47 protein-coding genes, 2 rRNA genes and 1 pseudogene (2 of these 50 only partly in view) are annotated in these 57,671 nt (G+C 67.0%); 14 read left to right on the top strand and 36 right to left on the bottom strand.

What is annotated here, in order from left to right; translation table 11 throughout:
- The 3 genes from J2S53_RS04065 to fabG form a co-directional block, all read right to left on the bottom strand.
- Positions 1-705: the 5' portion of a ferrochelatase gene (locus J2S53_RS04065; protein ID WP_456239811.1), read on the bottom strand. 336 nt of this gene lie to the left of the window's left edge; 705 of the gene's 1,041 nt are visible here — the first part of the coding sequence; its start codon is at positions 703-705; the stop codon falls past the left edge of the window.
- A 102-nt stretch (positions 706-807) separates the two neighbouring features.
- Entirely contained in the window at positions 808-1,575 is a 768-nt protein-coding gene (gene fabI / locus J2S53_RS04060; protein ID WP_130467149.1) for an enoyl-ACP reductase FabI, read from the bottom strand.
- A 92-nt stretch (positions 1,576-1,667) separates the two neighbouring features.
- A complete protein-coding gene (fabG, locus tag J2S53_RS04055; protein WP_130467148.1) occupies positions 1,668-2,372 on the bottom strand; it encodes a 3-oxoacyl-ACP reductase FabG in 705 nt (234 codons plus the stop codon).
- 312 nt (positions 2,373-2,684) lie between these two features.
- Here fabG and J2S53_RS04050 point away from each other — a divergent pair, with 312 nt between their 5' ends.
- On the top strand, positions 2,685-5,585 hold the full coding sequence (locus J2S53_RS04050; protein WP_456239810.1) for an FAD-binding and (Fe-S)-binding domain-containing protein: 2,901 nt from the start codon (positions 2,685-2,687) through the stop codon (positions 5,583-5,585).
- Between the two features lie 106 nt (positions 5,586-5,691).
- Here J2S53_RS04050 and J2S53_RS04045 read toward each other — a convergent pair whose 3' ends face one another.
- The 9 genes from J2S53_RS04045 to gltB form a co-directional block, all read right to left on the bottom strand.
- Entirely contained in the window at positions 5,692-6,675 is a 984-nt protein-coding gene (locus J2S53_RS04045; protein WP_456239809.1) for a VWA domain-containing protein, read from the bottom strand.
- Positions 6,675-7,556 carry a DUF58 domain-containing protein gene (locus J2S53_RS04040; RefSeq protein ID WP_456242695.1) on the bottom strand — a complete coding sequence of 294 codons (882 nt, stop codon included), beginning with the start codon at positions 7,554-7,556 and terminating at the stop codon, positions 6,675-6,677. Before J2S53_RS04040 ends, J2S53_RS04045 begins: the two co-directional genes overlap by 1 nt.
- A gap of 71 nt (positions 7,557-7,627) precedes the next feature.
- Positions 7,628-8,788: an AAA family ATPase gene (locus J2S53_RS04035; protein ID WP_092981055.1), complete on the bottom strand. Its 1,161-nt coding sequence runs from the start codon at positions 8,786-8,788 to the stop codon at positions 7,628-7,630.
- 252 nt (positions 8,789-9,040) lie between these two features.
- Positions 9,041-9,622 (bottom strand): molybdenum cofactor guanylyltransferase, encoded by a 582-nt coding sequence (gene mobA, locus J2S53_RS04030; protein ID WP_456239808.1) that lies wholly within the window; start codon positions 9,620-9,622, stop codon positions 9,041-9,043.
- Positions 9,623-9,771: 149 nt separating this feature from the next.
- Complete coding sequence (locus J2S53_RS04025) at positions 9,772-10,695, bottom strand: sulfite exporter TauE/SafE family protein (protein ID WP_456239807.1); 924 nt, start codon at positions 10,693-10,695, stop codon at positions 9,772-9,774.
- 150 nt (positions 10,696-10,845) lie between these two features.
- Positions 10,846-11,301 carry an RrF2 family transcriptional regulator gene (locus J2S53_RS04020; RefSeq protein ID WP_092981157.1) on the bottom strand — a complete coding sequence of 152 codons (456 nt, stop codon included), beginning with the start codon at positions 11,299-11,301 and terminating at the stop codon, positions 10,846-10,848.
- A gap of 332 nt (positions 11,302-11,633) precedes the next feature.
- Entirely contained in the window at positions 11,634-12,773 is a 1,140-nt protein-coding gene (locus tag J2S53_RS04015) for a S1 family peptidase (RefSeq protein ID WP_456239806.1), read from the bottom strand.
- Between the two features lie 520 nt (positions 12,774-13,293).
- Positions 13,294-14,745: a glutamate synthase subunit beta gene (locus J2S53_RS04010; protein WP_092981066.1), complete on the bottom strand. Its 1,452-nt coding sequence runs from the start codon at positions 14,743-14,745 to the stop codon at positions 13,294-13,296.
- The gene (gene gltB, locus J2S53_RS04005) at positions 14,738-19,309 is read right to left on the bottom strand and encodes a glutamate synthase large subunit (RefSeq protein ID WP_456239805.1); all 4,572 of its coding nucleotides are present in this window, start codon (positions 19,307-19,309) and stop codon (positions 14,738-14,740) included. Before gltB ends, J2S53_RS04010 begins: the two co-directional genes overlap by 8 nt.
- 713 nt (positions 19,310-20,022) lie before the next feature.
- Here gltB and J2S53_RS04000 point away from each other — a divergent pair.
- Positions 20,023-20,271 (top strand): DUF6400 family protein, encoded by a 249-nt coding sequence (locus J2S53_RS04000; RefSeq protein ID WP_456239804.1) that lies wholly within the window; start codon positions 20,023-20,025, stop codon positions 20,269-20,271.
- Positions 20,261-20,485, top strand: coding sequence for a hypothetical protein (locus tag J2S53_RS03995; RefSeq protein ID WP_456239803.1), 225 nt, complete (start codon positions 20,261-20,263; stop codon positions 20,483-20,485). The genes J2S53_RS04000 and J2S53_RS03995 overlap by 11 nt, the downstream gene beginning before the upstream one ends.
- A gap of 167 nt (positions 20,486-20,652) precedes the next feature.
- On the opposite strand, the gene J2S53_RS03990 is transcribed toward J2S53_RS03995, so the two are convergent.
- Positions 20,653-21,639, bottom strand: coding sequence for a helix-turn-helix domain-containing protein (locus J2S53_RS03990; protein WP_456239802.1), 987 nt, complete (start codon positions 21,637-21,639; stop codon positions 20,653-20,655).
- 244 nt (positions 21,640-21,883) lie between these two features.
- On the opposite strand from J2S53_RS03990, the gene J2S53_RS03985 reads away from it, so the two are divergent.
- The 5 genes from J2S53_RS03985 to J2S53_RS03965 all read left to right on the top strand — a co-directional run bounded on the left by J2S53_RS03985 (position 21,884) and on the right by J2S53_RS03965 (position 27,008).
- Positions 21,884-23,107, top strand: coding sequence for an MFS transporter (locus J2S53_RS03985; RefSeq protein WP_456239801.1), 1,224 nt, complete (start codon positions 21,884-21,886; stop codon positions 23,105-23,107).
- A complete protein-coding gene (locus tag J2S53_RS03980; protein ID WP_456239800.1) occupies positions 23,089-23,436 on the top strand; it encodes a GNAT family N-acetyltransferase in 348 nt (115 codons plus the stop codon). Before J2S53_RS03985 ends, J2S53_RS03980 begins: the two co-directional genes overlap by 19 nt.
- A 157-nt stretch (positions 23,437-23,593) precedes the next feature.
- A complete protein-coding gene (locus J2S53_RS03975) occupies positions 23,594-24,514 on the top strand; it encodes an SDR family oxidoreductase (RefSeq protein WP_456239799.1) in 921 nt (306 codons plus the stop codon).
- An 81-nt stretch (positions 24,515-24,595) separates the two neighbouring features.
- Complete coding sequence (locus tag J2S53_RS03970) at positions 24,596-25,456, top strand: alpha/beta fold hydrolase (protein WP_456239798.1); 861 nt, start codon at positions 24,596-24,598, stop codon at positions 25,454-25,456.
- A 187-nt stretch (positions 25,457-25,643) separates the two neighbouring features.
- Positions 25,644-27,008 (top strand): hypothetical protein, encoded by a 1,365-nt coding sequence (locus J2S53_RS03965; RefSeq protein WP_456239797.1) that lies wholly within the window; start codon positions 25,644-25,646, stop codon positions 27,006-27,008.
- A gap of 120 nt (positions 27,009-27,128) precedes the next feature.
- Here the strand turns inward: J2S53_RS03965 and J2S53_RS03960 are convergent, their stop codons facing one another.
- Both J2S53_RS03960 and J2S53_RS03955 read right to left on the bottom strand, forming a co-directional pair.
- The gene (locus tag J2S53_RS03960) at positions 27,129-27,422 is read right to left on the bottom strand and encodes a 4a-hydroxytetrahydrobiopterin dehydratase (protein WP_092926811.1); all 294 of its coding nucleotides are present in this window, start codon (positions 27,420-27,422) and stop codon (positions 27,129-27,131) included.
- Between the two features lie 181 nt (positions 27,423-27,603).
- Positions 27,604-27,819 (bottom strand): DUF2795 domain-containing protein, encoded by a 216-nt coding sequence (locus J2S53_RS03955; protein ID WP_092981166.1) that lies wholly within the window; start codon positions 27,817-27,819, stop codon positions 27,604-27,606.
- Positions 27,820-28,005: 186 nt separating this feature from the next.
- Between J2S53_RS03955 and cutA the strand changes: the two genes are divergently transcribed.
- The 4 genes from cutA (at position 28,006) to J2S53_RS03935 (ending at position 32,840) form a co-directional block, all read left to right on the top strand.
- Positions 28,006-28,323, top strand: coding sequence for a divalent-cation tolerance protein CutA (gene cutA, locus J2S53_RS03950; protein WP_092981076.1), 318 nt, complete (start codon positions 28,006-28,008; stop codon positions 28,321-28,323).
- 220 nt (positions 28,324-28,543) lie between these two features.
- The gene (locus J2S53_RS03945; protein ID WP_456239796.1) at positions 28,544-28,861 is read left to right on the top strand and encodes a hypothetical protein; all 318 of its coding nucleotides are present in this window, start codon (positions 28,544-28,546) and stop codon (positions 28,859-28,861) included.
- Between the two features lie 396 nt (positions 28,862-29,257).
- Positions 29,258-30,592, top strand: coding sequence for a NupC/NupG family nucleoside CNT transporter (locus tag J2S53_RS03940; RefSeq protein WP_456239795.1), 1,335 nt, complete (start codon positions 29,258-29,260; stop codon positions 30,590-30,592).
- Between the two features lie 118 nt (positions 30,593-30,710).
- Positions 30,711-32,840 carry a prolyl oligopeptidase family serine peptidase gene (locus J2S53_RS03935; RefSeq protein WP_456239794.1) on the top strand — a complete coding sequence of 710 codons (2,130 nt, stop codon included), beginning with the start codon at positions 30,711-30,713 and terminating at the stop codon, positions 32,838-32,840.
- 186 nt (positions 32,841-33,026) lie between these two features.
- Here the strand turns inward: J2S53_RS03935 and J2S53_RS03930 are convergent, their stop codons facing one another.
- From J2S53_RS03930 to cmk, 4 genes are all read right to left on the bottom strand, one after another.
- A complete protein-coding gene (locus J2S53_RS03930) occupies positions 33,027-33,860 on the bottom strand; it encodes an aldo/keto reductase (protein WP_456239793.1) in 834 nt (277 codons plus the stop codon).
- A gap of 91 nt (positions 33,861-33,951) precedes the next feature.
- Complete coding sequence (der, locus tag J2S53_RS03925) at positions 33,952-35,397, bottom strand: ribosome biogenesis GTPase Der (RefSeq protein ID WP_456239792.1); 1,446 nt, start codon at positions 35,395-35,397, stop codon at positions 33,952-33,954.
- A complete protein-coding gene (locus tag J2S53_RS03920; RefSeq protein WP_456239791.1) occupies positions 35,394-35,990 on the bottom strand; it encodes a lysophospholipid acyltransferase family protein in 597 nt (198 codons plus the stop codon). The genes der and J2S53_RS03920 overlap by 4 nt, the downstream gene beginning before the upstream one ends.
- Positions 35,991-36,103: 113 nt before the next feature.
- Entirely contained in the window at positions 36,104-36,829 is a 726-nt protein-coding gene (cmk, locus tag J2S53_RS03915) for a (d)CMP kinase (RefSeq protein WP_456239790.1), read from the bottom strand.
- Positions 36,830-36,987: 158 nt separating this feature from the next.
- Here cmk and J2S53_RS03910 point away from each other — a divergent pair, with 158 nt between their 5' ends.
- Together J2S53_RS03910 and J2S53_RS03905 are read left to right on the top strand one after the other, a co-directional pair.
- Positions 36,988-37,470 (top strand): cation:proton antiporter regulatory subunit, encoded by a 483-nt coding sequence (locus tag J2S53_RS03910; RefSeq protein WP_130467133.1) that lies wholly within the window; start codon positions 36,988-36,990, stop codon positions 37,468-37,470.
- 104 nt (positions 37,471-37,574) lie between these two features.
- On the top strand, positions 37,575-38,750 hold the full coding sequence (locus J2S53_RS03905; protein WP_456239789.1) for a cation:proton antiporter: 1,176 nt from the start codon (positions 37,575-37,577) through the stop codon (positions 38,748-38,750).
- A gap of 64 nt (positions 38,751-38,814) precedes the next feature.
- Here the strand turns inward: J2S53_RS03905 and J2S53_RS03900 are convergent, their stop codons facing one another.
- From J2S53_RS03900 to J2S53_RS03820, 17 genes and pseudogenes are all read right to left on the bottom strand, one after another.
- Complete coding sequence (locus J2S53_RS03900) at positions 38,815-39,588, bottom strand: pseudouridine synthase (protein WP_092926850.1); 774 nt, start codon at positions 39,586-39,588, stop codon at positions 38,815-38,817.
- Positions 39,581-40,234 carry an SMC-Scp complex subunit ScpB gene (gene scpB / locus J2S53_RS03895; RefSeq protein WP_456239788.1) on the bottom strand — a complete coding sequence of 218 codons (654 nt, stop codon included), beginning with the start codon at positions 40,232-40,234 and terminating at the stop codon, positions 39,581-39,583. The genes J2S53_RS03900 and scpB overlap by 8 nt, the downstream gene beginning before the upstream one ends.
- Positions 40,231-41,064 (bottom strand): segregation/condensation protein A, encoded by an 834-nt coding sequence (locus tag J2S53_RS03890; RefSeq protein ID WP_092981168.1) that lies wholly within the window; start codon positions 41,062-41,064, stop codon positions 40,231-40,233. The genes scpB and J2S53_RS03890 overlap by 4 nt, the downstream gene beginning before the upstream one ends.
- A 74-nt stretch (positions 41,065-41,138) precedes the next feature.
- Positions 41,139-42,086 (bottom strand): ParA family protein, encoded by a 948-nt coding sequence (locus tag J2S53_RS03885; protein ID WP_456239787.1) that lies wholly within the window; start codon positions 42,084-42,086, stop codon positions 41,139-41,141.
- A 164-nt stretch (positions 42,087-42,250) separates the two neighbouring features.
- Positions 42,251-43,195 carry a site-specific tyrosine recombinase XerD gene (locus tag J2S53_RS03880; RefSeq protein WP_456239786.1) on the bottom strand — a complete coding sequence of 315 codons (945 nt, stop codon included), beginning with the start codon at positions 43,193-43,195 and terminating at the stop codon, positions 42,251-42,253.
- A gap of 72 nt (positions 43,196-43,267) precedes the next feature.
- On the bottom strand, positions 43,268-43,936 hold the full coding sequence (locus tag J2S53_RS03875) for an NUDIX domain-containing protein (RefSeq protein ID WP_456239785.1): 669 nt from the start codon (positions 43,934-43,936) through the stop codon (positions 43,268-43,270).
- A 226-nt stretch (positions 43,937-44,162) separates the two neighbouring features.
- Positions 44,163-45,866: a CTP synthase gene (locus tag J2S53_RS03870; RefSeq protein WP_456239784.1), complete on the bottom strand. Its 1,704-nt coding sequence runs from the start codon at positions 45,864-45,866 to the stop codon at positions 44,163-44,165.
- A gap of 560 nt (positions 45,867-46,426) precedes the next feature.
- Positions 46,427-47,231 (bottom strand): annotated as a pseudogene (locus J2S53_RS03865) (copper transporter).
- Positions 47,210-48,409 (bottom strand): putative cytokinetic ring protein SteA, encoded by a 1,200-nt coding sequence (steA, locus tag J2S53_RS03860; protein WP_456239783.1) that lies wholly within the window; start codon positions 48,407-48,409, stop codon positions 47,210-47,212. Before steA ends, J2S53_RS03865 begins: the two are co-directional and overlap by 22 nt.
- Positions 48,410-48,580: 171 nt before the next feature.
- The gene (gene recN / locus J2S53_RS03855) at positions 48,581-50,335 is read right to left on the bottom strand and encodes a DNA repair protein RecN (RefSeq protein ID WP_456239782.1); all 1,755 of its coding nucleotides are present in this window, start codon (positions 50,333-50,335) and stop codon (positions 48,581-48,583) included.
- A gap of 175 nt (positions 50,336-50,510) precedes the next feature.
- Positions 50,511-51,404: an NAD kinase gene (locus J2S53_RS03850; protein WP_092981118.1), complete on the bottom strand. Its 894-nt coding sequence runs from the start codon at positions 51,402-51,404 to the stop codon at positions 50,511-50,513.
- Positions 51,401-52,282 carry a TlyA family RNA methyltransferase gene (locus J2S53_RS03845; RefSeq protein WP_456239781.1) on the bottom strand — a complete coding sequence of 294 codons (882 nt, stop codon included), beginning with the start codon at positions 52,280-52,282 and terminating at the stop codon, positions 51,401-51,403. Before J2S53_RS03845 ends, J2S53_RS03850 begins: the two co-directional genes overlap by 4 nt.
- Positions 52,283-52,286: 4 nt before the next feature.
- Positions 52,287-52,544, bottom strand: a complete 258-nt coding sequence (locus J2S53_RS03840; RefSeq protein WP_245755435.1) for a hypothetical protein — start codon at positions 52,542-52,544, stop codon at positions 52,287-52,289.
- Between the two features lie 202 nt (positions 52,545-52,746).
- Positions 52,747-53,826 (bottom strand): HAD-IIA family hydrolase, encoded by a 1,080-nt coding sequence (locus J2S53_RS03835; RefSeq protein ID WP_456239780.1) that lies wholly within the window; start codon positions 53,824-53,826, stop codon positions 52,747-52,749.
- A 38-nt stretch (positions 53,827-53,864) separates the two neighbouring features.
- Positions 53,865-54,647 carry a tetratricopeptide repeat protein gene (locus J2S53_RS03830; protein ID WP_456239779.1) on the bottom strand — a complete coding sequence of 261 codons (783 nt, stop codon included), beginning with the start codon at positions 54,645-54,647 and terminating at the stop codon, positions 53,865-53,867.
- Positions 54,648-55,377: 730 nt separating this feature from the next.
- Positions 55,378-55,495, bottom strand: a 5S ribosomal RNA gene (gene rrf, locus J2S53_RS03825).
- Between the two features lie 138 nt (positions 55,496-55,633).
- Positions 55,634-57,671 (bottom strand): 23S ribosomal RNA (locus J2S53_RS03820) (it continues 1,070 nt past the right edge of the window).

The raw sequence follows: 57,671 nt of genomic DNA, 5'->3' as shown, positions 1-57,671 counted from the left end.
CGGCCCCGAACGGGACTGCCACACGAGATCGTAGCCGGTGACCCCCACGGCCTCGGCGACCAAGCGGGCGGCCTCCTGCACCTGCCGCGAGTACCACTGGGGACGACCGTCGGCGCCGCTTCGCTCCTCCGCGCTCAGCGGGACCGAATGGGCGGTGAACACCAGCCGGGCCTGCGCACGAACGTCTTCCGACAGCGCGGCGTAGGCCCGTGTCACCGCGTCGGCGTTGGCGGCCACGAACAGCGGATGATCGTAGAACTGCCGGAGCTTGACCAGTTCGGGAGCCCGCTGCTCCCCCACGGCCGAACGGGCGCGTGCGATGTCCTCGTGGTACTGGCGGCACCCCGAATAGCCACCCCAGGCGGAGGTGGCGAACACCAGCGCACGCCGCACCCCGTCAGCGGCCATCCGCTCGACGGTGTCCTCGACCATCGGATGCCAGTTACGGTTGCCGAAGTACACCGGTAGGTTCAGACCACGCTCGGCGAGCTCACCCTCCAACGAACTCATGATCTCACGATTGAGACGGTTGATCGGCGACACTCCGCCGAAGTGGTGGTAATGCTCGGCCACCTCGTCGAGCCGTTCCGGGGGAACGTTGCGACCACGAGTCACGTTTTCCAGGAAAGGCCGTACCTCCTCATGTCCTTCCGGGCCACCGAAGGAAAGGTACAGCAGCGCGTCAACGTTATCCGAGCTGTTCACGCGACCATGATAGGCAGAGGCGACGTCTCGGCCGCACAGGCGGGGTGCGCGGCCGAGCCGGGTGTTCCGCGCGCCGCGGGAAACGACGCGCGCTCGGTAGCCTCAGGCCCCCAACGCGTGGAAACCACCATCGGTCATGATCATCGAACCGGTGGTCTTGGGCAGCCAGTCCGACAACACGGTGCACACGGTGCGACCCACCGGCTCCGGATCCTCGACGTCCCACCCCAGCGGGGCACGTTCGCCCCAGGTGTCCTCCAACTGTTGGAAACCGGGGATCGACTTGGCGGCCATGGTCCGCACCGGACCGGCACTGACCAGGTTGACCCGAACACCGCGCGGCCCGAGCTCACGTGCCAGATACCGCGAGGTCGACTCCAGCGCCGCCTTAGCCACACCCATCCAGTCGTAGGCGGGCCAGGCCACCCGGGCGTCGAAATCCATCCCGACCACGGAAGAACCCTCACCCAACAACGGCAGGCACGCCCTGGTCAGGGAGTTCAGCGAGTACGCCGAGATCTGCAGCGTGTTGGACACGTCCTCCCAGGGAGCGGCCATGAAATCCCCACCCAGGCAGGACTCGGGAGCGTAACCGATCGAGTGCACCACACCGTCGAGACCGTCGACGTGCTCGGCGACCGAATCGGCCAGCCCCGCCAACTGCTCCTCGTTGGTGACATCGAGCTCGATCACCGGTGCCTTGTGCGGCAACCGGCCGGCGATGCGTTCCACCAGCTTGAGCCGACCGAAACCGGTCAACACCACCTGCGCCCCCTGCTCCTGGGCGACCTTGGCGGTGTGAAACGCGATCGAGGAATCGGTGATCACACCGGTGATCAGGATTCGTTTACCTTCCAGCAGTCCAGTCACTTGCCGTTTTCCCTCTACTGATCGTTGTTTACTCGGTTCGGAAACCACACACGGACACCCCTTCCGACCCGGCACGACGGGACGAAAGGGCTTCAGTGCCCCATGCCGACCCCGCCGTCGACGGGGATGACCGCTCCGGTGACATAACCGGCGCTGTCCGAGGCCAACCACCGCACGGCCCCCGCGATCTCATCCGGCTCGGCATAGCGCCCCAACGGCACCTGCTCCAGAATCTGCTTCCTGCGCTCCTCGGACAGCTCCTCGGTCATGTCGGTGGCTACGAACCCCGGCGTGACCACATTGGAGGTGATACCGCGGGAACCGAGCTCCCGCGCCAACGACCGGGCGAAACCGATCAGTCCGGCCTTGCTCGCCGCGTAGTTGGCCTGCCCCGGAGCACCGGACAGGGCGACCGTGGACGAGATGAAAATCATCCGGCCTTTGCGGTTACGCAGCATGCTGCTGGTCGCGCGCTTGGCCACCCGGTAGGCACCGGTGAGGTTGGCCTCCACGACCCGCTGGAACTGCTCCTCACCCATCCGCAACAGCAGCCCGTCATCGGTGATGCCCGCATTGGCCACCACTACCTCCACCCGGCCCTGGGCGGCCTCGACCTCGTCGAAAGCAGCCGTCACCTGGTCGGGATCGGTCACATCGCACTGCACGCCCAACATCCCCTCGGGCGCTCCCGACCCGCGATGGGTGATCGCCACGTTGTCACCGGCAGCCTGAAAGGCCCTGGCTATGGCCAATCCGATACCCCGATTGCCGCCGGTGACCAACACGGACCGTGTCACTCCCACACTCCCTCCGAAAAACACTGTCAACCGCCGTTCGTCGTCCAGCGGCGTTGACCGGAACCGCCGCTGAGGCTATCGGCCCGTTGCGTGCGCACCGACATCGGATCGGAGCAGGTAGGACGACGAGACCGGCTCATCCCCGGCGGGAAACACCACCGGAGCAGCCGAGCAACACTGCGGCGGAACAACCAGGCCCGGACGACGGGTAGCATTCCCCGGCAACAGCGTCGATCGAGACCACATCGGGCGGCAGCCGCTGACCGGAACGGCGACGGTGGCACACCGCCCTGCTCGGGAGGAGGCCTCGCGGTGAGCAGAACGGCCCCCACCGCCGCGGACGTCCCGGAATTCGCGTCCCCGCTGCGTTCCACGATCTCGGGACAGGCCCGGTTCGATCCCGGCACCCGAGCCCTCTACGCCACCGACGCCTCCAACTACCGCCAGGTACCCACCGGGGTGGTGTTTCCCCGGCAGGACTCCGATGTGGCCGCCACACTGGCCATCGCACGCGAGTACGGACTGTCGATCACCTCGCGAGGCGCGGGAACCAGCATCGCGGGCAATGCCATGGGCCCCGGACTGGTACTGGACTTCTCCCGACACATGAACCGGATCGAGCACCTCGACCCCGAGCGCCGACTCGCACGGGTACAGCCGGGAGTCGTACTGGACACGCTCCGGCAGGCGGCACAACCACACGGACTGACCTTCGGCCCCGACCCCTCCACGCACAGCCGCTGCACACTCGGCGGCATGATCGGCAACAACTCCTGCGGCACACACTCGGTGGCCTGGGGCAAAACGATCGACAACATCCGCGAACTGGACGTGCTGCTCTCCGACGGCACCCGACTGACCCTCGGAGCGACCCCACCGGACACACTGGACACACTGTGCGCACGGGGCGACCGCACCGGAAGACTGTACGGCGAACTGCGCCGACTGGCCGAGGACTACGAGCCGAACCTGCGCGCGGACATGCCCACACCACGCAGACGCGTCTCCGGCTACAACCTGGACCAGCTGCTGCCCGACAACGAATTCAACCTCGCGCGTGCCCTGGTCGGCTCGGAGGGAACCTGCGCCACCGTTCTGTCGGCCACCGTGGAACTGGTCGAGACTCCCGCCGCCCGCGCGATGGTGGTACTGGGATTCGACAACACCTACGACGCCGCCGACGAAGTCACCCACCTGCTCGACCGGGACACGCTGGCCATCGAGGGAATCAGCGGTGAACTCGTCGACGTCGTCGGTGACCGCAACCCCGACTCCCCCGCGCTGCCCCTGCTACCCGCCGGGCGAAGTTGGCTACTGGTCGAAACCGGCGGAGCCGACCAGGACACGGCCCGACACACCGCCGAAACGATCGCGAACGCGTTCGGCGACCGCGCCACCACCACGGTACACACCGCACCGGAACGGATGGCAGCACTGTGGAAAATCCGGGAAGAAGGCTCCGGATACGCCACCAGAATGGCCGACGGTTCGGAACGCTGGTCCGGCTGGGAGGACGCCGCAGTCCCCCCACACCGCCTCGGAACCTACCTGCGCGAGTTCGACGCCCTGCTGAATCGCTTCGGATACCACGGAGTCAGCTACGGACACTACGGCGACGGATGCGTCCACGTGCGCATCGACTTCGACCTGATGTCACGCGCCGGAGCCGCCGAGTACCGAAACTTCCTGGAATCGGCCGCCGAACTGACCGCCGCCCACGGCGGCTCGCTGTCCGGCGAGCACGGCGACGGCCGGGCCCGCTCGGAATTGTTGTCCCGAATGTATCCCCAGCCCATCCTGGACGCCTTCGAACGGTTCAAAACCGCGTTCGACCCGGAAGGACTACACAACCCCGGCATTCTGACCCGACCGTCACCGGTGGACAGTGATCTGCGGCTGCTGGTGGCACCACCACGCATCCCCAGCAGAACCACGCTCGCCCTGGGATCCGACGACGGCGACCTCGCCCCCGCCACTCGCCGATGCGTGGGAATGGGCAAGTGCCTCAACACCTCGGGCGGAGTGATGTGCCCGAGCTACCGGGCGACCCGGGACGAGAAACACTCCACCCGCGGCCGAGCCCACCTGCTGTTCGAAATGCTCGCGGGCGAAACGGTGCGGGGCGGGTGGCGCTCCGAGGAGGTTCACGAGGCACTGGACCTGTGCCTGTCCTGCAAGGGCTGCAAAACCGACTGCCCGGTCGGGGTGGACATGGCCTCCTACAAGGCCGAGTTCCTGCACCGGTACCACCACAACCGACCACGCCCCGCCGCGCACTACTCGATGGGCTTCCTGCCACTGTGGCTACGCTTGGCGGCACACGCACCGCGGCTGGCCAACCGAATCACACGAGGCCGAACCGCACCACTGCTCAAACGACTCGGCGGAATAACCCCCGAGCGAGAGCTACCGAGCATCGCACCGCGGACACTGCGGCAGCGACACCGCACGCACGGAAACCACGACGGAGAGCCCGAAACGGTGGTGCTGTTCCCCGACACCTTCACCAACTACCTCGAACCGACCATCGGAAGCGACGCGATCGCCGGGCTACGACACCTGGGACACCAGGTCGAACTCCCCACCGGCTCGATGTGCTGCGGCCTGACCTGGCACTCGACCGGCCAGCTGGGCATCGCCCGCCGGGTGCTGCGACGCACCGCACGCAACCTGCGCCCCAAGCTGCGAACCGGAACCCCCCTGGTGGGACTGGAACCCAGCTGCACCGAATTCCTGCGCAACGACGCGCTGGAACTGTGCCCCGACGACGAGGACGTGCGCACCCTCGCCGAATCGACGACCACCTTCGCCGAACAGATCGCCCCGTCACGGCACCAATGGCACCGTGAGACCACCGAGACGGCAGGCGAAGCGCTGATGCAGGTGCACTGCCACCAATACGCGGAGTCGGGCGCCGACGCGGACCGAGCCGTACTGGAAGCCACCGGACTGCGCACCCGAGTACTGGACTCCGGCTGCTGCGGACTGGCGGGCAACTTCGGTTTCGAACGCGGCCACTACGACGTCTCGATGGCCTGCGCCGAGGACAGCCTACTGCCGGAAGTACGCGCGGCACGAGACGACACGACGATCCTCGCCGACGGGTTCAGCTGCCGAACGCAGCTTCGCCACGCCACCGAGGCCGAGCCCGTTCACCTGGCTACCCTGCTCGCCCGCACGCTGGGAGTCGCCACGGACGAATACGACCGGTGAACGGTCCGTACTCCTCCCACCCGGCATCGCTCGCGGCACGATTCGGCCGCTCGGCCCCGAAGTTGTGCGGAGCCACCCACGACGGCGGCTCGGAACAACCACCGCTTCAGGGCAACCGCTGCCCCACCAGCAGTGCCACACCCGCTGCCACGATCGCGGCGAGCGTACCGAGCACGAACCACGGTTTACTCGCGTCGGACCGCTTGATCTCGTAACCGATCTGTTCCTGCAGCGTATCGTAAACCTGCCGCAGCTGTTCGGCGCTGGCCGCCTTGTAGAAGTCACCACCGGAAAGATCGGCGATATGCCGCATCGCATCGTCGTCGACCTCCACCGGCTGCCGTTGTCCCTGGATCCGGATACTGCCGTGCTCGGTGCCGAACGAGATGGTGGAGATGGGCACCCCGGCCTGCTTGGCCGCCTTCGCCTGGGTGTAGGCCCCCCGCGGCGCGTCCAGCTCCCGCGGAATGGTCTGCCCCCCGTCGGCCATCAGCACGATCCGGGAAGGCGGAGGTCCCTGCCCACCACCGAGCATCCGCCCGAAGGAATCGATGGCCGACAGGGAAGCCTTGACCCCCTCGCCGGTGGCAGTGGCCTCCGAGAGCTGCAGACTGTCGATGGCCTGTTTGACGCTGGGCCGATCGGTGGTGGGCATGACCATCACCGTGGCCGTGCCCGCGAAGGATACCAGACCGAGGTTGATTCCCGGCGTGAGCTTGTCGGCGAACTCCTTGGCAGCCTGCTTGGCAGCGCGCAACCGACTGGGGCTGACATCCTGCGCCTTCATGGAAAGCGAGACGTCCATCGTCAGCAGCACGGTGGCACGGTTGCGCGGGATGCGCTGCTCCGACGTGGGACCGGCCAGCCCGATCGTCAACAGGATCAACGCCACACCGAGCAGCGCCATCGGCACGTGCTTGGGCCAGCCCTGACGACTGGGAGCGACGCGCTCCAGCAGCTCGAGATTGCTGAAACGCATCGTGCTGCGCTTGCGCCTGCGCTGCGTCCACAAATAACCGACGACCAGAACCGCCACCAGGATCAGCAGCAGGAACCACGCGGGATTGGTGAATCCGCTCAGACTGGGCATCAAACCACTCCCCCGGACCAGCCGCGTTTGCGGGCGACGACGAAGCGGACTATGTCGGCGATCCAGTCCGAGTCGGTGCGCAACACCAGGTGGGCCGCCCCGACCCGCCGCAGCTCCGCGGCGACCCGTTCCCGGTGGGCCGCGGCGGCCGCGGCGAACTCACGTCGTAACAATGGTGTAGTGCTCACCTCACGCTGTTTGCCGGTCTCGGGATCGCTCAGCTGGACGGTGCCCACACTCGGGAGTTCGACATCGCGCGGATCGACGACCTCGATCGCGAGCAGTGAGTGCCGGGCCGACAGCCCGCGCATCGCTCGTTGCCATTCGACCCGTCCGAGAAAGTCGGAGATCACCACGGCCAGCCCCCGCCGACGTGGCGGCCTGCGCAGCGCCTCCACCAGCGAGGCCAGCTCTCCGGAGGTCCCTTCGGGCGGATGCGGCACTTCGGCGGTTCGGCGGAGCAACGCCCTGGCGTAGTCGCTGCCCCCTCTGGCGGGGATCCGGGTGAGTTCCTGCCCGTTGGAGACCACGGCACCGAGCCGATTACCACCGCCCGCGGTCAGGTGTCCCACCGCGGCCAGCCCCGCTATCGCCAGTTCACGCTTGGTGCATCCGGCCGTTCCGAAGTCCAGGCTCGCGGACAGGTCCACGGCCGCCCAGGTCTCCAGTTCACGGTCGGCCACCGTCTCGCGGATGTGCGGTTCGGTGGTGCGGGCGGTAACGGCCCAGTCCATCCGCCGCACGTCGTCGCCGGGCTGGTACGTCCGTGTCTCGCCGGGCTCGGTCCCCGGTCCCGGCACGAGCCCCAGATGATTGCCCTGCAGCAGGCCGTCGAGCCTGCCGCGCACCATCAGTTCCAGGGAGCGCAGTGCTTCCCGCATACGTCCGGCCTGCAACGCGGGTGGCGCCCATTCGGGGCGGTCACCGCTGGTCGACACGGCGAATCGACTCCTCACTGGTTGGTGATGCCGGGGGACGGCTGCTGGCCATGGGCGGCTCCCGGCACGGCCGAGGCGCCCGCCTGCGGCGCACCGTTGTGCTGCCCGGCGCTCTGCTGGGGACGCGCCGATACCTGCGGCAGCGGGACGGTCTGCAGCACCCGGTTGACCACGTGGTCCACGGGCACCCCGTCGGCCACCGCGTCGTAGGAGAGCACGATGCGGTGGCGGAACACGTCCGGGACCACGTCGACCACGTCCTGCGGCAGGACGTAGTCGCGGCCGCGCAGCAGGGCGAGCGCGCGGGCACCACCGACGACACCGAGGGTGGCGCGTGGTGAGGCACCGTAGGAGACCCAGCCCGCGATGTCGGACAGCCCGTGTTCGTTGGGCGAACGGGTGGCCAGTACCAGGCGGACGACGTAGTCGACCAGCGCGTGGTGTACGAACACGTTGGAGGCCACCTGCTGCAACCGGGAGAGCTCACCGGGGTCGAGCACGGTTTGCGGTTCCGGTGGGGAGACTCCCATCCGGTAGACGATCTCGCGTTCCTCCTCGGCCGTGGGGTACTCCACCAGCAGTTTGAACAGGAACCGGTCCCGCTGCGCCTCGGGCAGCGGATACACACCCTCGTTCTCGATGGGGTTCTGCGTGGCCAGCACCTGGAAGGGTTGTGGCGTGGGATAGCTGTGCCCGCCCAGCGAGACGTGCTGTTCGGCCATGACCTCCAGCAGGGCCGACTGGATCTTGGCAGGGGCGCGGTTGACCTCGTCCGCCAGCACGAAGTTGGCCATGATGGGGCCGAGTTCGACGTCGAAGCGCTCGCTGCCCTGCCGGTAGATCCTGGTTCCCAGCAGATCGGCGGGTACGAGGTCCGGGGTGAACTGCAGGCGGGAGAAGCTGCCCCCCACCACCGTGGAGAAGGTCTCCACGGCCAGTGTCTTGGCGACGCCCGGGATGCCCTCGAGCAGGATGTGTCCCCCCGCCAGCAGCCCCACCAGGATGCGCTCCACGAGTCGGTCCTGGCCGACGATCACACGTTTGACCTCGAAGACGGTGCGTTCGAGCAGTTGTGCGTCCCTGGCGGGCGTACTGGTGTGATCCGGCGAGTGGGCCGGCCCGGCCGCCCCTGTGCCCGCGCCATTGCCGTTACCGCCCTGACCCGGATCGGTCACTGGGAAACCTCCAACTGAGTGCTCGGCACCCCGTGGGGCGCGGATACCACCACAGGGTGATCGCTGTTGTTGCCGATATTGGCACGTGACCGTACTGATCACGCGTCGGGGCGCGTTGTTACTTATATTGCACCCTGCTGGGCGTATGTGTGTTGTGAAGTTTAATTTCACTCAGCACTGAAAATACAGAAATATTAAACATAACGTGTTGCCGCCGTCCTCGATGGGAACCACGGGAGACCGCCTAAGTGTTCAGCGCGCTCGACGCAGCGTCCGAGCCAGGTCCTCGGGAGTGTCCACGTCGATGGTCTCCGCCTGCTCGGCGGGCACGAACAGCGGGTGCAACGGGGACAGCACACCGCGCAGCGCGGCCCCGTGCGGCTGTTCGGGCAAGGCCCGCCCCAGTGCGACCGCCCGCCAGACCCCGACCAACCACTGCGGCCGGTCGTCCGTGTCGACCAGCACCGCTCCCCCACTGTCCGGAGCACGGTGCAGCGCGGCCAACAGTCGTGAGAGCGTGTCGCGGCTCAGCCAGGGGTGATCGGCGGCGAGCACGGCGACCAGTGAGACGCGCGGGGGCAGCGCGACCAGCCCCGCCGACAGGGCCGCCACCGGCCCTCCTCCGGGCGGTGCCTCCCTGGTCCAGCGGACCGGGCGGCCGGTCGACCGCCGGGGCCCCACCGCCACGATCGGTTCCGCGTCGGAAACCGCATCCAGGGTGCGGTCCAGCAGGGAAAGCCCGGAGAGTCGGATGGCGGGCTTGTCACGGCCACCCAGCCTGCTGCCGCGGCCACCCGCCAGCACGATCCCGGCGAATTCACTCGTCGAGGCCATACGAGCAGACTACGTGCCACGAACCGCGGACATCGACGAATCGTCCGCCGGAGCGTCGGGCAGGCCGGGGCGACACCGCGGTGCCGAACTCCGCTCGAAGTCGTGCGGCGCCGAACCCGGGCTCGTCGGAGGCGGGTGTGTCGCCACGATCAGTTCGTCTCGTAGGCGTAGTCGTGCTCGTTCGCCTCGGCGGCGCGCAGTCGCGCTGAACGGCGCTGCAGGATCTCGCTCCGAATCGCCCAGATCAGCCCCGACAACCAGACCAGTCCCAGCACGGTGGTGAGCAGCACGCTGGGAACCTGGGGCACTCCCACGGTGTCGAGCAACAGGCGCGAATTGCTGAACACGATGAGTCCACCGGCTCCCACGCCCAGCACGCGGACCGGCAGGATCCGCACGAGCCACGCGGCCAGCGGAGCGGCGACCACACCACCGATGAGCAATCCGAGAGTCACCGGCCACTTCCAAGCCGAACCGCCGTTGTGCATCAAGAACCCGGCGGTCGCCCCCAGGGAGACGATCAGTTCGCTGGTGTTGACCGTGCCGACGGTACGCCTGGGCAGGATCCGGCCCGTGCTGAGCAGGGTCGAAGTGGTGACCGGTCCCCAGCCACCTCCACCAACGGAGTCCACGAATCCACCGACCGCACCGAGCGGAATCAACCAGCGCCGCCCCGCCGGGGTGAGACCGCTGGATCGCACCGGGGTGGACCACGCCGAGAAGCGCAGTACGACGTAGCTTCCGAGCACCACCAGCAGCAGCGCCATCCAACCGCGGGCCGATCCGGCCGCCACCGAGGACAGGGCCGAGGCGCCGAGGAAGCCGCCGAGCCCCCCGGGCAGTGCGAGCCAGCCGACCATGCGCCAGTCGACGTTGCGCATCCGCCAGTGCGCCGCACCGGAGACGACAGCTGTCCCGATCTTGGCCAAGTGCACCGACGCCGAAGCCATCACAGGCGCGGTGCCCACGGCCAACAGGCCGGTTGTGGCCGTCACGCCGAATCCCATCCCCAGCGAGCCGTCGACCAGCTGGGCGAGAAATCCGGCCACCGCCACGAGCAACAGAGTGGGCACCAATGCCTCCAGACCGTTTCCGCTCGCGTCCGAAGCGCCGAGCGGCTTTTCCAACTAAGTTGATAAAAACGGTACACTTTCCAACGGACCGGTCAACACGCTCCCAGCGTTCGGGACGGCACCGTTCGGAACGGCGCCCCGTGAGTACGTTCAGCGCGACTCCCATACCCCTGTTTCACTGGTGCGCGCCGCGACGTCCGATGGAAGCTCGCCGGAGACGAGTTGGGCTATGGTGACATTCTCGAGCACTTCGCGCAGGCTGCTGCGCACCGCGATCCAGACCCACTGCAGCACGGCGACCGAAGGATCGTACTGCACGTCCTCGGCTCGTTGGCCGTGTATGCTGACCAGCGGGCCGTCGGTGGCGCGAATCACATCGGCTATCGAGACAGTGCTCGGGTCCCGGGCCAGCACCCAGCCACCGGCCTGTCCCCGCCTGCTGGCTACGAAACCGGCACGCCGCAGGTCACTGAGCACGGCCTGCAGGAAGTTTCGTGGGATGTCCTGAGCGAGGGCGACGTCCTCGGCACTGACCGGCCCTGCCTGTGCACGGGCTATCTCAACCAGCGCGCGCAACGCGTAGTCCACCTTGGCCGAAATCCGCATGGCTCGATTGTTCATCACATCCGGGTGGAACAGTGCCCCAGCCCTTCGACCGACGTCTTCTCGGGAAGTTCGGGCGAACCGCCTCCGCGTGGAACGGGGACCAGGAATCGCGAGCATCGGCTGTTTCGAAAACGACTCGCATGAGAGGTGAAGGGGTCAACCACTCCCCTGCCCGGTGCGCGTGCTTCCCGGCGAGGCCTGCCGGTAGGACGAGAGCACGGGAGCCGGGCTCGCACGGTTTTCGGGGCCGCCCGCGCATGCGGACGACCCCGAAACCAGTGGTGGCGGCCGGAACGGCTGTCACAGCGACCCCGAAGGGTTCAAGCGTGGGTTCAGCCGGTCACCAGGCTCACGCCGTAGGCGTTGAGGGCCTCGTTGACGGGCTGGAAGTAGGTGGTCCCACCCGAGGTGCAGTCACCCGAGCCACCGGAGGTCATGCCCTGGGCCTGGCTACCGGAGATGAAGGAACCACCGGAGTCACCGGGCTCGGCGCAGACATCGGTGCGGGTCAGGCCGGAAACAGTACCGCTGGGGTAGCTGACCGTCTGATTCTTGGCCTGGATGGTGCCGCAGTGCCAGCCCGTGGTCTGGCCGGAACGGCACACCGAGGAGCCGACCGCGGCCTCCTGCGAACCGCTCACGATGCTGGCGTAGCCGTCGTACTGATCGACCCAGGGGCGCAGCGTGTCGTCGGAACCGGTCCGCACGTAGGAGTAGTCGTTGCCGGGGAAGGAGGAACCGGCGAACGTGCCGCTGGGGCTACTGGTGCTGTCGCCCGTGCTGCCGCAGTGACCCGCCGAGACGAATCCACCGGAGACGGAGAATCCGACCGAGCAGACCGTGGACCCGTTGATGGTGTAGCGCTGTCCACCGATCACATCGGCGTAGGTGCGCGGCTGCTCGGCGGACTCGACCACGCTCACCGAGTCGCTGTCCACACCGGTGGAAGCGACGAATTCGGCCGCGCGGTCGGCGGTGCCCTTCTCCGTGGTCAACACCACGGAGTTGCTGGTCGTGTCGACGTACCAACCGGTGACCGATTCCGGAGCCCGCTTCGAGTTCCGGTTCAGCGTGGTGTTGGCGGCACGCAGCTGTGCCTTGCTGTCGTCCACGAGCCTGGGAACGGCCTCCTCGGCCCGCACCCTGTCGAATTCGGAACGGTCGGTGACACCCACGACCAGCTTCCCGAGGTCGGCGTCGTAGTGGAATCCGCCGAAACTGCTGCCGAGCTTGTCGGCCATACCGTCGGCGGCCTGCCGCGCCACGGCTTCGGCATCGAGCCGTTGTTCGGCCTGAGCATGACTCAGCCCGAGGTCACGCTGCATGGCCTGCATCATCGTGCTCGCGTGTCGCGGGCTCGGATCCTCGGAAACTTTGGCGCTGTCCGCTGTGGCCGGTGCGGTCATGGCGGTCAGCGTTCCCGCTGCGAGAATCGCGGACGCCGCGATTCGGCCGGGCATTTTCCGCTGCATCTGTGATCTCCCTGTACGCGAAAACGGTTTTGTCTTCGGTAGCAGGGAAGTTTCCGAGGAACACGATTCAGCGACAATACTGCGTTTGCAGCAGCGCTCGGCAATCGGAGTACGTGCCACCGGAACACGCTCCGTACAAAATCTGCTCAGGAGGCAATCACGCCTTGGCGAAAAAACGACGCGTAAGCCGCGGCAGTGTTGACAACACCCTTCGCCCTTTTTAGGATATACGATCCGCTTTTCGCGGCATAAACGTTTTGACCGGCTATTTCATCGTTGAAAACGGAACAACGAGCCCCCGACACCATCTCGAACGACCGGTTCACGTTGTGTATCCGAAAAAACGCGACGGCATTCCACTCCGCGGAACCGAACGTGTAAAACGGGAATGAAAAAGTATGATCAAATCATCGTGGGACTGCGCCGAACGAGTGAGGCGAAGTGGGGCTCGCACGGATCCACGCAGAGTGCCGCGCGAGCCGAGTGGGGCTGCCCGACGTGGACAGCCCCACTTCCGGTGTCAGGTCAACGGACGATCATTGGGTCCGATCGGAGCGGGAAGCGCGTCGCGCCCCGTCAGGTAACGATCCACACCGGCCGCGGCGGAACGGCCCTCCGAGATGGCCCAGACGATCAGCGACTGACCGCGTCCCATGTCACCGGCACTGAACACACCGTCGACACTGGTCATGAAGGAACGATCCCGCGCGACGTTGCCACGGGCGTCGAGCTCGACACCGAGCTCGTCGACCATGCCGGCACGTTCCGGACCGACGAAACCCATCGCCAACAGCACCAGCTCGCACGGCAACTCCTGCTCGGTGCCCTCGACCGGGACGAACTTGCCGTTCTCCTTGCGAACCTCGACCAGCCGCAACGCACGCAGGTTCCCGTCCTCATCACCGAGGAATTCCTGGGTGTTGACCGAGAACAGGCGTTGACCACCCTCCTCGTGTGCCGAGGAAACCCGGTAGAGCATCGGGTAGGTGGGCCAGGGCTGGTTCTCCGGCCGCTCGTTGGGCGGGGTCGGCATGATCTCCAGCTGGGTCACCGACGCCGCACCCTGACGATGCGCCGTTCCCAGACAGTCGGCACCGGTGTCACCCCCACCGATGATGACCACGTTCTTGCCCGCCGCGCTGATGGACGACTGCGACAGGTCACCCTGCTGCACCCGGTTGGCGGGCGGCAGGTACTCCATCGCCTGGTGGATACCGCCCAGTTCCCTGCCGGTGATGGGCAGTTCCCGGGACATCGTGGAACCGCCCGCCAGCACCACGGCGTCGTGCTCGGAACGCAGCTGCTCCACGGTGAGATCCACCCCGACATCGACACCGGTACGGAACTCGGTACCTTCCTGCCGCATCTGGTCGAGCCTGCGGTCGAGCCGGAACTTCTCCATCTTGAACTCGGGGATGCCGTAACGCAGCAGCCCGCCGATCCGGTCGGCGCGCTCGTAGACGATCACCCGGTGCCCGGCACGCGTGAGCTGCTGCGCCGCGGCCAGCCCGGCCGGACCGGAGCCGACCACGGCCACCGTGCGGCCGGTCGCGGCCGCGGGCTGCTCCGGCCGCACCCAGCCCTCTTCCCAGGCCCGATCGATGATCTCGATCTCGACCTGCTTGATGCTCACAGCGTCCGAGTTGATCCCCAGCACACAGGCCGCCTCACACGGAGCCGGACACAGCGTGCCGGTGAACTCGGGGAAGTTGTTGGTCGCGTGCAGCCGTTCGATGGCGCCGCGCCAGTCCTCCCGCCAGACCAGGTCGTTCCACTCCGGGATGAGATTTCCCAGCGGGCAGCCCTGGTGGCAGAAGGGGATGCCGCAGTCCATGCAGCGGCCCGCCTGCTGCTCCAGCTGCTGGTTGGAGAACTCCTCGTAGACCTCACGCCAATCCTTGAGCCGGATGTCGACCGGCCGACGCCGCGGCGTCTCGCGCGGCGTGGTCAGAAAGCCCTTCGGGTCAGCCATGAGCGGCCTCCATGATCGCCTCGTTGACGTCGCGGCCGTCGCGTTCGGCATCGGCCTTGGCATTGAGAACGCGCTTGAAGTCCTTCGGCATCACCTTGCCGAACCGTGCCGCGGCGGCGTCCCAGTCGACGAGCAGATCGCGAGCCACGGTGGATCCGGTTTCGTGGTGGTGCTTCTCGATCAGCTCGTACAGTTCGCCGCGATCGTCGGAATCCAGCGGGTCCAGATCGACCATCTCGTGGTTGATCCGATCGGAACGCGGATCGAGCACGTAGGCGATACCACCGGACATGCCCGCCGCGAAGTTGCGTCCCGTACCACCGAGCACGACGATCCGACCACCGGTCATGTACTCGCACCCGTGATCGCCGACGCCTTCCACGACCGCCAGCGCTCCGGAGTTGCGCACCCCGAAACGTTCACCGACGACACCGCACACGAACATCTCACCGCCGGTGGCGCCGTAGAGCAGCACGTTGCCCGCGATCACGTTGTCCTCCGCGGCGAATGCCGCGTCGTCCTGTGGTCGCAGCACGACCCGGCCGCCGGAAAGCCCCTTGCCGACGTAGTCGTTGGAGTCGCCGTTGAGCCGCAGCGTGATACCGCGCGGTAGGAAGGCACCGAAGGACTGTCCCGCCGATCCGGTGAACGTGATGTGGATGGTGTCGTCCGCCAGTCCCGCACCGCCCCACTTACGGGTGAGTTCAGAGCCCAGCATGGTGCCGACCGAGCGGTTGACGTTGCGAACCGGCAGCTCCAGCCGCAGCGGAGCACCTTCGGACAGCGCACCCTCGCTGAGCTGGATCAGGGTGTTGTCCAGAGCCTTTTCCAGGCCGTGTTCCTGCTTGCCCGTGCAGTGCCTGGCCGAGCCCTCGGCGACCTCCGGCACGTGCAGGATCGGCGAGAGATCGATTCCCTCGGTCTTCCAGTGCCGGGTGGCCGGATCGGTGTCGAGCATCTCGGTGTGCCCGATCGCCTCCTCGATGGAACGGAAACCCAGTGCGGCCAGGTGCTCCCGCACTTCCTGGGCGACGAACTCGAAGAAGTTGACGATGTAGTCGGCCCTGCCGTCGAACTTGGCGCGCAGCTCCGGATTCTGCGTGGCCACACCCACCGGGCAGGTGTCCAGGTGGCACACCCGCATCATGACGCAGCCGGAAACCACGAGCGGAGCCGTGGCGAACCCGAACTCCTCGGCGCCGAGCAGCGCGGCGAGGACCACGTCGCGGCCGGTCTTGAGCTGACCGTCGGTCTGCACCACGATCCGATCGCGCAGCCCGTTGGCCAGCAGCGTCTGCTGGGTCTCGGCCAACCCGAGCTCCCACGGCGCACCGGCGTGCTTGATGGAGGACAACGGGGAGGCACCGGTACCACCGTCGTGGCCGGAGATGAGCACCACGTCGGCGTGTGCCTTGCTCACTCCCGCGGCGACCGTGCCGACACCGACCTCCGAGACCAGCTTGACGTGCACCCGAGCCCGCGGGTTCGCGTTCTTGAGATCGTAGATCAGCTGTGCGATGTCCTCGATGGAGTAGATGTCGTGGTGCGGCGGCGGCGAGATCAGCCCCACCCCGGGCGTCGAGTGACGGGTGCCCGCGATCCAGGGATAGACCTTGTGCCCGGGCAGCTGGCCACCCTCGCCCGGCTTGGCACCCTGGGCGATCTTGATCTGGATGTCGTCGGAGTTGACCAGGTATTCGCTGGTGACCCCGAACCGACCGCTGGCGGCCTGTTTGATGGCCGAACGACGCCAGTCCCCGTCGGTGTCCACGGTGAACCGATCGGCGTCCTCACCGCCCTCACCGGTGTTGGACTTGGCACCGAGCCGGTTCATCGCCACCGCGAGAACCTCGTGCATCTCCTTGGAGATCGAGCCGTAGGAGATACCACCGGTCGCGAACCGCTTGACGATCTCGGAGACCGGCTCGACCTCGTCGATGTCGACCGGCTCGCGCGCGCCCTCGCGGAACTTGAGCAGTCCGCGCAACGTCATCAGTCGCTCGGACTGTTCGTCGACGTGGTTGGTGTACTCCTTGAAGATGTCGTACTGGCCGCTGCGGGTGGAGTGCTGCAGCTTGAACACCGTGTGGGGGTTGAACAGGTGCGGATCGCCCTCACGACGCCACTGGTACTCCCCGCCCACGGCCAGCTCGCGGTGGTGAGCCTTGAGCCCGTCGGTGGGGAAGGTCCTGCGGTGCCGCTGACCGATCTCGGTGGCCAGGGTCTCGAAGTCGATACCGCCGAGCCGCGAGGTGGTGCCGGTGAAGCAGCGGTCGACGATCTCCTCACCGAGTCCGATGGCCTCGAAGATCTGGGCTCCGGTGTAGGAGGCGACCGTGGAGATCCCGATCTTGGACATGGTCTTGCGCAGCCCCTTGCCAAGAGCCTTGATCAGGTTCTTGGTGGCCTGCTTGGCATCCACGCCGGAGACCTCACCGCGCGCCACGAGGTCCTCGACGCTGGCCATGGCCAGATAAGGATTGACCGCCGCGGCACCGTAGCCGACCAGCAGGGCCACATGGTGCACCTCGCGGACGTCACCGGCCTCGACGACCAGCCCGACGTGGGTGCGGCTCTTCTCCCGGACGAGGTGGTGGTGCACCGCCCCGGTCAGCAACAGCGAGGGGATCGCCGCGTACTCGGCGTCGGCGCCGCGATCGGAGAGCACGATGATGCGCGCCCCGTCGGCCACCGCCTCGGAGACCTCACGGCAGATCTCGTCCAACCGCTGCCGGAGTGCCTGACCTCCCCCGGCGGCGCGATAGACCATGTGAATGGTCACCGAGCGCAGTTCGGGACGGTCACCGTCGTCGTTGATGTGGATCAGCTTCGCGAGCTCGTCGTTGTCCAGCACCGGGAACGGCAGCACCAGCTGGTGACAGGCCTGCGGGTCGGTGTCCAGCAGGTTGTGCTCGGGACCGACGTGGGTGCTCAGCGAGGTGACCAGTTCCTCGCGGATGGCGTCCAGCGGCGGGTTTGTGACCTGGGCGAACAGCTGGGTGAAGTAGTCGAACAGCTGGCGCGGGCGCTCGGAGAGCGGGGCGAGCGGAACGTCGTTGCCCATGGAGCCGACGGGTTCGGCGCCGCCGGAGGCCATGGGCTTGAGCAGCGCGTCGACCTCTTCCTCGGTGTATCCGAACAACTGCTGGCGCTGCACCAGCGAGGAGTGCGGCGGGACCTCGCGGGAACGAGTGGGCAGGTCCTCGAGGTGGACCATCCCGTCGTCCAGCCACTGCCGGTAGGGGTGCTGCGCGGCGAGCTCGCCTTTGATTTCCTCGTCATCGACGATGCGTCCCCGCTCGGTGTCGAGCAGGAACATCTTGCCCGGCTGCAACCTGCCCTTGCGCGCCACCCGCTGCGGCTCGATGTCGAGCACACCGGTCTCGCTGGCCAGCACGAGCATGTTGTCGTGGGTGACCCAGTAGCGGCCGGGCCGCAGCCCGTTGCGATCGAGCACCGCCCCCACCTGTGCGCCGTCGGTGAAGGTCACCAGGGCGGGACCGTCCCACGGTTCCATGAGGTTGTTGTGGAACTCGTAGAAGGCACGGCGCTGGGGATCCATCTCGGTGTGGTTCTCCCACGCCTCGGGGATCATCATCAGCACGGCGTGCGGCAACGAGCGCCCACCGAGATGGAGCAGCTCCAGCACCTCGTCGAAGGTGGCCGAGTCGCTGGCGTCGGGCGTGGCGACCGGGTAGAGCCGCGAGAGGTCGCCCGGGATCAGGTCCGTGTCGAGCATGCTCTCGCGGGTGCGCATCCAGTTGCGGTTGCCGCGCATGGTGTTGATCTCACCGTTGTGCGCGATGTAGCGGTACGGATGCGCCAGGGGCCACGAGGGGAAGGTGTTCGTGGAGAACCTCGAGTGCACCAGGCCGATGGCGCTGCTGAATCGCTCGTCGGTGAGGTCGATGAAGAACGCGTCGAGCTGCGTCTCGGTCAGCATCCCCTTGTAGACGAGGGTGCGGGCCGACAGACTCGGAAAGTACACGTCGGTGTCGTGCTCGGCGCGTTTGCGCAGGCAGAACGCACGGCGTTCCAGCCGCATGACGGGATCCCGCCCGGCCGCGGCGGAGTCGTCGGACTCGGCGACGAACAGTTGGCGGAACCTGGGCATCACTCCCCTGGCCAACGAACCGGCACAACCGGGATCGACCGGCAGCGTCCGCCAGCCGAGTACCTCGAGCCCTTCCTCCGCCGCGATTCGCTCGATCGCGGCCACCGCCTGCTCGCAGTCCGCTTCGTCGTCCGGAAGAAAGGCGTTACCCACCGCGTAACCACCGGCGGCGGGAAGTTCGAACGGAACCACCTCGCGCAAGAACGCGTCCGGCACCTGGGTCAGGATTCCCACCCCGTCACCGGTGTCCGGATCGGCGCCTTTCGCGCCCCGGTGTTCCATGTTGCGCAGCGCGGTCAGCGCGTTCCGCACAATCGCGTGATCCTTGCGGCCGGCCATATCGGCGACGAGCGCCACACCGCACGCGTCGTGATCGTTGGCAGGGTCGTAGAGACCCTCGACGTCGGCGCCCCGTTGCGTCCGACCTCTCGCATTCTGGGAAACCGGCATTCGGATCCTCCCGTCGTCAGGCAACGACCTCAGCCACGCGAACAGTGGGGACGAGATCGTAGAAACCTCTCCGGAGCTGACAAGAAGGATGCGCCGTTGCACTCTTGGTCAGTTTGCGGAACTATACAGATTTCCGAGTTGCACGACTACGAGTAAGTAACACGTGTTACACCCGCGGGTCCTGCTCCCGGAGTCTGGGACAGCATGATCGCGAAACGTAGCGGCGCACACACTTCGAGCACCGGACAACGGGGTCACCGTCGGACCGGAACAACCTCGGAAGAACCACTACGGGGATCGCCCGTCTTCACGATGCTGTGCTTTCACCACGATACCCGGCGACGTCCATACGGCCGATTTTATTTCACTCAACACTGAAACAACAGGGAGAATAAACAAGTGATACCGCTCACGCGTCCGCACACCACGAGGAAACTCCTGTTCAGCGCACCGAACACCTTCCGAGCGGATACCGCCCGGTGACGAAATCGGCTCCCCCACTACGCGGAAGCCGAAATACCGACACATGGTCTCCGGAGATCGCGAAATGCCCGAGGAAGGACGACCCCACCCCAGCAACGCACCGATCCCACCGCTGACCAGTGAGAACAATTGTGACAACCCTCGCGTGAGCGAAGTGAGCCATTTCATTGCGCGTTTTCACGCCGGACAGCAGACTCCGCGGCGGCCGGACAGCACGAGAAAGTGATCAGATGAGCGCGGGTGACAATTCCACCGAGCTGGAATTCAACATCGATCTCGGCGCGGCGGAGATGCGACGGCGCGCCGAGATCACGCGGGCCCTGGGCGACGACTGGGATCCAGCGGAGCAGCTGCGCGGCGAGCGCGAGGCCCACGCGCTGCTGTACTCCGGGCTCGACGACTGGCAGCGCGGTGTCTACGAGCAGCTGGTTCGGGCGGGGATGCTTCCCGAGGGCATCGGTGGCGAGCATGCCGATTGACCCGTTCGCCGACCTCGGCCGCCGGGCCTGGATCGAGTGCCCCAACTGCCACCACGGGCAGGACTGCTCGGAATGCCTGCTCGGACGTTCCTGCAGCGACCACTGGCAGTACCTGCTGTCCAACTCCGGAACCCTGCTGTATCTGCAGTGCCCCAGCTGCACCCATCTCTGGCAGCACGACACGCACGGTGGTCGCACCGAGCGGAACTGCTGAACCGCTCGGTCACGCCGGCTACTCGCCCGTGACGTGCCGTAACCGCGAATCCGGAGGCGAGCCCGACGCAGCCAAGGCCCGCGAAACGTACCGTCTCGCTACTAGCTGGCGGCAGCGGTCACTCGCCGCACGGCCTTCACCTCCGTGCAGGGGCGGAGCGGAGCCGTTCAGTCGGACCGGCTGCCTTCGAGCAGCCGATCACCGATGGAGCTACGCCGGTACAGCACGTGCCGTCCATCACGTATCCGGATGAGCAGTCCCGAGTCGTACAACACGCGCAGGTGCTGGGACACGGCACTCGCGGTGACCCCGAGACGCCGGGCGAGTTCGACGGTGGGTGTCGGCTCGTCGAGCAGTGCGAGCAACCTGGCTCTGGGAGCGCCGAGCAACGGGGTGAGGACGGCCGTGTCAGCAGGGGGCTCGGTGGACCAGAGCGTGGCCACTCCCCTGCTGGGATACACCAGCCAGGGCGGCTCGTCCGGAGTGACCGGCGGCGCGGGCTTGTGGGCGAATACGGACGGCAGTAGCAACAATCCCCGCCCGGAAGCAGCGACGCTGTGCCCGCTGATCATCCTGTCGATGTGCAGCACCCCGTCCCGCCATCGCAGATTCGGGTGCATGCCCGCGAACAGCAGGCGAGCGCCTCCCCTGGCCCACTGTCTCGCACGGTGGGTCATGTCGGCTTCCAGCAACAGCCGCATCCTGGGCCAGTTCGGTTCGATGGCCGCTTTCCAGAACCGCCACAGGGCCGCACAGACGGAATCACGCAGCCCGATGAGGGACGCGTCGTCGTCAGTGGCCCCGTGCAGGGCAGGTGGCAGCGGGTCCGGCGCGTGCGTGACCAGGAGATCGTGGCGGACTCTACCGGGGGAGGTCCGACGCACTAGAGCCAGTTGCTCCTCGAAGTCGGGATCGGAACTTCCGGGCGGAGGAGTCAAGAAGTCCGGCAACGTACGTCTCACTGCGACGAGGGAGAGCAGCAGCTCGAGATCGCGCGTGTCGAGTTCGGCGAGTGCGGACACCCGCCACGGAAGGTGCAACGGGGAAAGCCTCGGGTCCTGAAGCACCCGAAGGCTGAGCAGCGTCTCGTGCAGTGGCGAGATGACGAAGCGCGTGTCCGCCAGATCCTCGACACCCAGCACGAAACTGATCATTAAGTCGTAAGCTACATCGATTCTCCCCGAGCGGTCGATACGTTGCACTACCGTGCGTGCCACCCGGAATTCACGCGAGCTCCACCGGTTCCACCGAGCACTGTCCCGGTGCGGACCGGTCAGTTCCACCCAGTCGAACGTCCCGGCCGGAAGACCTTGCCCGCTCCGTCCCGAATAGAACTCGGGAGGCGGAGTCGCGTGTCCACTCCGCCCGGTCGAGTCACCGACGAACGGTCGGACCGAGATGAGCAGCCGAATGCTGTTCGTCCTGGCCGTGACCTGTGGCGTGGCCGTGGGCAACATCTACTTCCCGCAGACGCTCGTCCCACTGATCGCCACCGGACTGCACACCTCGTCGGACGAGGCGGCGCTGGCCGTGTCGGCCACGCAGATCGGCTACGCGAGTGGGATCTTCCTACTGGTCCCGTTGGGGGACCGCCTTCCGCACCGGCGACTTCTGCTCGCTCTGCTCGGTCTGACGGGGTTCGGCCTGCTACTCGCTGGATGCGCCCGGAACCTGTCGCTGCTGGTCGCCGGCAGCGTGTTGATAGGACTCACCACGGTGGGAGCACAGGTGATCGGCCCGCTGGCAGCGGGTCTGGTGGAGGACCAACGCCGGGCGGCTGTGCTCGGCACCCTGTTGAGCGGTTCGGTCGGCGGCATGATCCTGGCCCGTGCTTTCAGCGGCACGCTCGGCGAATGGTTCGGTTGGCGAGTTCCGTACCTGGCGGCCGCCGTACTGGTATTCCTCCTGTTGGCCGTTCTCTCCCGCATGCTGCCGTACACGTCCCCGCAGTCGCGAGAGCGCTACCCCTCACTGCTGGCGGAATCGCTGCGCCTGCTGTTCACCGAACCGGAGCTGCGTCGCTCCTGCCTCTACCAAGCAGCCGTGTTCGCCGGCTTCTCGGCAGTGTGGACCACCCTGGCGATCCTGCTGACGGGACCGGTCTACGGGTTGGGGACCTCGGCGGTAGGGCTGTTCGCGCTGGTCGGCGGTGTCACCGCATGTTGCACGCCGCTAGCCGGAGGTTGGGTGGATCGACAGGGTCCCGGTCCGGTCAATCTCGTTTGCATGTTCGGCGTACTCGTCTCGGCCGCGGTCCTGGCCGGAGGCACCCACGGAGACAGGAGCGGTCTGATCGCGCTGATCATCGGCACGTTACTGCTCGACGTGGCGATGCAGTGCGGCATGGTCGCGAACCAGGCCCGGGTATACGCACTGCGTCCCGAGCGACGGAGCAGGCTCAACACCGCCTACATGACGTGCGCTTATCTGGGCGGCAGCGCCGGATCGTGGATCGGGTCGCACGTATACGACCTGTTCGGCTGGGCCGGGGTATGCGGGTTCGTGGTCGTGCTCACCATGCCGGCCCTGCTCCGCCACCTGCTGACAACCCCTGCCCGAAAACGGGGCCGGGATCGCTCCTCGGCGGTGGGAGACTCGGGAGCGTGCCGACCGCCACAGTGAACATCCGTCCGGCGCGGGTGATCGGCGCGAGCCGGGACCGCGACGCGGGACGGGATACCGGGGAACTGCAGGCGCTGTACCTGCACCCGCGGCACTGGCGGCGCGGCTCGGGAACTCGACTGCACGAGCACGCGCTGCGCGTCCTGCAACACGAGAGCTACGCGAGCACCACGCTCTGGGTGTTGACCGCGAACAACCGCGCCCGTCGGTTTTACGAACAACGTGGTTGGGAATGTCTCGGAACTACCCGGACGGAAACGCTCGGTGACGGTGACGTGCGAGTGGAGGAGGTCCGGTACCGGTACGTGCCCACCTTCCACCGGAGATGACACTCCCCTGGTTCGCTCACACCTCGTCCCTCGATCGAAGGAGTGGCCTGCACCGCGGCCCCGCCGGGGCGACCCTCACGAGGAGAAGTGTCGGTCCCGGGGGTCACACACTGCGACTTCCGTTCCGTATCGGTAAGAGCACAGGGATGTGGATCGCATGAGCGGAAAGCTACAGGGCAAGGTGGCACTGGTCGCCGGAGCCACCCGCAGCGCGGGCAGAGCGATCGCGGTGGAGCTGGGAACCGCCGGAGCCACGGTGTACGTCACGGGACGCAGCACTCGTGAGCGGCGTTCGGAGTACGACCGCCCGGAGACGATCGAGGAGACCGCCGAACTGGTCACTCGGTCCGGTGGTCACGGCATCGCCGTCCAAGTCGACCACCTGGACGAGCGACAGGTCAGGGCACTGACCGAGCGGATCGATCGTGAGTATGGGCGGCTCGATGTGCTGGTCAACGACGTTTGGGGTGGCGAGAAGCTGTTCGAGTGGAACACGACGCTGTGGCAGCACTCCTTGAACAACGGACTGCGGCTGCTGCGGCTGGGAATCGACACTCACCTGATCACCAGCGCGTTCGCACTTCCGCTGCTGATCAGGAATTCGGGCGGGTTGGTCGTGGAGATGACCGACGGCACGGCCGAGTACAACGAGGCGAACTACCGTGCTGCCGCTGGTGCCTACTACGACCTCGCCAAGGTGTCGGTGACTCGATTGGCACTTGCCCAGGCCGAGGAGCTGCGCCCCTACGGCGGCACTGCCGTGGCGTTGACGCCGGGCTGGTTGCGTTCGGAGATGATGCTCGACGCCTTCGGCGTCGCCGAACAGAACTGGCGTGACGCCGTCGAGGCTCAGCCGCACTTCGCCATCTCGGAGTCTCCGTACTACGTGGGGCGTGCGGTAACCGCGCTGGCCACCGACCCCGAGGTGGCACGCTGGTCCGGGCAGTCGTTGTCCAGCGGTGGTCTCGCCGGGGTGTACGGATTCACCGACCTCGACGGCAGCCGCCCCGACGCATGGCGCTACATCGCCGAGGTTCAGGACCCAGGCAACCCGGCGGACACGGCCGGATACCGGTAGCCGGTTGCCCAGTCGGGCTCGGCTGCGAAGTTTGGAAACCGGCCACGAGGTACCGATTCCGGGAGGAAGCAGAATCGGTACATGCGCACACGTGTCGTGGGTACTTCTCTCGGCCCCGTCGAGGTGGGGATCAGCTCCGAAGCCGGTGAGGCCGTCGTGTTCTTTCCCGGTGGGCACAGCACGGCTGCCACGCCGAACGGCGCCGACCTCTACACCGAGCTGGGATACCGGGTGGTCACGTTCTCACGACCCGGTTACGGCCGCACCGCTGTCGGCGATCTCACCGCCGCGGAGTTCGTCCCCGCGGTCGCCGAGGTGTGCGCGGGTCTGGGGATCACAACCGCGGCCGCGACCGTGGGCATGAGCTTCGGCGGGCTGCAGGCCGTGCACGTGGCAACAGGGCTGCCGCACCTCGCTCCGCGGCTCGTGCTGCACAGCTGCGCACCGTCCTCGCTGCCCTATCCGGACGGTCTTACCGAACGCCTCGTCGCTCCCCTGGCGTTCGGTCCCCGGACACAACGGCTCACCTGGCGCGCGGTACGCCTTCTGACCGCTTCGGACCGTGGTCTGCGAGTGATGATGTCCTCGTTGTCACGGCTGCCGGTCCGGCAGTGGTGGTCGCAATGGAGCCGGGACGATCGCGCGGCGGCACGCGGAATCTTCTCGATGATGGGGTCCGGCTCGGGATTCGTCACCGATCTCCGCCAGGCTCGCCCGGAACGATCGTCCTACCGGGAGTCGACACTGCGATCAGTGCCGTGTCCGACGCTGATCACAGCCTCTCGACACGATGGCGGGGTCGCGTTCGAGCACACCGAGGACCTCCGACGAACGATCCCGGACGCGCGGCTGGTCGAAACCGGGGCGCCGAGTCACTTCCACTGGCTCGGTGCCTCACGGGGCACCGTCTCACGAACGGTCCGCGAGTTCTTCTCCGCCTGAGCGGTGAACCGGGCGCGGACCACCGGATACGGCAATGTGAGATCTCCGTGCCACTTACGACCGGACCGGCACCGTCTCCGTTCCGAATCACCGTCGACAACTGTCGTGGACACCTCGTGAGCACGGTGAGTCCCGAGCGGCCTCCGGTTCGTGAGAAGAATTCCGGGCCGTCTATCTTTCGAGAGTAATGACCGAGTTGAACCAGTCACCGTCGACGGAGCACGTACGTCCTTCCTGGCGTGCACTGCTCTCACCGCTCAGCGATCTACTGGTGATCCTGGGCGGGGCACTGTTGGTATGGCGCGCCTGGGTGGTCGGCGAACGGCTGCTGGCGCGTGGGGTCGACATCTACCTGGATCTGCCGCCGTTGTTCGCCAGCTGGGCGCCGCACACCGGCCCCGGAACGGTGCCCGCGATTCTGCTCGCGCTGCTGGTGATCATCGCGGGGCCGACCGTGGCAGCACGGCTGCGCTGGGGACCACTGCTGGCGGTCACCTACCCGGTCACGTTGGGCTGGATGTTCAGCCTGACCATGATCGAGGGCTGGGACTTCGGTGTCGTGACCAAGTTGTCCAACCCCAAGAACTACCTCGCCGAGATCGACCGGGTGGATACGGTCTCGTCGATGCTGAGCGGGTTCACCGAACGAATCCTGCTCGAGCCCGGCTCGTGGGCGGTGCACGTGTCCGGACACCCGCCGGGTGCGCTGATGGTGTTCGTGTGGATGGACCGGATCGGCCTCGGCGGTGGGGTCGCGGCGTCCGTGATGTGCATGCTCGTCGGCTCCACGACCGTGCTGTCCATCGCGACCACGCTGCGCGCACTGGGCGAGGAACACGTCGCCCGGGCGATGCTGCCCTTCGGGGTGCTGCTGCCCGGCATGGTGTGGATGGGCGTCAGCGCCGACGCGATGTTCGCCGGGGTCGCGGCGTGCGGGACCGCGTTGCTCGCGGTGGGGACCGCACGGGGCGACAGACTGGGTGATCTGGTGGCGTTGACGAGCGGTCTGCTGCTCGGGTTCACGCTCTACCTGTCGTACGGGCTCGTGCTGGCCGGACTGTTCGCACTGGTGGTGCTGGCCCTGACACGCAGGCTGCGGCCGATCCTGTTCGCGATCGCGGGCTTCGTGGTGGTGGTGGCGCTGTTCACCGCGCACGGCTTCTGGTGGCTGGAGGGCTACGAACTCGTCCGGATCCGCTACTACCAGGGCATCGCCGACACCCGACCGTACAGCTACTTCGTGTGGGCCAACCTTGCCTGCGTCGTACTCGTCGCGGGCCCCGCCGTTCTGGCGAGCCTGCGGAGACTGGCGACGGCACCACGTCGTCTGGAGCTCGGGGCGCGGTTGCTCACGGTCGCGGCGCTGGTGGCGATAGCCGCCGCGGATCTGTCCGGGATGAGCAAGGCGGAGGTGGAGCGGATCTGGCTACCGTTCACCATGTGGCTCGCAGTGCCCTGCGCGGTGCTGCCACGGGGACAGCACCGCTGGTGGCTGACAGCGCAGGCAGTGCTGGCGCTGCTGATCAACCACCTGGTGATCACACGTTGGTGAGTTACGGCGGATCACCCTTCGGAGCACGCTCGGGCCCCGCTCGCTCGGGGCCCGAGCGGTCCGGTTCGGCGATCATCGGAGTGGTTCGTTCGGAATCGTTCGTGCGGCCTGATCAGGGGATCAGGAATCCCGGTGCAGCGACTCGATCCGTTCGGCCATCGTCAGGTCGTTCTCGGTCACCCCACCGGCCGAATGGGTGGTGATCCGCACGGTCAGTCGGTTGTAGTCGTGCACGGACAGATCCGGGTGGTGGTCGGCTTCATTGGCGAGATGGGCGATCGCGTTGGCGAAGGTAACCGCGGTGAGAAACCCCTTGAGTTTCCAGGTCTTGTGCACCGCCGAGTCCCGGTACTGCCAGTCCCCGAGTTCGGCGAGCCTGTTCTCGATCGTGTCCTGCGACAACAGTTCGGGCATCGAGCCCTCCTCAACGCTGCTCGTCAACGGTCACCGGGTGTCGTGCCCGTGCGGGAGTTGTACCAGAAGGATCGTCTCCCGACTGATCACCCCGGCCGGGACCACCCCTGTCGATCACCCCGGCCTGGCGCGCCGAAGCGAAACGCGGCTCCTCCACGGTGTGCCGGGTGGAGCGGACGGCTCATCTTCCGGGCGTCTCCTGTTCCGGACGTTGCGGGACACTTCGCTCCACCTCGTCGCTGTTCCCGTACGTACCGTCCGGCAGCGCCCGCAACGCGCGCAACGTGCGGGGGTCGGCCTCCCGGTCCTCGGCGTATCGGATCAGCTCGGCCTTGTCCGCCGGGAACTCCAAACCCTGCAACGCCTTGTTCACCCGACGTTCGTCGGCATCGGTCATGACGATCCTCTCGTGACTCGCGGGGTGTTCGGGGAGCACGGAACTCCCGTACCGCCCCGCAGGACTGTTCCGCCGTACGGCTACCCAGTCGGACGGAAACTGACACCCGCCGGTCGGATCCGTAACCGTGCCGAGCACTTCGACGGGTGGGATCATCCGTGGGAAGCCACTCGCTAACCTGACGGCATGACCGAATACGTGCAGGTTGTCACCACCACCGACTCCGAACACGCCGCCGCCGAGCTGGCTCGTGGTGTGGTCGGGGCCCGACTCGGTGCGTGCGTACAGGTCGTGCCGATCCGCAGCTTCTTCCGCTGGCAGGGAGGTGTGCAGGACGAGCAGGAATGGCAGTTGCAGATCAAAACCACCCGGGAGCGGGTGACCGAGCTGCGTGAACACCTGGGAACACGGCACAACTACGACGTGCCCGAGATCATCGTCACGCCGATAGTCACGGGTGACGAGCAGTACCTGTCCTGGGTCGAGGAGGAGACCAATCCTTGATCACGACGGGTGCCGCACCCGAGAGTTCGACGTGCGGGTTTCCGTCACCGGCGACAAGCAGCGGTGATCACGCCCGAGAATTCCGTTCGGGGCCGTCGTAGACTCTCTCGGCAAGCATTTCACCGCCCCGGTACCGGTTCCCGAAGGAGCGCGAGAACGGGAATGGATCGGACCGGCAGCAACACGCGTCGCGACCGCGGCGAGGCAAGGACCCAGCCGGATGAAGAAGCCCACCATCACCCGCAACGACATCTACATCACGGCGGCAGGCCCCGCCGTGGGGCTGCTCGTGGCGATGTTCACGCTGCACTGGGACTGGTTGTTCGCCGGGATACTGATATCCGCCGCCGGCCTGGTGTGGCTCCGGTTACGACGTGCCGCTGTGGACTGGTCGGTGCGGACGGGGCTACTCGCCCTGCTGCTCGGACTGCTGCTGTGGCTGTGGCTCAACGACGCGCGTTGGGCGATTCTGGGGTTGTTTCCGCTGGTGTTCGTGTTCATTCGCAAGCTGGCCGCCACCGTCGATCAGCATCGCTGAGCCGGTCGGCGCAGTCCGAGTCCGTACCCGGCCCTGAAGGGGCACGCTTCCCCTCTCCGGTCGCTGCCCGGCAGGGGCAGCGACCCCGCGGGCGGACCGCATCCGCGTGTCGGAAGGTCAGCTCCCCGACCTCGGCGATGATCACGTCCGACAGCGGCACCGGCGGGCACGGCTGTGAGCGGGTAACGCCCCGGAGCCCGAACTTCCGTTCGGCACCCCGAAGTGGTTTCCGTCGAGCGGAAGAGTTCGTTTCCAGGGAGAAACGAAGTGGTTCCGGGACTGTCGCGGTGATCAGTGGCATGCCAATATTCGGCGACCAAATTATTCGTGGCGTCGCCGGTTCCGGTCCGCGCAGGGCGAGAACCCGCCGAGCGGACCGAACGGTGTGAAAGGACGATGCTCGTGCACGTGCTATGGGGTATTGGCGGCATGGTGGTGCTGCTGCTGATCGCGGTGGCCCTGTCGACCAGCCCACGTTCGATCCGGCCCCGCACGGTACTGGGAGCACTGGCGATTCAGGTGGTTTTCGCTGTTCTCGTGCTGCGCTGGGAGACAGGAGAGCGGGCGCTGGAGGCGGTCGCCGCGGGTGTGGGCAAGGTGATCGACTCCGCCAATGAGGGCATCAATTTCATGGTGGGGCCGCTGATCGGCCTGCTGGACGAGGGAAGCACGCTGTTCGCCTTCCAGGTGTTGCCGATCATCGTGTTCATCGCCTCGCTGAGCGCGGTGCTCTACCACTGGCACATTCTGCAGTGGGTGGTACGCATCATCGGTGGCGGACTGCAGAAACTGCTGGGTACCACGAAGGCGGAATCGCTCAACGCCACGGCCAACATCTTCGTGGGGCAGACCGAGGCACCGCTGGTGATCCGGCCGTACCTGGCCAGGATGACCCGCTCGGAGTTCTTCGCGGTGATGGCGGGCGGCCTGTCCACGGTGGCCGGAACGGTGCTCGTCGGCTACTCGCTGCTGGGAGCGTCGCTGGAGTACCTGATCGCGGCCAGTTTCATGGCGGCACCGGCCGGTCTCCTGATGGCCAAGATCATCGTTCCCGAGACCGAGAAGCCCCACAGCGACGAGGCCGTGGCCGCCACGACGACGGGAACCGGCACGGAATCCGGCGCAGCTGCCTCCGGTTCGGGTGCGGAGTCCGACGACGGTGAACGTACCGAGGGTGCGGACACCGCGCACGAGGAGGAGCCCGAAAAGCCGCGCAACGTCATCGACGCCGCGGCGGTCGGAGCCTCCGACGGTCTCAAGCTCGCCCTCAACGTCGGAGCGATGCTGTTCGCGTTCATCTCGCTGATCGCGCTGCTCAACCTGATCATCGGCGGGCTCGGTGGCCTGTTCGGCCTGGAGAACCTGACCTTCCAGCAGATTCTCGGGTATGTCTTCTCGCCCGTCATGGTCGCCATCGGGGTCCCGTTCAACGAGGCTGTCGAGGCCGGGACCTTCCTGGGACAGAAGCTGGTCCTCAACGAGTTCGTCGCCTTCGCCGACTTCGGTCCCATGGCGGAGTCCGGCGCGTTCACCGAACGCACCGGCGTGATCATCACCTTCGCCCTGACCGGATTCGCCAACTTCAGCTCGCTGGGAATCCTGCTGGGCGGACTCGGCGGGCTGGTTCCCAGTCGCAGACCGCTGATCGCCCAACTCGGCATCCGAGCCGTGCTGGCGGGAACGCTGGCGAACCTCATGAGTGCCACCATCGCCGGAATGGTGATCGGTTGACCGCGGCACCGTTGTGGCGGTGCGCCCACGCATCGCCACAACGGTGCACAGCCGAACACGGGTGGTCGTCGATGGACCACCCGATCGCGCGTTCGAACACCTTTGACAAGCTGCGGACATGACCGCAGCCGATACGTTCCCTCGTCACAGCGCCCGGACCCAGGGGTTCAGTCTGGGCGCCCCACGTAATTTCACCGTCGCCCCGGACGGGCAACGGGTGCTGTTCCTGCGGTCGTCGAGCGGCACCGACCGGAGCAACGCGCTGTGGATGTTGGACACCGGCGACGGCACGGAGCACCGCGTGGCCGATCCCGCCCAGCTCGACGACACCGGGGCCACCTCGGCGGCGGAGCTGGCCCGTCGGGAACGCCTCCGGGAGCGGGCCTCGGGGATCACGGCTTACGCGGTGGACGACAGTGCCCGCCGGGTGGCCTTCACCCTCTCCGGTGAGCTGTTCGTGGCCGAACCGGAGAGCGGGTTGCTCCGCCGGTTGCCCGCCCACTACCCCGCCGCGGATCCCAGACCGGACGGCACCGGCACGCGCGTGGCCTACACCTCGCAGGGCGGGCTGCGTGTGATCGGATTCGACGGTTCCGGTGACCGGGCGCTGGTCGAGCCCGAACACGAGCGGGTCCAGTGGGGCTGCGCCGAGTTCATCGCGGCGGAGGAGATGAGCCGGAGCCGCGGCTACTGGTGGTCACCCGACGGTTCGGCGATCCTGGCGGCCCGGGTGGACGAGTCCGGAGTGGCGCAGTGGAACCTCGCGGACCCCGCCGATCCGGCACGGCCCCCCAGAACGATGCCGTATCCCGCCGCCGGGGAGGCCAACGCCGCGGTCACCCTGGAGCTGCTGCGGGTCGACGACACGAAGTTCGGACAACGAACACCCGTGCGCTGGGAAAACACCAGCCATCCGTACCTGGTGGCGGCTCACTGGTCCGAACACGGCCGACCGCTGCTGGCGGTGCAGAGTCGTGACCAGCGTAGCCAACTGGTGCTGGCGGTGGATCCCGACACCGGGGAAACCACGGAGCTGCATCGCGAGACCGATCCGCACTGGATCGAGATCAAGACCGGCTGGCCCGCCTGGACCCCGGGCGGCGGCCTGGCGCGGATCAGCGCGGTCGACGGCGCCTACCGGCTCCTGGTCGACGGCGACGACTGGACCGGTCCCGCGCTGCAGGTCCGCGCGATTCTGGACATCGGCCCCACCGACATCCTGGTGTCGGCATCGGCGGAGGACCCCACCCAGGTCCATGTTTACCGGGTGAGCGAATCGGGCGCGCAACGGGTATCCGAACAGGACGGTGTGCACAGCGCCACCCGTGGCGGACCGGTGACCGTGCTGTCCTCCAGCGGCACGGAGCGGCTGCACGGCACCGTGCGGGTATCCCGCGGAGAGGAACCGATCGCCGAGATCACCTCGCTCGCCGAGACGAGCACGATCACGCCGCGCGTCGAACTACTGCGACTCGGTGCCCGCGAGCTGTGCTCCGCGCTGCTGCTGCCGCACGGACATCGCCCGGAACACGGCAGGCTGCCGGTACTGCTGGACCCCTACGGGGGTCCGCAGGCACAGCGGGTGCTGCGACGACAGCAGGGGTATCTCACGCCGCAGTGGTTCGCCGAGCAGGGATTCGCCGTGCTCGTCACGGACGGCCGGGGCACGGGCGGTCGCGGCCCGGACTGGGACCGGGCGGTGTCCGGTGACCTCGCCGGGCCACCGCTGCAGGACCAGGTGGACGCGTTGCACGCGTGCGCGGCCGAACGAACCGATCTGGATCTCGATCGGGTGGGGATCCGGGGATGGTCGTTCGGGGGCTATCTGGCTGCGCTGGCGGTACTGCGCCGCCCCGACGTGTTCCACGCGGCGGTGGCGGGCGCACCGGTCTGCGACTTCCGGCTCTACGACACCCACTACACCGAGCGCTACCTCGGCGACCCGAACCGCGACCCCGAGACGTACACGGCGAACTCGCTGCTGCGGATGGCTCCCGAGTTGCGCAGGGAGCTGCTGCTGGTGCACGGCACCGTCGACGACAACGTGGTGTTCGCGCACTCGCTGCGGCTCTCGGAAGCGCTGACCTCGGCGGGCAGACCGCACACCCTGTTGCCGCTGCCCGGCGTGACCCACATGCCCACCTCGGAGAACAAGAGCGAGAACCTGTTGTTGCTGCAGCTGGATTTCCTGCGCCGGGCTCTCGGGCTGCCCACGGCTTCCTCGGAGGACGTCGCTCCGATCGAGTGACGGCCCCTCACCGCGGCAAGCACTCGGCGGCCTCCCGTAGGGGGCGCGCAGCCGCTCACCGGCTGCGCGCCCCCTACGGGGGATCCGGTGTCTCCGGCCGGTGGCGGCGCCTCGGGTCAATCGCGGAGCAGCGCGCCGAACCGCCTCGTCACGCGAACCGGAAAAGCGCGGACCGGGAAAGCTCCGTCAGAGTATCTCCAGCGGTGTCGGGCCATCGGGTGGCGGGAACCGCTCGTCGAGTCGGGCCAACTCCTCGTCCGAGAGCGAGAGCTCGACCGCCGCTCGGTTGTGGTCGACGTGTTCGACGGTCGCCGCCTTCGGGATCGCGCACATCCCTTCCTGCCGCAGCACCCACGCCAGCGCCAGCTGCGCTGGGGTGACACCGCGCTCGGCGGCCAGCTCGCCGAGCACCGGGTCGTCGAGCAACCTGCCCTGCTCGATCGGGGAATAAGCCATCACCGGCAGGTTCCGTTGCCTGCACCAGGGCAGCAGGTCGAACTCGGGGCCTCGGCGGGTGAGGTTGTACAGCACCTGATCGGTGGCAACTCGGGATCCTGCCTCGGTCGCGAAGAGCTCGCTCATGTCGGCCGGATCGAAATTGCTCACCCCGAAATAGCGGATCTTGCCGCTGCGCTGGAGCGACTCGAACGCCGCCATGGTCTCCTCCAGTGGCGTGGCACCCCGCCAGTGCAGCAGGTACAGGTCCAGCCGGTCCGTTCCCAGCCGCCGCAGACTGCGCTCGCAGGCCGCCACGGTACCGCCGCGGTCGGCGTTGTGCGGAAACACCTTGGAAACCACGAAGGCCTCGTCCCGCCTGCCCCGCAGCGCGGTACCCACGACCTGTTCGGCGCCGCCACCGCCGTACATCTCGGCGGTGTCGATCAGCCGGATCCCTGAGTCGAGCCCGTGGCGCAACGCGTCGACCTCGGCAGCACGTCGCGCGTCGCGCTCTCCCATACCCCAGGTCCCCTGCCCGAGCACGGGCAGCTCGCCCCCTTCGGGCAACGGCAGACTACGCATATCTCGCACCTTGTCGTTCGGAGAACTCGGACAGGGTGCCGGGCTTCCGGGGAGGCTACCCGATACCGATCCCGGCCGAAGCGGACGGTGCTCAGCGGGAGCTCTTGCGTTCCTTGATCCGTACGACCACGCGAACCGGGCTGCCCGCGAAACCGAACGCCTCGCGGAACTTGCGCTCCAGGAACCGGCGATAGCCCGCCTCAAGGAAGCCCGAACTGAACAACACAAGTGTCGGTGGTCGGGCGTGCGCCTGGGTGGCGAACATGATCTTGGGTTGCTTGCCGCCCCGGACCGGCGGTGGATGAGCCGCGACGATGTCCGACAACCACGAATTGATCTGGCCGGTGGAGACGCGCTGGTCCCAGGATTCGAGCGCTGTCCGCAGCGTGGGTGCCAGCTTGGCGACCGCACGGCCGGTCTGGGCCGACACGTTCACCCGCTCGGCCCAGCGTACTCGGACGAGATCGCGATCGATCTCCTTCTCCAGGCTCCGCCTGCGGTCGTCGTCGACCATGTCCCACTTGTTGTAGGCGATCACCAGCGCCCGACCGGACTCGATGACCATGCTGATGATGCGCAGGTCCTGCTCGGTCAGCGGCTCGGAACCGTCGATGAGCACGATGGCAACCTCGGCCGCCTCGATGGCCGCCTTGGTGCGCAGCGAGGCGTAGTACTCCGTGCCGTCGGCGGTCTTGACCCGCTTGCGCAGCCCGGCGGTGTCCACGAACCGCCACACTTCGTCGTCGAGCTCGACCAGCGAGTCCACGGGGTCGACGGTGGTGCCGGCCACCTCGTCGACCACGGCACGCTGCTCACCGACGAGACGGTTGAGCATGCTGGACTTGCCGACGTTGGGCTTGCCGACCAGCGCCACCCGTCGCGGTCCCGCCGCGCCCCCCAGCTGCTCCCGCGGGGTTTCGGGCAGCACGCGCAGCACTTCGTCGAGCAGGTCGCCCGACCCGCGACCGTGCAGCGCGCTCACCGGATGCGGCTCCCCCAGCCCGAGGGACCACAGCTCGGCCGTACCTGCCACCGCCACCTGGTCGTCGACCTTGTTGGCGACCACGATCACCGGGCGCCGGGACCGGCGCAGCACCTTCGCGGCGGCCTCGTCGGTGCCGCTGACCCCCACGTTGGCGTCGACCACGAACAGGATCGCGTCGGCTGCCGACATGGCCATCTCCGCCTGTGAAGTGACACTGGCGTACATGCCGTCGGCATCGGGGTCCCATCCACCGGTGTCGACGACGCTGAACGCGCGCCCGCTCCACACGGCGTCGTAGGTAACCCGGTCCCGCGTGACCCCCGGAGTGTCCTTGACCACGGCCTGCCTGCTGCCGAGCAACCGGTTCACCAGGGTGGACTTACCGACGTTGGGCCTGCCCACAACCGCCAGGACGGGACGGCCGGGTTCGGTTCCCGAATCCTCGTCGAGTTCGTCGAACAGGTGATCGTAGTCGGCCCAGTCCCTCTCGTCGGACCAGGTGCCGTCGAGGCCGGCACCCTCGGCGGCGTCGGCAAACGGCTCTTCGCTCACGCTTCGTTCCCTCTCACATCATCGTCTGGTTCGTCGGAGTCGGTCGTTTGGCCGTCCAGTTCGGCGAGCAACTCGACCAACTCGGTACGCACACGTTCGGTCGCCGCGGCCAGCCCCGCTCTGCCCTGCTGCTCCGGCAGGCGGACGGGTCTGCCGACGAGAACGTCCACCCTCGGCCGGAACCGGAACCGTCGCCCGCTCTCGCGAGCGGTACCCCGGCACGCGACCGGCAGCAGCGGCGCCCCCGCCGATCGGGCCAACCACGCCGCGCCGTGCCGCGCCTCGGCCACGCTTCCGCCTCGAGTTCCCTCGGGAAACACCCCGATCACCCCGCCGGAACGAAGTATCCGCACCGCGGCCGACAACGCCGCGCGATCGGGAGCATCACGACGAACCGGAAGATGACCCAGTTTACACAGTGTCCAGCCGAGCGGGCCGCGGAACAGTTCCCGCTTGATCAGGAACACCGCACCACGTGGCAGTGTCCCGAACAACACCGGACCGTCCGCGAGGGAACTGTGATTGGCGACGAGAACCACGGGGCCGGTCGTGGGGACCCGCTCACCGTGTCGAACGCGGATTCGATACGACATCCGCAGCACGACCCGGCCGAGGCACCGGCCGAACCGGCGCAAACCGGGTGAGCTGCCCTCCGGCAGCATACCCGTAGTGGGGTGGTCACGCTGCGAGTGACTCCCGCCGGCCCTCATCGTCCGGCTCGCTCGTTGGTGACCAGCAGCCCGCGGGCGACTGCCAACTCGTGCAACCGCCGCAGCACCTGTTCCAGCGAGAGCTCGGTCGTATCCAGCGAAACCGCGTCCTCGGCCATTCGAAGCGGTGCGACGGACCTGTTGGAGTCGAGCGTGTCCCTGCGTCGCACGTCGGCGTGCACCAGGTCGCGGTCCGCCGGGCGTCCCTCGGCCGCGTCCTGGGCGGTGCGGCGGTGGGCCCGGGCGTCCGCCGAGGCGGTCAGGTACACCTTCAGGCCCGCCTCGGGCACCACGACGGTGCCCACGTCACGTCCCTCGACCACGATCCCCCCGCTGGGACGTGTCGCGGTGTCGATCAGCGCGCGCTGCCGCCGTACCAGAAGCTCCCGCACCTCGGGAACCGCCGAGACGGCGGAAACCGCCTTGGTGACTTCCTGCTCGCGGATCTCCCCTCGCACGTCGGCTCCGTCCAGCGACACGCCGGGAGAGTCGGGGGCGGTGCGCATCACCAGATGCGCTTCACGGGCGACGCGGGTGAGTTCCGCGGCGTCGTCCAGCGGCGCCCCGGCGCGCAGCACGGCCAGTGTCACCGCTCGATACATCGCGCCGGTATCCAGGTAAGCAGCGCCGAGCGCGTGGGCGAGTCCACGAGCCGCCGTGGACTTGCCCGTTCCGGACGGCCCGTCCACCGCCACGATTCCGTTGAGCTCGGGCTGGGACACCTCGACTGACCTCCTCGACAACGAATGACCACGTCGCTCGCTCGGGCTAACCGACAATGTTTCATTCTGCCTGTCCGCGACCGCGGTGACTCAATCGAGTCCCGCACGACCGATCGGCCGACTACTGCGAAGCCGCGAGACGTTTTAAGATCGGTCGTGTGGACGTCACCGTGACCCCGCTGCCGGGGCTGGGCACGCAACAGGAATTCACGACCGAATCCGGGCGCCGCATCGGAGTGATCACCTACCGGGACGGCCGGATGGAGCTGATCGTCTCCGATGCCAGGGACCCGGACAAGATCTGTGCGGCTACCGATCTCACCGGGGAGGAAACCAGCACGCTGGCGAACCTGCTCGGAGCTCCCCAACTGGTGCGGCAGCTCAGCGAGCAACAGCGCGAAGTGACCGGCGTGACCACCTGGCAACTGCCGCTGGTGCCCAACTCGCCGTTCGACGGGCGCCCGCTCGGCGAGACCGAGATGCGCACCCGGACCTCGGTTTCGATAGTGGCGGTGATAAGGGACGGGTCGGTGCTGCCCTCCCCTCGCCCGGATTTCGTCTTCGCGGGCGGCGACCTTGTGGTCGTCGTCGGTACCGCCGAAGGTCTGCGCGCAGCCGGCGAGATCATGGAACACGGCTGATTCGACTCGAACCGGCCGTTCCCGCCGGGATGCTCGGGCGGCGCCCCACGGATTCCGGAGGTTGAACGGATCCTGTCGACGTCCGCGCGGGCGAGAGGAACCAGGTGCAACACACTGCGATCACGCTGATCGAACTGGGAGCTGTCTTCTTCGGTCTGGGGGTGCTCGGGCGACTCGCCTGGCGCATCGGTATATCGCCGATCCCGCTGTATCTGCTCGGCGGGTTGGCCTTCGGGCAGGGCGGGCTGATCCCGCTGGGCGGCATCGAACCGTTCACCGAGATCGCCTCGGAGATCGGGGTCGTCCTGCTGTTGCTGCTGCTGGGGTTGGAGTACTCGGCGAGTGAGCTGGTCACGGGGTTGCGCCGTTCCTGGCTGGCGGGGCTCGTCGACGTGGTTCTCAACGCTTCGCCGGGCGCCGCCGTGGCACTGCTGCTGGGATGGGGCCCGATCGCGGCGATCGTACTGGCCGGTGTCACCTACATCTCCTCGTCGGGGATCGTGGCGAAGGTCCTGGGGGACCTGGGCAGGCTGGGCAACCGTGAGACACCGGTGGTGCTGTCGATACTGGTGTTCGAGGACCTGGCCATGGCCATCTACCTGCCGATCCTGACCGCCCTGCTCGCCGGGGTGGGGTTTCTGGGAGGTCTCGGTGCGGTCGGTGTGTCCGTCCTGGTGATCACTCTGGTGCTGGTGCTGGCGCTGCGTTACGGACGCTACGTCTCGGCGTTGGTTGACAGCCCGGATCCCGAGGTGTTCCTGCTCCGATTGCTCGGGGCGGCGCTGCTCGTGGCCGGCTTGGCGGCCCAGCTGCAGGTTTCGGCGGCGGTGGGCGCCTTCCTGCTGGGCATCGCCATATCCGGGTCTACCGCGGCCAACGCCACCCGAACACTGGCCCCGCTGCGCGACCTGTTCGCGGCGGTGTTCTTCGTCGTGTTCGGCCTCAACACCGATCCGTCCGCGATTCCGCCGGTGCTGCCGTTCGCGCTGTTGTTGGCACTGCTGACCACGATCACGAAACTCGCCACCGGCTGGTTCGCCGCGGGCTCACAGGGCATCAGGCGGATGGGGCGGGCCCGTGCTGGGGCCGCCCTGGTGGCCCGCGGCGAGTTCTCCATAGTCATCGCGGGCCTGGCAGTGGGTTCCGGAGCGGTCACCGGTGAGCTGGCGGCGTTCTCCACCGCTTATGTGCTGCTGATGGCAGTCCTCGGCCCGGTGGCGGCCCGTGTGGTGGAACCGGTGGCGCAGCGGCTGGTGACGCTACGGCAGGCGCGGCGATGAGAGGGTCGGGCGACGCCTACCGAACGGGCACCGCACCGACCTGGTCACAGGCGCCCCGGTCTGGTCACAGGCCGACCGCGCGGTAGAGCGAGCCGAGTTCCTTGTTGTCCAGCGGCCGGATCGCCCCCGGGCGTTCATTGGTCAGCCGCACTTCGCCGACACCGGTCCGGACCAGTCGCTGCACCGGGTAGCCCGCGGCCTTGAACAGTCTGCGGACGATTCGTTTGCGTCCCTCGTGCAGCACCACCTGTGCCAACACCCGGGTCCCCTTCTGGTTCGTGTCGACGAAGCGGAAGGAATCAACGCTGGCGAGCCCGTCCTCGAGTTCCAGACCGGCCTTGACGGTGCGTCCCAGATCCTTGGGAACGGGCCCCTGCAACTCGACGAGATAGGTCTTGGGAACCCGGTAGGAGGGATGCATCAGTCGATTGGCGAGATCACCGTCGTTGCTGATCAGCAGCAACCCTTCGGTGTTGAAGTCCAGCCGCCCGATGTGGAAGAGCTTGCCCTCCCGCTTCGGCAGGTAGTCACCGATGCAGGGCCGCCCCTGGTCGTCGGACATGCTGCACAGAATGCCCGTGGGCTTGTTCAGCAACAGATGGGTGGCTTCGTTGTCGACCACGACCCTGCTGCCGTCCACGTGGATGACCGAGGTGGCCGGATCCACCCTGGCACCGAGCGTGGTGACCGGAGCACCGTCGACCTCCACACGGCCCTCGACGATCATCTCCTCAGCGGCGCGGCGTGAGGCGACGCCCGCCTTGGAAAGCACTTTCTGCAGCCGGACGCCTTCCGCGTCCCGGCTGTTCCGGCTCGTCGGGTCGTGCGGTTCAGACATCGTCGATCGCATCCACTTCGGGCAACAGGGGGGCCAGCGGCGGCAGTTCCCGCAACGAGGACAGGCCGAGCCGTTCCAGGAACAACTCGGTCGTGCAGTAGGAAGTGCCGCCCGATTCCGGGTCGGTACCGGCTTCGTGGATCAGTCCACGCGCCAGCAGGGTACGTACGACCCCGTCCACGTTAACACCGCGCACCGCGGCCACCTTCGAGCGAGTCACCGGTTGCCGATAGGCGATGACGGCGAGCGTCTCCAGCGCGGCCTTGGTGAGCTTGGCCCGCTGCCCGTCGAGGAGGTATCGCTCGACGACGGGAGCGTACACATCGCGGGTGTAGAACCGCCAGCCATCCGCCACCCTGCGCAGCTCGATACCACTTCCCGCCGTGGTGTAGCCCTCGGCCAGCCGACTCAGGGCTGTGGTGACCCGATCCACGGGCTGATCGAGGACCTCGGCCAGCAGCTCCTCACCGGCAGGGGCATCGACCACCAGCAGCACCGCTTCCAGCGCGGCGTCCAGCGCGGGCTCGGAGTCGAGGGCGGGCCACTCACGACTCCGCCCTTCCCCTGTACCGACCGCCCGCTCGGTCTCCTCGCCGCCCTCGGCTTCCCCGGTACGGGAACCATCGGGATGCTTCTCGTCACTCACCCGTAATCCTCTTCCTCGTCTCGATCCCGATCGGCCTCGGCGGCCACGCGAGCCTGTTCGGCGCTGCCGCCCACCCAGGAGACCGCGAGCTCCCCGAGCGGTTCCGGCTGATCGAACGTGACCACCGCCTCGCGGAACAATTCGAGCAGCGCCAGGAACCGGGCCACGATCTCGAGACTCGTGCCGCACCGCTCGGTCAGCTCGGCGAACAGTGCGCTGCCCCGCTCGGCCAACAGCACCCGCAGCTCCGCCGCGTGCTCGCGCACCGAGACGCGTTGCTGGTGGAGGTGGTCCAGCGACACGGTCGGTGGGGGTTTGGGGCGGAACACCGCGGCGGCTGTCTCCGCCAGGCCGGCGGCATCCACTCCGAGAACCACTTCCGGCATCAGGTCGAGATAGCGCTGCTCCAGCGAGACCGCCCGGGGGTAGCGCCCCAGTGCCCCGGCTTCGAGCTGTCGGAACAGTTCGGCGACCCGCTTGTAGGCCCGGTACTGCAGCAACCGTGCGAACAGCAGGTCGCGGGCCTCCAACAGGGCGAGGTCCTCCTCGTCCTCGACCTCGGCGGCGGGGACGAGCCGAGCCGCTTTGAGATCCAGCAGCGTGGCCGCCACGACGAGGAACTCACTGATCTCGTCCAGCTCGGAGCGCTGCCCGAGCTCCTTCGTGTAGGCGATGAAGTCATCGGTGACGCGATGCAGTGCCACCTCGGTGACGTCGAGCTGATGCTGCGAGATCAGCTGCAGCAACAGGTCGAACGGCCCCTCGAAGTTCTCCAGCCGTACTGTGAAGCGTCCGCTCTGGGAATCCTGAGCGGCGGCCAGTTCGGGCATCTCGTGCGCCGAGTCGGTGGCTGCTTGTGCCTCAGTCACGTTTCCTCATCAGCAACAGCGGCTCGCGGCAGGGCTCACCGCGCGATGACCTCGCGGGCGAGCGAACGGTAGGCCTTCGAGCCGGAGGAACGCGGCGCCCACCGAGTGATGGGTTCTCCCGCCACGGTGGTTTCGGGAAACCGCACCGTACGGTTTATCACGCTGTCGAACACTATATCCCCGAACGCTTCCACCACGCGCGACATCACCTCTCGCGAATGCAGCGTGCGGGGATCGAACATCGTCGCCAGGATTCCGCTGATCTCCAGATCGGGATTCAGCCGGTCGCGGACCTTCTCGATGGTGTCGATCAGCAATGCCACTCCGCGCAGGCTGAAGAACTCGCACTCCAGCGGAATCATCACGCCGTGGGCCGCCGCCAACGCGTTGACCGTCAGCAGCCCCAACGACGGCTGGCAATCGACCAGCACGAAGTCGTACTCCGCGCGCACCGGCCGCAGGGCACGCTCCAGCGCCTGCTCCCGCCCCACCTCGGCGACGAGTTGGACCTCGGCCGCCGAGAGATCGATGTTGCTCGGCAACAGATCCATTCCCGAGACACTGGTGGATCTGATCACCTCGCGGAGTTCGGCGGAGCGTTCCATGATGACGTTGTAGATGGTCTGCTCCAGCTGGTGCGGTTGCACGCCGAGACCTACCGACAATGCACCTTGTGGATCGAAATCGACCAGCAACACCTTGCGTCCGTACTCGGCGAGTGCCGCCCCCAGATTGATCGTGGACGTGGTCTTACCGACGCCGCCCTTCTGGTTGCACATCGCCAGCACCGAGGCGGGCCCGTGCGTGTCCAACACCGCGGGCTCCGGAACGTGTCGACGCGGCCTACCGGTGGGGCCGATGTTCGCGTCGTTGGGATCGGGTCCCATTCCGTCGCCGTTGGCGAGTTCCGAAGTGTCGGGGGTGATGCTCAGGTCGACCGCGCCCCGGTACCGCCCACCGGCGGAGGGCTGCGGCGTCGACATGGCGGTGGTGACTCCTTTGTGTGCGACGGCATTCGAAAACGTCGTTCGATGCGCAGCCTAAGCGGCACGCGCACGCAGCGGCAACGCGCATCGCCGTTGTCCGGACGAAACACCTCGCGGTACCGCTCGCTCACCCGGCAGGGAGCCGGGTGAACCCGTGGAATTCAGTCGCGCGCCCTGGGATGGGTGGTGGCGTAGACCTCGCGCAACGTATTCATGGTGACCATTGTGTACATCTGAGTTGTCGAGACCGACGAGTGCCCGAGCAGCTCCTGCACGACCCGCACATCGGCTCCCCCTTCCAGTAGATGAGTCGCGAAGGAATGCCGAAGCACGTGTGGCGAGACCGAAGTGGACACACCGGCACGTTCGGCCGTGGTTTTCAGGATGTTCCAGGCGCTCTGCCGGGAGAGTCTGCCGCCGCGGGAATTGAGGAACAACGCCCTGTCCCCCCTGCCCCGCTTCGCCAGCGCGGGACGCGAACGGACGCGGTATGCCTCGATCGCGGCAAGGGCCGGACGCCCCACCGGAACCCGACGTTGCACCCCGCCCTTCCCGTCGAACAGGACGGTCCGCTCCCGTTCGTCGAGATCATCGCTGTCCAGACCGACCGCCTCGGAAATCCGCGCTCCACTGGAGTAGAGCAGTTCCAGCAAGGCACGGTCCCGCAATCCGCGCATGCCTTCGACAGTACCCGTTTCCAGCAGCCGCATGACCTCGTCGACGCTTAACGCCTTCGGCAGACGTCGCGGCAGGGCGGGCGGAGTCACCTCACGTGCCGGGTCCCGCGCCGTGAATCCCTCCAGGAGAGCGAAGCGATGCAACCCCCGCACCGCCACGATGGTTCTGGCCGCGGAAGCGGGCGCGAGCGGAACCCCGCCATCGTGCTCACCCCTGCGCAGTGTGGCGAGAAACTCACCCACCAGATCGGGCGAAACTCCGCCCGGTTCCACGATTCCCGCCCCGGACAGGTAAGCGCCGTAACGACGCAGGTCCCGAGTGTAGGACTCCAGCGTGCTGGGAGCGGTTCCCCGTTCCACCACGAGGTGATCGAGATAAGCTCTGATCACTCGGCGCAGTTCGTCGGGCAGTTTGTCGAGATCGGGCATCGATGGGCTCCTTCCCGGATCACCATGACACGAGCGCGGGGGGCCGTGCGGGCCGAACCGGGTAGAGCGTGTTCAACGCTCGGTTCGGGCGGGGAACCGGACGGGGCGATCCCCCCATTCGGCGTCCGGGTTTCTGGGCACGGCGCGTCCCCGCGACACCGCCTGGGCCGCCAACAGTCCCGAGACGGCGGGGGCGTTGACGATCTCGCCCCTGAAGACCATGTCGACGGCGCGATCCAATTCGAACCGGCGCACGACGAGATCCGCCTCCTCGTCGGCCACGGGTTCCGGGAGAGCGACCTCGGACAGGCCACGGGCGAGGTAGACCCGCTCGGACTGGTCCGTGAACCCGGGTGAGGCGGCCACATCGACGAGGACCGACCATTCCTCGGCGGCGAGTCCGACCTCCTCCGCGAGTTCCCGACGAGCGGTGTGCAGCGGGGGCTCACCGGGAGCGTCCAGCAGGCCCGCCGGCAGTTCCCAGAGTCTGCGATCCAGCGGATAGCGATACTGGTGAACCAGCACGACACGTTCGTGCTCGTCCAGCGCCACCACCGCTACCGCGCCGGAGTGCTCGACGACCTCACGGCGCGAACGTCCACCACCCGGCATGGCGACTTCGTCGGCACGCAGCGCCAGAATATTGCCCACGTAGACATCGGAGGTCGACAGCGTGGTGAAGCTGTGCCGACCGTTCGTACGGGTGATCGGCGTGCCGGGCTGTTCGGGATCGGCGGACATGCGGAGCGCTCCTGGAGTGTCTCGGTGTTCTCACTCGGTGATCCTGTTTACCGGTCCGGAGTCCGGTCCCGAAAGCCGGACTCGACGACGGGCTCGTCCGGAAAGCGCACCACGAGAAGCTTTGGCGCCCCGGGCCGAGGAAGGCCGGGCCGGGACCGCGCACGAACGAAGCGAGCGTGTCCCGGTCCGCAGCCGGTTAGCGAATCGCGTGTCTCGGTCCGACCGTTCAGACGCTCGCCGGTGCCTGCACGGTACCGGGCAACTCGACCGGCAACCGTTCCGCGGCACGGTAGTCCAGTGCCGCGCGGACGAACGAGCTGAACAATGGATGCGGCCGGGTGGGACGGCTCGTCATCTCCGGATGAGCCTGGGTCCCCACGAAGAACGGGTGCTCCTCACGGGGCAGTTCGAGGAACTCGACCAACCGGTCGTCCGGCGAGGTTCCCGAGAACACCAGTCCCGCCTTGGACAACTGCTCCCGGTAGGCGTTGTTGACCTCGTAACGATGACGGTGCCGTTCGGAGACCTCCAGGGTGCCGTAAGCCTGAGCCACCAGGGAGTCCTCCCGCAACGCGGCCGGATAGGTGCCCAGACGCATGGTGCCGCCCATGTCGCGCTCCCCCGCCACCACGTCGTGCTGATCGGCCATGGTGCTGATCACCGGATGCTGGCAGGGAGCGGCGAACTCGGTCGAGTTCGCGCGCTGCAGCCCGGCGAGGTTGCGCGCCACCTCGATCACCATGCACTGCAGCCCCAGACAGAGCCCCAACACCGGGATCCCGTTCGTGCGCGCGTACTCGATCGCGCCGAGTTTGCCCTCGATACCCCGTACACCGAATCCACCGGGTACGAGCACCCCGTCCATACCGGCCAGGGCACGCGCGGCAGCGGCCTCGCTCTCGCAGTCGTCGGAGGCCACCCAGGATATTTCCACCTTGGCCCGGTTCGCGAATCCGCCCGCGCGCAACGCCTCGGTGACCGAGAGGTAGGCATCGGGCAGGTCGACGTACTTGCCCACCAGGGCGATCCTGACTTTCTCGGTGGGATTGTGTACCCGTTCGAGCAGATCGCCCCACACCGACCAGTCGACGTCGCGGAACGGAAGCCCCAGCCTGCGGACCAGATAGGCGTCAAGCCCCTCGCCGTGCAACACGCGGGGGATGTCGTAGATGGAGGCGGCGTCGGGACAGGCCACCACACCGTCGGAGTCCACGTCGCACATCAGCGCGATCTTGTCCTTGAGCTCGCCGGAGAGCTCGCGGTCGGCCCGGCAGACCAACGCGTCCGGAGCGATACCGATGTTGCGCAGCTCCTTGACCGAGTGCTGGGTCGGTTTGGTCTTGAGCTCGCCGGAGGGCGCGAGGTAAGGCACCAACGAAACGTGCAGGAAAAAGCAGTTGTCCCTGCCGAGATCGTGGCGGAGTTGTCTGCACGCCTCCAGGAAGGGCAACGACTCGATGTCGCCGATCGTCCCGCCGATCTCGGTGATGACCACGTCCGGGGTCTGACCGTTCTCGTCCGGCTCGGCCATCGCACGGACCCGCGCCTTGATCTGGTCGGTGATATGCGGGATCACCTGCACCGTATCCCCGAGGTACTCGCCACGGCGTTCCTTGGCGATCACCGAGGAGTAAACTTGACCGGTGGTGATGTTGGCGTTGCGCGTCAGCGCCCGGTCCAGGAAGCGCTCGTAGTGCCCGATGTCGAGATCCGTCTCGGCCCCGTCGTCCGTGACGAAGACCTCACCATGCTGGAACGGATTCATCGTGCCCGGATCAACGTTGAGATACGGGTCGAGCTTTTGCATGGTCACCCGCAACCCGCGGGATGTGAGTAGTTCCCCCAGGCTGGAGGCCGTGAGCCCCTTGCCGAGGGAGGAGGAGACGCCCCCTGTGACGAATACATGCTTGATCGTGCGTGCTTGCGGCACCAAAGAAGCTCCCCGTGGTCGATGCCGTCACCATGCTGGTGTTTGTGCTGGCAGGAACGTTGACACCGTCGCTCCCACGGGACTACAGCATATCGCACTCGCTCCCGGGGATGCACCGGACCCCGACGTACGGCGGACCGCGGTGCTCCACCCGCCGGAGCGGACGCGGTCGTCGCCGACGACGACTGTTCGGGCGGGTGTGTTCGTCCCGGCGGACCGACACGCTCGGTGGGCGGCCGCGAGGCCGAGTGGTGCACCGCGAGCATCCGTCGAGCACGGCAAACGGCTCTAGGTCCGGAGCCGGACGAGACACATCTACTACGAAACGTGTCCAACGAATCAGCCGATCGAAGTATGCCACTGCACGGCATTCTCGGGCATGCTCGCCAGGGCGAAGTTCATCTGAACCGGTCCGGCGCGGCGCCCCTCCCCATTCGCGCCGGGCCTCTGCCGGGCGGCGCCCATACGGTCGCGCCGCCCGGCACACCCCGAGTCGGGAAAACCCCGGGAAGACGGCGCCGCTACGCACTCGCCGTGACCGTCACCTCGGAACGCGGCAGCTACTGCTCGGGGCACTCGGCGGGATGTTCGGCGCGTGCGGCTTCGCCGCAGACCCGCTCCGGAACCTGTCCTTCCGCGCCCGCCCCGGAACCGTAGTGTCCGACTCGATCCCGAAGTTCTGCTTCCAGCGCGAGTGACGTGGCCACGCGGCCCGCGGTGGTCTCCGCGTTGTCGACCGTGGACAGGGCAGCGGCGATCGAGGTGTCGGCCCTGGCTATGCCGACCGCGGCATTGCCCTCCGCGGAACCGGACCGCCCGGCCAGTACCGCACCGGCACCACCTCGATCCAGCCTCGCCGCGAGACGCGGTAGTACTCCTGTGGTGTCCCGTGACTCGCCGCCGCCGGTGAGCACCACGGCCAACCGTGCGGGGGCGAAATCCGGCGAGATCCGCACGAAGCCGTTCGCATGCAGCCCGGCGAGGGCGGCGTCGCGCTCCTGTCGTCCGGCCTTCGGTTCCTTGGTGCGGGGGTCGAGCAGCGTCAGCGGGTCCATCAGTCCGCCGGCCAACTCTCCCGGAGCGGAGGTGACGGGAAGCCGCGCCCCGGCAGGCAACAGCCGGGTCGCCAGTTCACGCAGCCGTGCTGCCCTGTCCGGATCCGTGAAGCTCTCGGTCAGCCACGGCGTTCCGGTCCGAACCTCCGGCCGCCGTGATCATCCTGCTCATGGACCGAGGGCTGTCGCTGTCGGCCCCGGGAACGACCAGCAGCACCACCTTCGTCTCTCGCAGAGCACCTCGCACAGCCCGTGGAGCGATGGAGATCGCACGATAACGCACGGAAATCACGTGATCAGCCCTTCGCAGAACTCGACGACGGTGTCTCCGAAGGCTCCGAGCACGGTCAGATAGGGCCCGAACATTCCCGAGGTGCTCACCACGGCGAACATCGCGAGAACCACGCTCAGCACCAGCAACAACACGGCTACGGTGGAAACTCGGTTACGCTGCAGCTCGAGCACGGCCGAACCGTGCACGATTTTCCCGCCCAGCCGAAGTCTGGTCAGGAACGTGGAGGGATTGGTTCCCGCACGCGCACGGTCCAGGAATTCGTCGAGGGTGGCGCGCATGCCCACCGTCGCCACGAGTTCGGCCCCGTGGGCGTCGGCGAGCAGCAGGGCCAGATCCTCGGCGTTTCCCGAGGCGGGGAAGGTCACCGCTCCGATACCGAGGTCCTGGATCCGTTCGATCCCCGGGGCGTAACCATCGGTGTCGGCGGGAATGACGACCTCGTCGGCCGCCTTGAGCGTACGCACGTCCAGCACCGTCGGGTCCCCCACTATCACGTCGGGGGACAGCCCGGCCGCGCACAGCGTATCCGCGGCGGTGCCGACGCCGAGCAGCACCGGATGGTATTCCCGCACGTAGCGACGCAGGCGTTTGAGCTCTTCCGCGTGCCCACGTCCTGGTGCGACCACCAACACGTGACGCCCGGACATGGCCACACCGACCTCGGGCACTCCGATACCGTCCAGCACGAGCATCCGCTCGTTCCGGAGGAACTCGATGGTGTTGGCGGAGAACGCCTCCAACTGCGCGGACATCGCCGACTTCGCCTCGGCCATGCGTGTGGCGACGCTCTCGGTGTCCTGTTCCGCTGCGTGCAGCAGAAGTTCCTCTTCACCGCGTTTACCGACGAGGTGCACCTCGCCGTTGTGCAGCCGCAGCGTGGCGCCGTCCCGGATACGTTCCACCGCCTCGGAACCCGCGTTGTCGAGCAGCAGGATACCGGCGGCGAGCAGCACCTCCGGACCGAGGTTCGGATACTTGCCCGATATGGCGGGACCGGCGTTGACGACCGCGGCCACCTCGTGAGCGACCAGGGACTCCGCGACGTGGCGATCGAGATCGGGCTCGTCGAGAACCACGATGTCCCGTGGGGAGATCCGATGCGGTAGTTCGCCGATCCGGCGCTGGACACGCGCTGTTCCGATGATGCCGGGCAATGTCTCCTGCCGACTTCCGAGCAGGCCACTGAGTCGCATACACCGATGGTGACAAAACAGTCACCGAATGTTCCGCCGCCACGCCGGGAGGGTGGTCGACAATGCAGGCGCACCGTTGAAAGCGCCACTTCCAGGGGATGTCAAGCCCGGCCGCACCGTTCGACGGAGCCGGGACGACGAGGTGTCTACTCACCCGAGTCGGCTCGCACGTCAGAAGTCGGCCTTATAGCGATCGGCCACCTCGAGGAGTTCCTCCGCGTGGGCGCGTCCGGTCTCGGTGGAATCGAGCCCCGCCAACATCCGCGCGAGCTCCGTGACACGTTGTTCGTCGGAAACCGTACGAACGTCACTGTGGGTGAGGCCGGCGGTTTCGGTGGCCTTGTCGACCACGAGGTGCCGGTCGGCGTAGGCGGCCACCTGCGGCAGATGCGTAACCACCACGACCTGATGGGTTCTGCCCAGTCGCGCGAGGCGTCTACCGATCTCCACCGCGGCTCTCCCACCGACTCCGGCGTCGACCTCGTCGAACACCAGTGTGGGAACGGTGTCGGAATCCGCGAGTACCACTTCGAGCCCCAGCATCACCCTGGAGAGCTCTCCGCCGGAAGCCCCCTTCTGAATGGGCAGTGCCGGTGCTCCCCGATGAGCGCGGAGACGCATCTCCACTTCGTCGACACCGTCCGGACCGGCGTGCACCGGCTTCCCGTCCAGCACTACCGTCTCGTGTCCACCAGCGGTGGCGTGCCGGGGTGAGACCGACACCTCGAACTCGGCCTGCGCCATGGCGAGTCCGGTGAGCTCCTCGGTGACGGCTGCCGCCAGCCTGCCCGCCGCCTCGGTTCGGATCCGGCTGAGTTCACGGGCGTGCTCGGCGAGTTCCGCCGCAAGGCTGTCCCGCCGTGCCGCCAACTCCGCCAGCGCCTCCTCGGAGGTGTCCATGCCGCGCAGCGTGTCCCGGGCACGTTCGGCCCATTCGAGCACGCCGTCGATGTCCTCGGCGTATTTCTTGGTTAGTTGTTTGAGTTGGGCCTGGCGGGCGAGTACTCGCTCCAGCTCGGCCGGGTCCGCCTGGAGCTCCTCGAGATAGCCGCTCAGTTCGGTGCCGGCATCGCTGAGCACGGCCGCGGCCTCGGAGAGTCTATCCCCGATCTCGCGCAGCTTGGGATCCTCGGACGAGCCCAGCAACCGGCGGGCCTGTCCCACCAGACTCATCGCTCCCGCCCCGTCCGGATCCTCCGCGTCGGAGCCACTGATCGCGGTGTGGGCGCCGGTGGCGAGTTCACGCAGCTGATCGATATCGGACAGCCTGCGGGCGCGGTCGACCAGTTCGGTGTCCTCCCCGGGTGCGGGATCCGCTGCCTCGATCTCCGAGAGTCCGTGACGCAGCAGATCGGCCTCGCGTTCGAGTTCGCGGGAACGTTGACTCCGCTCGGACAGTTCCCGCACGACTTCGAGCCACTCCCGCCGCAGCCTGCGGTACTCCGCGAGTGGCTGTTCGACGGCCTCACCCGCGAACCGATCCAACGCGGCACGCTGCTCATCGGCGCGTAACAACCGAAGCTGGTCGTTCTGGCCGTGCACCGCCAGCACCTGGTCCGCGAGTTCGGCGAGCACCGTGTTCGGCACCGAGCGACCACCGAGATGCGCCCGGGAACGCCCCTGGGAACTGACACTGCGGACCGCGATCAGACTGCCGTCCTCGTCCGGCTCGGCCCCGGCCTCACCCGCCACTTCGGCAGCCCCCGACTCCGCGGTGGTGACGAAGCGACCCTCCACCACGGCTCGTTGGGCTCCCGAACGGACTCTGGAGCTGTCGGCTCGACCACCGCTGAGCAGGTGCAGGCCGGTAACCACCATGGTTTTGCCCGCACCCGTCTCACCGGTCACCACCGTCAGCCCCGAATGCAGTTCAAGCGTGGCACTGTCGATCACGCCCAGCCCTTGGATGTGCATCTCCGCCAACACAGCAAGCACCCTAGCTGGCGCGCTCACGTAGCCGACGGCCCGGCGATCCGGTTCGGCGCGTTTCAGGGACGAATGTCATTCGCCCCTCGCCACGTGGAACGGAAGAACAGGCGGTCGCGACCGAGTTCAGCGACACGCAGCGGCGGGCTACCCCGACACGCAACAGCAATGAATCCTATTCGGATACCGGCCCCCGCCAGCCGTGCACGGGGAGTTCGAACTTGCGAACCAGCCGGTCGGTGAACGAGGTGTCGTGCAGTCGAACCAGCCGCAGCGGGTTGTCCGAGGCCAGCACTTCCACTCGGGATCCCGCGGGCAGATCGAAGTGCCGTTGCCCGTCGCAGCAAAGCACGGCGTCGTGACCGTTCTGGTCGACCTCGAGGGCCAGAGTGGAGTCACGCGCCAGAACCAGTGGACGCGCGAAAAGCGCGTGCGCGTTGCTGGGTACGACCAGCAACGCTTCCACCTGTGGCCAGACGACGGGTCCACCAGCCGAGAAGGCGTAGGCGGTGGACCCGGTCGGAGTGGAGCACAACACACCGTCGCAACCGAAAGTGGAGACCGGATGGCCGTCCACCTCGACGACGACGTCGAGGATGCGTTCCCGACTGCTCTTTTCCACACTGGCCTCGTTGAGTGACCAGGTGGTGGCCAGTACTTGGTTCCCCATCCTGGCGGTGACGTCGATGGTCATCCGCTCGTCCACGTGGTAACGACCCTCGACCACGGCGTCGACCGCCTCGTCGAGTGCGTCGAAGTCAGCCCCCGCCAGGAATCCGACCCGGCCGAGATTGATCCCGAAGACCGGCACTCCGGCCATCCTCGCGAGTTCCGCGGCGCGCAGCAGGGTGCCGTCACCTCCGAGAACGAGCACCAACTCCGTCCCCGCCGCGGCGAGCGGTCCCGGTGCCACCACGCGGCTGTAACAGGCCGGACTGAGCTGGGGCGCCTCCTCCGCCAGCACGCGCACCCGCATACCGGCACCGATCAGTCTGCCCGCGACCTTCTCCGCGGTACCCAGGTTGTACTGCCTACCGGTGTGTATCACCAGAAGCACGTCGCGGGTCAACCGGCGTCATCCTCTCCGAACTCCCCGGTTTCGGTGTGCACAGCTCGGGAGGGCACGACGGCATCGGCCGAAGAGACCGTCACCGCCTCGGTGACCATGGTGGTCACATCGCGGGGAGCCTCGTCGGTGCGACGGTGCAGCCAGACGAAGTACTCGACGTTGCCGGACGGTCCGGGAAGCGAACTGGCGACCACGGCCTGTAGTCGCAGCTCGTACTCGGCCGCGGCCGCGACCACTCCGAGCACCGCCTCCGCACGCAACGCCGGGTCCCGGACCACTCCCCCTGTGCCGAGGCGCTCCTTGCCGACCTCGAACTGCGGCTTGACCATGAGCACCAGGTCGGATCCCCGATGTATGCACTCGCTCAGTGCGGGCAGCACCAGCCGCAGTGAGATGAACGACAGGTCCGCCACCACCAGGTCCGCCGCCTGGCCGATATCGGCCGACGTCAGCGTCCGCACGTTCTTGCGGTCACGGACCAGCACGCGCTCGTCGGTGCGCAATTTCCAGTCCAGCTGGCCGTAACCGACATCCACGGCCACGACTTCCGCCGCCTCTCGCCGCAGCAGCACATCGGTGAAGCCTCCGGTGGAGGCCCCCGCGTCCATACACCGGCGGCCCTCGACACGCAAGCCGTCCTTTTCGAAGAACTCCAACGCTCCGAGCAGCTTATAAGCACCACGGGAAGCCCAGTTGGGATCTTCCACGTCGTCGGCCACGACTATCGACGCATCGTTCTCAACCGTGGTCGCGGACTTGCGGGCCACGAAGCCGCGCACCGTGACACGTCCGGCAGCGATCAGCTCACCGGCGTGTTCCCGTGAACGAGCGAGCTTACGACGTACCAGCTCGGCATCCAGTCGCGCTTTCCGGGGCACCGCTTCAACTCCCGCTACTACTCGGTCCGGACAGCAGTTCGTCGGCCCGGTTGAGGGCGTCGGTCAACGCGTCGTGAACCGCGTCGAACCTGGCGACGTGTTCGGAGACGGGGAGCCCGTCCAGCTCCCGCAGGCCCGCCAACGAACGCTCAACGACACCTTCGGCCTCCTGAATCCGGTCGACGACGGAGTCGGTGGAAGTCACCGAATCGGCCGTTCCGTCACCGTGTTGTCCCGCCGACTCCATCTCCTCCTGCCTCATTGCACACCACTCACAGTGATACCAATCACACCGCACGAACACCACGCGCGAAAAGATGCCGAAAGAACCACGGCACTTCCACGTTATCGGATCACGTCGGCCGCTGCTTCTCGGTGCGCTCGGCCACAGCGGTTCGCGTGAACGCTCCGACACTCAGCGGATCCCCGGCCACCACCGCTTTCGGCGGGACACGACGAACGATTCAACCGGTGACGGCAGTAGCGAAGCGCTCTCCGTCGAGGCGATACAGTCCCAGCTCCCGGAGCGCGGTCTCGGCTGTCGAGTCCTCGCACAGCACCTCGACGTCCCCGCCGCTGCCCTCCGACCACCACGCCGCACACAGGGCTCGTAGCGCGGAGAGCCTGTTCCACGGATACGTGCCGGACTCCTCGGAACGGTTGTCCGCGCCGTTCACGGCGGCGAGTGTCAGCCCGGCCCCGGTGGTGTCGATTTTCCAGGCGCTCTGTTCCGAGATCCTGGAAGCCGCGGCCGGAAGTTCCAGCGCGGTCACATCGGCCGCCACATGAGCGGGGCGGCACTCAGGGGGAGCCGCGAGCAGCTCGGCGGGAGTACTGACACCGCTCAACACCATCAGCGAGGGAACGCCGGCCCTGCCCGCGCCGAGAATATCCGTTTCCAACCTGTCGCCCACCACGATCGGTCGTCGCGCGGCGGCCGAGGCCGCTGCCCGATCCAGCAGTGTTCGTTCCGGCTTGCCCGCGACCAACGGGAAACCGCCGGTCGCCTCCCGCAGCGCCGCCACCAGTGCCCCGTTTCCGGGCAGCTCACCCCGCTCGGTGGGAAGCGTGGCGTCACGGTTGCAAGCGACCCAAACAGCACCGGCGCGTATCGCCAAACAGGCTTCCGCCAGATCGGCCCACGTGGTGTCGGGGGAATGCCCCTGCAACACGGCCACCGGTCCCGCATCCGTCGTTCGCACCGGGGACAGTCCGACAGCGACGAGTTCCTCGGCCAAGGCCACGGTACCGACGACGAGCACAGGAGCCCCGAGCGGCAAGCGCTCGGCCAGTAAGGCCGCTCCCGCCTGAGCACTGGTACTGATCTCGGAGACCGCTGCCGGGACCCCGAGCGTGTTCAAGTTGTCGGCGACCGCCTCGGGGGGTTTGGAAGCGTTGTTAGTGACGTAGCGAATCGTGATACCCGAGTCACGGGCACGGGAAACAGTCGAATCGGCACCCTTGATGACCTCGCCCCCGCGATAGACCGTGCCGTCCAGATCGAACAACAACGCGTCGTGCTCGGCACCGAGCGATCGCTCCACGTTACTCCCTCCGGCGTTCGGGAAACGTCGATTCCGGATCAGTCCCAGACCCCCAGATTGATGTCATGGGAACCCGCGGACCGCCGGTCCGCACGAGAATCACCGGTGCCGTGATCGAGGTCCGTGTCGACGGTCCCCTCCGAAACTTCGGAGACGGCGGTATCGGTTTCGGCACGGGCGGCCAACCGTTCCGCCTCCTCGGGACCTCCCAGCTCGGTCACGAGCTCTTCGAGTCGTTCGGGGGCGTCGGTGACTTCGTCATCATCGGCGTTGGCCGCGTGTACGAACCAGGTGAAGGCTTCGCGCGTGCGTCCCACCGCCAGCAGATTGTCCGCGTAGGCGTAGAACAGCCGGGCGCTCCACGATTCGTTACGCTGCGGATCGAGTTCGGGAATCTGCAGGCTCACGACAGCGGCTTCGGATTGACCGAGATCACGACGTGCCCCCGCTCCCACGATTCGCAGTTCGATCGCTTCGTCCTGGGGCAGCCGAGTCGCCTCGTCCTCCCGGGTGAGTTCCAGAGCACGCTGGGGCTTGCCGAGGGCACGCTCGCAATCGGCGATAATCGCGAGGTGGGACTGACCTCCCATACGACGAGCGGCGCGCAATTCGGAGAGGGCTTCACTCCAGTTTCCCACGTAGTAGGCGGCCAACCCGTTGGCTTCTCTCGCAGCGGGCGATCTGGAAGCTTTCCGGCGAGCGTACCGGGCGTGTTCCAACGCCTTTTCCGGTTCCTGTTCCAGTAACATCCCGACCGCGACCACGTGCGCTCCCACGTCCTCGGCCACCATCTTGGGCAGCGCTCGGAAGTCGCGCCGCACCTCGGGATCGAGTTGGGAAGCGTTGGCCTCCTCGGGCAGCTTGGGTGCTCTGGGACGACCGGGATCGGCGGAGGGTGTCCGCTTTCCGGAATCACCGCGAGTTCGTTCGGCGTTACCATGCGGAGAATCCGCACGGGTATCACGCCTGTTCTGGTTCCGATCGGCGTGTGAACGACGATTCTGCCGCGAATCGGTAGCATCACCGGACCGATCGGCTCGCCTCGGAGCGTTACGCTTGGACTGATTCCCCGAATCGCGGTTACCGACATTGCTGCCGGTTCGGTTGGCTCCGCCACGCGAATCGTTGTGGCGACTCACACCGTTTCCACGGCGCCCTGTCGAGTCAGCACCGTTGCGACCCGCTCCGTGGTCGGTTCCGGCTCGGTTCTTGGAACCGCGTGGGCCTCCTCCGGAGCCGCCCGCTCGGGGATGCCCCGGTTTCCGGTCCTTTCCCTGTCTGTTGCCGGTGTCGTTGTCACGACGCCGAGCGTCACGCTTGTCGTCAGAGCTGGACACCGGACCTCCTGAAGCATATAGACATGACTCCACCAGCTTAGCCCCGCAAGAGTGTGCCCAGCCGTACGGGCGAGCCACGCACTCATCGGGGGTGGGAACCCGACGTTCCCCGAGACTCGGCGGAAGCCATGTGTGGTGTGCTGGTGGGAGCTTGGCCAGGGGCAGAGAGTAGTCCGGCCCCACCCTGGTGGGTGGGGCCGGTTTTGGGGGGTTGGGTCGGCGGTGTCCGTGTCTCCCACACCCGTGGGGGTGCAGTACCTGGGGCGCTGGAGGGCTTAGCTGCCGGGTTCGGGATGGATGCCGGGCGTGTCTCCTCCGCTGTGGCCACCGACCCAAAGAACTATGGGGGCCGTTTGGGGTTCAGCCGGTATGTAGTTAGTTGGTGGGGGTGGTGGCTGGGTTGGGAGCCGTATAGTGGTGGCGAGATCGCGTGTGCTTGCGGGTTGGTGCGTGTGTGGGCGGTGTGTTGGGGGGTGTCGCCGTTCGGCGGGTTAGTACCCGTCCACTGAACACATCGCTGTGCGTACATGTCGGGCCTATCAACCCAGTCATCTGCTGGGTGCCTTATCCCCCCTTACGGGGGGTGGGAGACGTCATCTTGGGGTGGGCTTCCCGCTTAGATGCTTTCAGCGGTTATCCGTGCCGAACATGGCCAACCAGCCGTGCCCCTGGCGGGACAACTGGCACACTAGAGGTTCGTCCGTCCCGGTCCTCTCGTACTAGGGACAGCTCCCCGCACGTCTCCACACGCGCGCGGCGGATAGGGACCGAACTGTCTCACGACGTTCTAAACCCAGCTCGCGTGCCGCTTTAATGGGCGAACAGCCCAACCCTTGGGACCCACTCCAGCCCCAGGATGCGACGAGCCGACATCGAGGTGCCAAACCATGCCGTCGATATGGACTCTTGGGCAAGATCAGCCTGTTATCCCCGGGGTACCTTTTATCCGTTGAGCGACACCGCATCCGCATGCCGGTGCCGGATCACTAGTCCCTGCTTTCGCACCTGCTCGACCCGTCGGTCTCACAGTCAAGCTCCCTTGTGCACTTACACGCGCCACCTGGTTTCCGTCCAGGCTGAGGGAACCATTGGGCGCCTCCGTTACCTTTTAGGAGGCAACCGCCCCAGTTAAACTACCCACCAGGCACTGTCCCTGATCCGGGTCACGGACCGAGGTTAGACGCCCGGAACGACCAGAGTGGTATTTCACCAGCAACTCCCCACACACTGGCGTGCGTGGTTCACCGTTTCCCACCTATCCTACACAAGCCGAACCAGACGCCCATACCAAGCTGTAGTAAAGGTCCCGGGGTCTTTCCGTCCTGCCGCGCGAAACGAGCATCTTAACTCGTCCTGCAATTTCGTCGGGCCCGTGGTCGAGACAGCGCCCAAGTCGTTACGCCATTCGTGCAGGTCGGAACTTACCCGACAAGGAATTTCGCTACCTTAGGATGGTTATAGTTACCACCGCCGTTTACCGGCGCTTCGGTTCGCAGCCTCACCCCGAAGGGTTCACCACTCCCCTTAACGTTCCGGCACCGGGCAGGCGTCAGTCCGTATACCGCGTCTTACGACTTCGCACGGACCTGTGTTTTTAGTAAACAGTCGCTTGGGCCCAGACTCTGCGGCCACCCCCAGCTCACCCCGCCAATGGGGGATCACCAGGCGCGGCTCCCCTTCTCCCGAAGTTACGGGGACAATTTGCCGAATTCCTTAACCACGGTTACCCCGCTCGCCTCGGTATGCTCTACCAGACCACCTGTGTCGGTTTCGGGTACGGACCACGCGGCCCCTCGCTAGAGGCTTTTCTCGGCAGCCGGGGATCACCCACTTCGCCACACCGGCTCGGCATCCGGTCTCACACCACTGGCCACCCGGATTTGCCTGGGCGGCCGTGCTACACCGTTACCCCGGGACAACCATCGCCCGGGATGGGCTACCCTCCTGCGTCACCCCCTCGCTGCCCAGCACACCCACCAGTCAACACCACCAACAGCCACCAGCCGGAACGAATCCGAACACCGGCAACCACTGGCTGGCGAAGAAAAAATGGGGGCTGGTATGGGGCGGTGCCACGCGGGTACGGGAATATCAACCCGTTGTCCTGTCGACTACGCCTGACGGCCTCGCCTTAGGATCCGACTCACCCAGGGCGGAACAACCTGGCCCTGGAACCCTTGGTCTTCCGGCGGGACAGATTCTCACTGCCCATGCACTACTCATGCCTGCATTCTCACTCCCACACCCTCCACCACAGGTTTGCACCGCGGCTTCACCGGCGTGCGGGACGCTCCCCTACCCACAACAGCAACGCTGCTGTGTCACGGCTTCGGCGGTGTACTTACAAGCCCCGCTACATTATCGGCGCAGGATCACTTGACCAGTGAGCTGTTACGCACTCTTTCAAGGATGGCTGCTTCTAAGCCAACCTCCTGGTTGTCTCGGCAATCCCACATCCTTTTCCACTCAGCACACACTTCGGGGCCTTAGCCGGTGATCTGGGCTGTT

This window comes from Actinopolyspora lacussalsi, assembly GCA_030803735.1.
GTDB classification, from domain to species: domain Bacteria; phylum Actinomycetota; class Actinomycetes; order Mycobacteriales; family Pseudonocardiaceae; genus Actinopolyspora; species Actinopolyspora lacussalsi.
This window is presented reverse-complemented; position numbering and strand designations above follow the sequence as displayed.

What these genes read in the sequence shown, in the direction of transcription:
- cutA (WP_092981076.1), top strand. Translation starts at nt 28,006, where the DNA reads ATGACCGAATACGTGCAGGTTGTCACCACCACCGACTCCGAACACGCC.
- J2S53_RS03955 (WP_092981166.1), bottom strand. Translation starts at nt 27,819, where the DNA reads ATGACCGATGCCGACGAACGTCGGGTGAACAAGGCGTTGCAGGGTTTG.
- J2S53_RS03995 (WP_456239803.1), top strand. Translation starts at nt 20,261, where the DNA reads ATGCCGATTGACCCGTTCGCCGACCTCGGCCGCCGGGCCTGGATCGAG.
- J2S53_RS04045 (WP_456239809.1), bottom strand. Translation starts at nt 6,675, where the DNA reads ATGCCCAGTCTGAGCGGATTCACCAATCCCGCGTGGTTCCTGCTGCTG.
- J2S53_RS03930 (WP_456239793.1), bottom strand. Translation starts at nt 33,860, where the DNA reads ATGCGTAGTCTGCCGTTGCCCGAAGGGGGCGAGCTGCCCGTGCTCGGG.
- J2S53_RS03965 (WP_456239797.1), top strand. Translation starts at nt 25,644, where the DNA reads ATGACCGAGTTGAACCAGTCACCGTCGACGGAGCACGTACGTCCTTCC.
- J2S53_RS03945 (WP_456239796.1), top strand. Translation starts at nt 28,544, where the DNA reads ATGAAGAAGCCCACCATCACCCGCAACGACATCTACATCACGGCGGCA.
- J2S53_RS03880 (WP_456239786.1), bottom strand. Translation starts at nt 43,195, where the DNA reads ATGCCCGATCTCGACAAACTGCCCGACGAACTGCGCCGAGTGATCAGA.
- J2S53_RS03900 (WP_092926850.1), bottom strand. Translation starts at nt 39,588, where the DNA reads ATGTCTGAACCGCACGACCCGACGAGCCGGAACAGCCGGGACGCGGAA.
- J2S53_RS03990 (WP_456239802.1), bottom strand. Translation starts at nt 21,639, where the DNA reads ATGATCAGTTTCGTGCTGGGTGTCGAGGATCTGGCGGACACGCGCTTC.
- J2S53_RS03940 (WP_456239795.1), top strand. Translation starts at nt 29,258, where the DNA reads ATGCTCGTGCACGTGCTATGGGGTATTGGCGGCATGGTGGTGCTGCTG.
- J2S53_RS04040 (WP_456242695.1), bottom strand. Translation starts at nt 7,556, where the DNA reads ATGCGGGAAGCACTGCGCTCCCTGGAACTGATGGTGCGCGGCAGGCTC.
- J2S53_RS03985 (WP_456239801.1), top strand. Translation starts at nt 21,884, where the DNA reads ATGAGCAGCCGAATGCTGTTCGTCCTGGCCGTGACCTGTGGCGTGGCC.
- J2S53_RS04000 (WP_456239804.1), top strand. Translation starts at nt 20,023, where the DNA reads ATGAGCGCGGGTGACAATTCCACCGAGCTGGAATTCAACATCGATCTC.
- J2S53_RS03890 (WP_092981168.1), bottom strand. Translation starts at nt 41,064, where the DNA reads ATGCCCGAACTGGCCGCCGCTCAGGATTCCCAGAGCGGACGCTTCACA.
- J2S53_RS03970 (WP_456239798.1), top strand. Translation starts at nt 24,596, where the DNA reads ATGCGCACACGTGTCGTGGGTACTTCTCTCGGCCCCGTCGAGGTGGGG.
- mobA (WP_456239808.1), bottom strand. Translation starts at nt 9,622, where the DNA reads ATGGCCTCGACGAGTGAATTCGCCGGGATCGTGCTGGCGGGTGGCCGC.
- J2S53_RS03885 (WP_456239787.1), bottom strand. Translation starts at nt 42,086, where the DNA reads ATGTCGACGCCGCAGCCCTCCGCCGGTGGGCGGTACCGGGGCGCGGTC.
- J2S53_RS03840 (WP_245755435.1), bottom strand. Translation starts at nt 52,544, where the DNA reads ATGAGGCAGGAGGAGATGGAGTCGGCGGGACAACACGGTGACGGAACG.
- steA (WP_456239783.1), bottom strand. Translation starts at nt 48,409, where the DNA reads ATGCGACTCAGTGGCCTGCTCGGAAGTCGGCAGGAGACATTGCCCGGC.
- J2S53_RS03960 (WP_092926811.1), bottom strand. Translation starts at nt 27,422, where the DNA reads ATGCCCGAACTGTTGTCGCAGGACACGATCGAGAACAGGCTCGCCGAA.
- gltB (WP_456239805.1), bottom strand. Translation starts at nt 19,309, where the DNA reads ATGCCGGTTTCCCAGAATGCGAGAGGTCGGACGCAACGGGGCGCCGAC.
- J2S53_RS03975 (WP_456239799.1), top strand. Translation starts at nt 23,594, where the DNA reads ATGAGCGGAAAGCTACAGGGCAAGGTGGCACTGGTCGCCGGAGCCACC.
- J2S53_RS03920 (WP_456239791.1), bottom strand. Translation starts at nt 35,990, where the DNA reads ATGTCGTATCGAATCCGCGTTCGACACGGTGAGCGGGTCCCCACGACC.
- J2S53_RS04010 (WP_092981066.1), bottom strand. Translation starts at nt 14,745, where the DNA reads ATGGCTGACCCGAAGGGCTTTCTGACCACGCCGCGCGAGACGCCGCGG.
- J2S53_RS04020 (WP_092981157.1), bottom strand. Translation starts at nt 11,301, where the DNA reads ATGCGGATTTCGGCCAAGGTGGACTACGCGTTGCGCGCGCTGGTTGAG.
- J2S53_RS03875 (WP_456239785.1), bottom strand. Translation starts at nt 43,936, where the DNA reads ATGTCCGCCGATCCCGAACAGCCCGGCACGCCGATCACCCGTACGAAC.
- J2S53_RS04015 (WP_456239806.1), bottom strand. Translation starts at nt 12,773, where the DNA reads ATGCAGCGGAAAATGCCCGGCCGAATCGCGGCGTCCGCGATTCTCGCA.
- J2S53_RS03935 (WP_456239794.1), top strand. Translation starts at nt 30,711, where the DNA reads ATGACCGCAGCCGATACGTTCCCTCGTCACAGCGCCCGGACCCAGGGG.